General features: G+C 52.0%; 45 protein-coding genes and 1 tRNA gene (2 of these 46 cut by a window edge). 22 read left to right on the top strand and 24 right to left on the bottom strand.

The features are described from left to right. The 7 genes from trpD to ACYVC2_RS03170 form a co-directional block, all read right to left on the bottom strand. Positions 1-67 carry the start of an anthranilate phosphoribosyltransferase gene (trpD, locus tag ACYVC2_RS03200; protein ID WP_461100832.1) on the bottom strand. The gene continues 920 nt to the left of window position 1, outside the view, so the window shows 67 of its 987 coding nt (coding positions 1-67); it begins with the start codon at positions 65-67; the stop codon falls past the left edge of the window. A gap of 28 nt (positions 68-95) precedes the next feature. Next, positions 96-776 (bottom strand): SAM-dependent methyltransferase, encoded by a 681-nt coding sequence (locus ACYVC2_RS03195; RefSeq protein WP_461100831.1) that lies wholly within the window; start codon positions 774-776, stop codon positions 96-98. Then, positions 773-1,339, bottom strand: coding sequence for an anthranilate synthase component II (locus ACYVC2_RS03190; protein ID WP_461100830.1), 567 nt, complete (start codon positions 1,337-1,339; stop codon positions 773-775). The genes ACYVC2_RS03195 and ACYVC2_RS03190 overlap by 4 nt, the downstream gene beginning before the upstream one ends. A gap of 60 nt (positions 1,340-1,399) precedes the next feature. Beyond that, positions 1,400-2,833: an anthranilate synthase component I family protein gene (locus ACYVC2_RS03185; protein WP_461100829.1), complete on the bottom strand. Its 1,434-nt coding sequence runs from the start codon at positions 2,831-2,833 to the stop codon at positions 1,400-1,402. Positions 2,834-3,028: 195 nt separating this feature from the next. Next, a tRNA-Pro gene (locus tag ACYVC2_RS03180) sits at positions 3,029-3,105 on the bottom strand. A gap of 111 nt (positions 3,106-3,216) precedes the next feature. Beyond that, complete coding sequence (locus ACYVC2_RS03175; RefSeq protein ID WP_461100828.1) at positions 3,217-3,678, bottom strand: DUF2141 domain-containing protein; 462 nt, start codon at positions 3,676-3,678, stop codon at positions 3,217-3,219. 222 nt (positions 3,679-3,900) lie between these two features. Then, on the bottom strand, positions 3,901-5,814 hold the full coding sequence (locus tag ACYVC2_RS03170; RefSeq protein ID WP_461100827.1) for a RecQ family ATP-dependent DNA helicase: 1,914 nt from the start codon (positions 5,812-5,814) through the stop codon (positions 3,901-3,903). Positions 5,815-5,967: 153 nt separating this feature from the next. Between ACYVC2_RS03170 and msrB the strand changes: the two genes are divergently transcribed. Further along, positions 5,968-6,366, top strand: coding sequence for a peptide-methionine (R)-S-oxide reductase MsrB (gene msrB, locus ACYVC2_RS03165; protein WP_461100826.1), 399 nt, complete (start codon positions 5,968-5,970; stop codon positions 6,364-6,366). A 188-nt stretch (positions 6,367-6,554) separates the two neighbouring features. Beyond that, positions 6,555-7,766 (top strand): D-alanyl-D-alanine carboxypeptidase/D-alanyl-D-alanine-endopeptidase, encoded by a 1,212-nt coding sequence (locus ACYVC2_RS03160; RefSeq protein WP_461100825.1) that lies wholly within the window; start codon positions 6,555-6,557, stop codon positions 7,764-7,766. Between the two features lie 55 nt (positions 7,767-7,821). Here ACYVC2_RS03160 and ACYVC2_RS03155 read toward each other — a convergent pair whose 3' ends face one another. Further along, on the bottom strand, positions 7,822-8,889 hold the full coding sequence (locus tag ACYVC2_RS03155; protein ID WP_461100824.1) for a hypothetical protein: 1,068 nt from the start codon (positions 8,887-8,889) through the stop codon (positions 7,822-7,824). 13 nt (positions 8,890-8,902) lie between these two features. Beyond that, on the bottom strand, positions 8,903-10,204 hold the full coding sequence (locus tag ACYVC2_RS03150) for an APC family permease (RefSeq protein WP_461100823.1): 1,302 nt from the start codon (positions 10,202-10,204) through the stop codon (positions 8,903-8,905). 131 nt (positions 10,205-10,335) lie between these two features. Between ACYVC2_RS03150 and crcB the strand changes: the two genes are divergently transcribed. Then, positions 10,336-10,725 carry a fluoride efflux transporter CrcB gene (gene crcB, locus ACYVC2_RS03145; protein ID WP_461100822.1) on the top strand — a complete coding sequence of 130 codons (390 nt, stop codon included), beginning with the start codon at positions 10,336-10,338 and terminating at the stop codon, positions 10,723-10,725. Between the two features lie 52 nt (positions 10,726-10,777). Next, entirely contained in the window at positions 10,778-12,184 is a 1,407-nt protein-coding gene (locus tag ACYVC2_RS03140; protein WP_461100821.1) for a M14 family zinc carboxypeptidase, read from the top strand. Between the two features lie 274 nt (positions 12,185-12,458). Here ACYVC2_RS03140 and ACYVC2_RS03135 read toward each other — a convergent pair whose 3' ends face one another. Further along, on the bottom strand, positions 12,459-15,683 hold the full coding sequence (locus tag ACYVC2_RS03135) for a TonB-dependent receptor (protein WP_461100820.1): 3,225 nt from the start codon (positions 15,681-15,683) through the stop codon (positions 12,459-12,461). 451 nt (positions 15,684-16,134) lie between these two features. Here ACYVC2_RS03135 and ACYVC2_RS03130 point away from each other — a divergent pair, with 451 nt between their 5' ends. After that, positions 16,135-16,611, top strand: coding sequence for an RrF2 family transcriptional regulator (locus ACYVC2_RS03130; RefSeq protein ID WP_461100819.1), 477 nt, complete (start codon positions 16,135-16,137; stop codon positions 16,609-16,611). Between the two features lie 92 nt (positions 16,612-16,703). Here ACYVC2_RS03130 and ACYVC2_RS03125 read toward each other — a convergent pair whose 3' ends face one another. Beyond that, positions 16,704-18,221, bottom strand: coding sequence for a DUF4301 family protein (locus ACYVC2_RS03125; protein WP_461100818.1), 1,518 nt, complete (start codon positions 18,219-18,221; stop codon positions 16,704-16,706). Positions 18,222-18,386: 165 nt separating this feature from the next. On the opposite strand from ACYVC2_RS03125, the gene ACYVC2_RS03120 reads away from it, so the two are divergent. Beyond that, positions 18,387-19,067 carry an HAD family hydrolase gene (locus ACYVC2_RS03120; RefSeq protein WP_461100817.1) on the top strand — a complete coding sequence of 227 codons (681 nt, stop codon included), beginning with the start codon at positions 18,387-18,389 and terminating at the stop codon, positions 19,065-19,067. A gap of 46 nt (positions 19,068-19,113) precedes the next feature. Here the strand turns inward: ACYVC2_RS03120 and ACYVC2_RS03115 are convergent, their stop codons facing one another. The 7 genes from ACYVC2_RS03115 to ACYVC2_RS03085 form a co-directional block, all read right to left on the bottom strand. Next, positions 19,114-19,896: an amidohydrolase gene (locus ACYVC2_RS03115; protein ID WP_461100889.1), complete on the bottom strand. Its 783-nt coding sequence runs from the start codon at positions 19,894-19,896 to the stop codon at positions 19,114-19,116. 114 nt (positions 19,897-20,010) lie between these two features. After that, positions 20,011-20,583 carry a peptide deformylase gene (def, locus tag ACYVC2_RS03110; RefSeq protein ID WP_461100816.1) on the bottom strand — a complete coding sequence of 191 codons (573 nt, stop codon included), beginning with the start codon at positions 20,581-20,583 and terminating at the stop codon, positions 20,011-20,013. 72 nt (positions 20,584-20,655) lie between these two features. Then, a complete protein-coding gene (gene ruvX / locus ACYVC2_RS03105; RefSeq protein WP_461100815.1) occupies positions 20,656-21,069 on the bottom strand; it encodes a Holliday junction resolvase RuvX in 414 nt (137 codons plus the stop codon). An 87-nt stretch (positions 21,070-21,156) separates the two neighbouring features. Beyond that, positions 21,157-21,759, bottom strand: coding sequence for a nucleotidyltransferase family protein (locus tag ACYVC2_RS03100; RefSeq protein ID WP_461100814.1), 603 nt, complete (start codon positions 21,757-21,759; stop codon positions 21,157-21,159). 4 nt (positions 21,760-21,763) lie between these two features. Then, entirely contained in the window at positions 21,764-22,930 is a 1,167-nt protein-coding gene (locus ACYVC2_RS03095) for an XdhC family protein (protein ID WP_461100813.1), read from the bottom strand. A 54-nt stretch (positions 22,931-22,984) separates the two neighbouring features. Next, entirely contained in the window at positions 22,985-25,189 is a 2,205-nt protein-coding gene (locus ACYVC2_RS03090) for a molybdopterin cofactor-binding domain-containing protein (RefSeq protein ID WP_461100812.1), read from the bottom strand. Continuing rightward, on the bottom strand, positions 25,186-25,692 hold the full coding sequence (locus tag ACYVC2_RS03085) for a (2Fe-2S)-binding protein (RefSeq protein ID WP_461100811.1): 507 nt from the start codon (positions 25,690-25,692) through the stop codon (positions 25,186-25,188). The genes ACYVC2_RS03090 and ACYVC2_RS03085 overlap by 4 nt, the downstream gene beginning before the upstream one ends. Before the next feature lie 510 nt (positions 25,693-26,202). Here ACYVC2_RS03085 and ACYVC2_RS03080 point away from each other — a divergent pair. The 5 genes from ACYVC2_RS03080 (at position 26,203) to ACYVC2_RS03060 (ending at position 32,792) form a co-directional block, all read left to right on the top strand. Next, positions 26,203-26,973: an NUDIX hydrolase gene (locus ACYVC2_RS03080; protein WP_461100810.1), complete on the top strand. Its 771-nt coding sequence runs from the start codon at positions 26,203-26,205 to the stop codon at positions 26,971-26,973. A 111-nt stretch (positions 26,974-27,084) separates the two neighbouring features. Next, positions 27,085-28,227 (top strand): Gfo/Idh/MocA family protein, encoded by a 1,143-nt coding sequence (locus ACYVC2_RS03075; protein WP_461100809.1) that lies wholly within the window; start codon positions 27,085-27,087, stop codon positions 28,225-28,227. 135 nt (positions 28,228-28,362) lie between these two features. Beyond that, positions 28,363-30,348: a glucosamine-6-phosphate deaminase gene (gene nagB / locus ACYVC2_RS03070; RefSeq protein ID WP_461100808.1), complete on the top strand. Its 1,986-nt coding sequence runs from the start codon at positions 28,363-28,365 to the stop codon at positions 30,346-30,348. Between the two features lie 492 nt (positions 30,349-30,840). Beyond that, positions 30,841-31,590, top strand: a complete 750-nt coding sequence (locus ACYVC2_RS03065; protein ID WP_461100807.1) for a hypothetical protein — start codon at positions 30,841-30,843, stop codon at positions 31,588-31,590. A 47-nt stretch (positions 31,591-31,637) separates the two neighbouring features. After that, positions 31,638-32,792: an acyltransferase family protein gene (locus ACYVC2_RS03060; RefSeq protein ID WP_461100806.1), complete on the top strand. Its 1,155-nt coding sequence runs from the start codon at positions 31,638-31,640 to the stop codon at positions 32,790-32,792. On the opposite strand, the gene ACYVC2_RS03055 is transcribed toward ACYVC2_RS03060, so the two are convergent. The 4 genes from ACYVC2_RS03055 to nirB form a co-directional block, all read right to left on the bottom strand. After that, a complete protein-coding gene (locus ACYVC2_RS03055; RefSeq protein ID WP_461100805.1) occupies positions 32,789-33,475 on the bottom strand; it encodes a response regulator in 687 nt (228 codons plus the stop codon). The two genes, ACYVC2_RS03060 and ACYVC2_RS03055, sit on opposite strands and share 4 nt — an antisense overlap. 2 nt (positions 33,476-33,477) lie before the next feature. Next, positions 33,478-34,956 (bottom strand): ATP-binding protein, encoded by a 1,479-nt coding sequence (locus ACYVC2_RS03050; protein WP_461100804.1) that lies wholly within the window; start codon positions 34,954-34,956, stop codon positions 33,478-33,480. 110 nt (positions 34,957-35,066) lie between these two features. After that, a complete protein-coding gene (nirD, locus tag ACYVC2_RS03045) occupies positions 35,067-35,420 on the bottom strand; it encodes a nitrite reductase small subunit NirD (protein ID WP_461100803.1) in 354 nt (117 codons plus the stop codon). Between the two features lie 116 nt (positions 35,421-35,536). Continuing rightward, positions 35,537-38,056, bottom strand: coding sequence for a nitrite reductase large subunit NirB (gene nirB, locus ACYVC2_RS03040; RefSeq protein WP_461100802.1), 2,520 nt, complete (start codon positions 38,054-38,056; stop codon positions 35,537-35,539). Between the two features lie 279 nt (positions 38,057-38,335). On the opposite strand from nirB, the gene cobA reads away from it, so the two are divergent. The 5 genes from cobA to ACYVC2_RS03015 all read left to right on the top strand — a co-directional run bounded on the left by cobA (position 38,336) and on the right by ACYVC2_RS03015 (position 47,494). Beyond that, positions 38,336-39,094, top strand: coding sequence for a uroporphyrinogen-III C-methyltransferase (gene cobA / locus ACYVC2_RS03035; protein WP_461100801.1), 759 nt, complete (start codon positions 38,336-38,338; stop codon positions 39,092-39,094). 344 nt (positions 39,095-39,438) lie between these two features. Beyond that, positions 39,439-40,980 (top strand): alginate export family protein, encoded by a 1,542-nt coding sequence (locus tag ACYVC2_RS03030; RefSeq protein ID WP_461100888.1) that lies wholly within the window; start codon positions 39,439-39,441, stop codon positions 40,978-40,980. 47 nt (positions 40,981-41,027) lie between these two features. Then, a complete protein-coding gene (locus tag ACYVC2_RS03025; RefSeq protein WP_461100800.1) occupies positions 41,028-42,329 on the top strand; it encodes a NarK family nitrate/nitrite MFS transporter in 1,302 nt (433 codons plus the stop codon). A gap of 112 nt (positions 42,330-42,441) precedes the next feature. After that, entirely contained in the window at positions 42,442-45,966 is a 3,525-nt protein-coding gene (locus tag ACYVC2_RS03020) for a molybdopterin-dependent oxidoreductase (RefSeq protein WP_461100799.1), read from the top strand. A gap of 67 nt (positions 45,967-46,033) precedes the next feature. Continuing rightward, positions 46,034-47,494: a rubredoxin gene (locus ACYVC2_RS03015; protein ID WP_461100798.1), complete on the top strand. Its 1,461-nt coding sequence runs from the start codon at positions 46,034-46,036 to the stop codon at positions 47,492-47,494. Between the two features lie 9 nt (positions 47,495-47,503). Here the strand turns inward: ACYVC2_RS03015 and ACYVC2_RS03010 are convergent, their stop codons facing one another. Further along, positions 47,504-49,048 (bottom strand): TolB family protein, encoded by a 1,545-nt coding sequence (locus ACYVC2_RS03010; protein WP_461100797.1) that lies wholly within the window; start codon positions 49,046-49,048, stop codon positions 47,504-47,506. 222 nt (positions 49,049-49,270) lie between these two features. Between ACYVC2_RS03010 and ACYVC2_RS03005 the strand changes: the two genes are divergently transcribed. Both ACYVC2_RS03005 and ACYVC2_RS03000 read left to right on the top strand, forming a co-directional pair. Further along, positions 49,271-50,092 (top strand): SDR family NAD(P)-dependent oxidoreductase, encoded by an 822-nt coding sequence (locus ACYVC2_RS03005; RefSeq protein ID WP_461100796.1) that lies wholly within the window; start codon positions 49,271-49,273, stop codon positions 50,090-50,092. A gap of 96 nt (positions 50,093-50,188) precedes the next feature. Next, positions 50,189-50,890, top strand: a complete 702-nt coding sequence (locus tag ACYVC2_RS03000; RefSeq protein ID WP_461100795.1) for an NUDIX hydrolase — start codon at positions 50,189-50,191, stop codon at positions 50,888-50,890. Positions 50,891-50,910: 20 nt separating this feature from the next. On the opposite strand, the gene ACYVC2_RS02995 is transcribed toward ACYVC2_RS03000, so the two are convergent. Beyond that, positions 50,911-51,774, bottom strand: a complete 864-nt coding sequence (locus ACYVC2_RS02995) for a helix-turn-helix domain-containing protein (RefSeq protein ID WP_461100794.1) — start codon at positions 51,772-51,774, stop codon at positions 50,911-50,913. A gap of 153 nt (positions 51,775-51,927) precedes the next feature. Here ACYVC2_RS02995 and ACYVC2_RS02990 point away from each other — a divergent pair, with 153 nt between their 5' ends. From ACYVC2_RS02990 to ACYVC2_RS02975, 4 genes are all read left to right on the top strand, one after another. Continuing rightward, on the top strand, positions 51,928-52,902 hold the full coding sequence (locus tag ACYVC2_RS02990) for a phytanoyl-CoA dioxygenase family protein (protein WP_461100793.1): 975 nt from the start codon (positions 51,928-51,930) through the stop codon (positions 52,900-52,902). Positions 52,903-53,029: 127 nt separating this feature from the next. Further along, complete coding sequence (gene xylA, locus ACYVC2_RS02985) at positions 53,030-54,361, top strand: xylose isomerase (RefSeq protein ID WP_461100792.1); 1,332 nt, start codon at positions 53,030-53,032, stop codon at positions 54,359-54,361. A gap of 136 nt (positions 54,362-54,497) precedes the next feature. Next, positions 54,498-54,893 carry a hypothetical protein gene (locus tag ACYVC2_RS02980; protein ID WP_461100791.1) on the top strand — a complete coding sequence of 132 codons (396 nt, stop codon included), beginning with the start codon at positions 54,498-54,500 and terminating at the stop codon, positions 54,891-54,893. Positions 54,894-54,951: 58 nt separating this feature from the next. Beyond that, positions 54,952-57,671, top strand: partial view of a M16 family metallopeptidase gene (locus ACYVC2_RS02975; RefSeq protein WP_461100790.1) — the 5' portion only. 121 nt of this gene lie beyond the right edge of the window; only the first 2,720 of its 2,841 coding nucleotides appear in the window; the start codon lies at positions 54,952-54,954; its stop codon lies beyond the right edge, outside the window.

Below are 57,671 nucleotides of genomic sequence, written 5' to 3'. Positions count from 1 at the left end.
ACACCTGTCGGGCCTGGTCTTTGGTCAGCGATTTGTACTCAAAAAGGTGATTTAGAATGGCTTTCATACCAACGTAATGCGTGAACGATTAAATGTTAAGCGATTCGGGTTAATTGAAGCATTTGATAGGCTCCTTTTTGAAAATGATACGGAACATCTACAATTTCTGCCTGAATACGGGTGGCTTGACAGTCAGCCAGTACAGGTTTCAGGTAAGGGGAAGGCTTTCCAGCTAGCGAAATCAATGGAAAAATGCGGACCTTATTAGCGACTCGAATTAACTCCTGGACTGACGCCAGATGAAATGCTTCCGATAATTGGTCGGAGTACAGAAAAAGCAGATGTGAACATACCGCTAAATCAAACGACTGATCGGAGAAGGGCAGGGCAGGTAACCCATGGGTTTGGTAGCGCCCCTGTTGCCGCCCGTTTTCATAATCAGTCAGAAACTGCTTCATGGCCTTCATTCGCTCATCGCCTAGTTCGTCAGCATTCTGATATAAAGTCCAGTTGTACTGCTCCTTATGGTTTCGTAATTGCTCAATAATTTCCTGATAAGTGACCCCAATGCGTTTTTCAATCTCCTCTGCCGAAAAAGCATAGATTGGATCAATTGAAACGACCGGGTGACCAACAGCTGTTTGCTCTGCGTTGAAACTGGCTGGTCCATCACCTACCCCCAAAATTCGACTACGTAGATCAGCCTCGGTCAGGTTGAACATACGTCGATACTCCTCTCGTGTTCGACCCCAGGGTACAATTTCGGCCAGCTTCATATCGCCAACCAGTTTTCAATCATTTTTACTCCGTTCTCCGTCAGTACGGATTCGGGGTGGAATTGCAGTCCTTTAACGTCGAAGCGAACGTGGGATAAACCCATGACGCGCCCCTGTTCGTCGACGGCCGTGGTGCGCAGGTCGGCGGGCATCGATTCGGGAACGACCGTCCAGGAGTGATAACGGCCAACGGTCAACTGCTCGGGGATGTCGGCGAATAGCCGTTCCGATCGATCGGTTATGCTCGTTCGGTGCGCTACCCCGTGCAGAACATCGCCAAGATTTTCCAGCTGCGCTCCATATACTTCACCGATGCCCTGGTGGCCCAGACAAATGCCCAGAATGCTTTTGGTCGGGCCATACTCTCGTACCAGTTCCTGCATGATACCCGCTTCGGAGGGAATGCCCGGTCCCGGCGAAAGCATGATCTTGTCGTACTGGTCGACGTCTTCGAGTGCAATTTTGTTGTTCCGAATGATGTCGGGCTGTACACCTAACTCCCGCAGAATGTACACGAGATTATAGGTAAACGAATCGTAATTGTCTAGGACCAGAAGTTTCATACGTAACGCGGGTAGAAACCCGCAGTTTATTTTTGAAGCGGGTTTCTACCCGCGTTACCGTTACAATTGTTTTGCCTGTTCGATAGCCGTTCGCAGAGCGGCCAGTTTGTTATGTACTTCCTGTAATTCGCTTTCTACGACTGATTTGGCCACGATGCCGGCACCGGCCTGATAATAAAGGGTATTGTCTTTACTCATGAACGTCCGGATCATGATCGCGTGGTTGAACTCGCCATCGAAACCCATGTAGCCAATGCTACCGGAATAAAAACTGCGGCTCAGGCTCTCGTATCGGTCGATGAGCTGCATGGCGTTGTGTTTGGGAGCACCGGAGAGCGTACCGGCGGGAAACGTTTCGGCTACGATCTGCAGCGGGTCCGCCGATTCGGTCAGGTCACCCACAACTTTCGATACCAGGTGAATGACGTGCGAATAGTACTGAACCTCTTTAAACGTCTCTACTTTCACGACGTTACAGTTGCGGCTCAGGTCGTTCCGGGCCAGGTCGACCAACATCACGTGTTCGGCCGATTCTTTAGGATCGTCGTAGAGTTTCTGAGCGAGTTCGGCGTCGTGAACATCATCGCCCGTGCGTCGGAAGGTGCCGGCAATCGGGTAAATGGTGGCCTGGCGATTTTTGACGACAATCTGCGATTCGGGCGAAGAACCAAAGAGTTTGTAGTTGCCATAATCGAAGTAAAACAGATAGGGGGAAGGGTTCAGCGATCGAAGCGCGCGGTAGACATTGAATTCATCACCTGTGAACGGCGTTGAAAACCGGCGCGACAGCACGATCTGAAACACGTCGCCCCGCTGGCAGTGGTCTTTTCCTTTCTGAATGACTTCCCGAAACCCGTCGTCCGTAAAGTTGGATTGCTCGGGCCCGGCTGTGTTGAACGAGTAGGTTGGGTAATTACGACCCGTTATCAGGTCGCTGATGTAGTCGAGTGTACTCTCGGGCTCGCTTTCACCATCCCGGAGGTAGCTGTGTTCGAACAGATACAGCTCATCTTTGAAGTGATTGATCGCCAGTACATACCGGTAAACCATAAAAACGGCCGCCGGAATCTGATTTTCAGCAGGAATGGGTGCGTGTAAGGTTATATCTTCGAAACCCTGCACAGCCGGATAGCCAAAGTAGCCGAACAGACCGTTTGTGATAAACGAAAACGGTGCTTTCTCGTGCCGGAAACTATCTTTAAACTGTTGCAGTGCTTCCCGCATGTGCTGAATCGGCAACGCACTCGTCTGCTCGGGTTCGCCGGGTAGTTGCAGGGTAAGCTGGCCAGAATCGTAGGCAAATCGCGCAACGGGGTCGAAAGCGATGTAGGAGAAACTGTTCTCATTGCCGTGATAATCGGAGCTTTCGAGCAAAATGCTGTTGAGGAAACGATCGCGGATGCGCAGATAAATACTGACGGGGGTAATGATGTCGGCCAGCATACGCTTGTGGCGACTGACAACGCGATAGGCAGGTTTCAGGTCGGTGATCATAATTGTTCGTCTTTAGTCGATCGTAAATGGAATAGTACGGCGGAAAAAAAATAAGGCTCACCGGGATGACGGTGAGCCTGTAGGAAATCTGTTGGTAAACAACAAAACGGCAACCCTCATCCCAACGTAGGAGAGTGCCACCACCAAATCATGTTGTTAACCGTATTAATCATGTGTTTCTATCTCAAAAGTTGTTGGTCGGGGTGGCGGGATTCGAACCCACGACCTCTACGTCCCGAACGTAGCACGCTACCAGGCTGCGCTACACCCCGCATTGAGGCCACAAAGATAATGTCTTTGTTTTATTCCGGACAATGCCCAACTAGTTTTTTCTGGAAAAAATCCACAAATTCTTTTGCAATGGACTACCGAAGGCGTCGACGTTACATTTCAATCATTCGGATGCTGATGCTTTTGTCTGCGTTTACTTCAAAAGAAGATTCGTCGAAATCGGGTGGTCCCATCAGCATCGTCACGTTGGAAAAACCGAACGGCTCCGAGGGCATCTGACCGGCAAAGTCCATCTTCTGGTTGTCATTCAGGTCCTGATAAACCCGGACAGCATAACGCCCTGGAGCCAGCGCTTCAAACGTTGTGGTAATCTCACCCGATGGGGTTACATCAACAGCTTTTCGCTGGATGGATTCACCCGTAAAGCTGGCCTTATCTTTAGCCAGACCCACATAAAGCTTCCCGCTGCGGTTATTGACATTCGAAACCACTACCGTCAGTTTATGGGTGGTTCCGGCGGGAGTCGGCGAGGTTGACTGCTGGGCCAGGCTGGATTGATCAACCGTGCAGCTAATAATAAGGGCGATAAAGGCGGAAGCGATTGTTGTTCTCATCGGGTGTTATGGATTGCGTTTGTTTTTGTTCGATGCAAACATACTGGACGATTACCTTCCAGGTCAAAACGAAGGGATAAACCGCACGCTTTGGGATGAATAGCATGAGCAGGGATATTTACCCGCGCGGTGGGAGGTTCGGAAAGGGCTTTACCGACAGGATTGACAGGATGAACAAGATTTTGTGAAGACAAACAATGCTGTCAATACTGTCGAAAAAAATTACGTAGCGTTCAGGGTCAGGTTGCCGCTTTTGGTGTAGCGAATTTCTTCTTCGGCCAGCATTTGCTTCACGGTCTGCGCAAGTGCATCGGCATCGGTCTGCGCAAAATAATGCGCAAGTTGTTTGGGAGAGATTCCCGGACCATTCGCCAAGGCAACATATTCGCGTACCTGCTCCCGTACCACAGTTGACGCATTGTCCGCTTTCTTTTTTTTCTTAAGGCAGTTATCGCAAATACCACAGGCTTCGCCCGGTTTCTCGCCAAAATAAGCCTGAAGCAGCCGGGTACGGCATTGGGTGGTGTGTTCGGTATACACTATGGCGGCCTGCACTTTTCGCATCGCCAGCTCCTTCCGTCGGTTCAGCTCGGCTACGTTGATGGGTAAGGTAGGAGCGTCGTAACGCGGAGTCAGAAACGTTAGCTGCGGTTTGTCTTTCTGCTTCTCGTAGATAACTACGTTGCGCTGATGCAACTGCTGGAGTAAACCTTCGATCTCGCTCTGGTTGATCAGGAACGTCCGCGCCAGTGTCGATTCAGAGATCGTGATGAAATCGGTGAACAACTCGCCCCCGTACATGCGCAGCAACAATTTCAGAAACGAATCGAAACGCGGATTCATCACCTGAAATTCATACAACTGCCGATTGTCCAGCACTATGGTCAGCCGGGACGGGTGGAAGTAGTTTTCGTTCAGTTGAATAAACCCTTCCAGTTGCAGCTGTTTCAGCGCATAGTGCGTTTCCTGGGGCGGGAGCCTGAAAGTATCGGTAAACGCCACTAAATCGAAATCGTAACTGCTGAACTCGCCCCCACCCACCGGCACCGCAGTATAATTGGCAACCGCCTGATAAACCCGGCGGAGCATGTCGACAGGCTGATACAACTGCTCGGTACGGTGGCGCAGGTTTTCCAGGTCGCTGTTCGTATACAGCATGACGGCATACGCTTTCTGTCCGTCGCGGCCGGCCCGGCCTGCTTCCTGGTAATACGCTTCCAGCGAATCAGGTACGTCCAAATGTATCACTGTCCGCACATCTGGTTTATCGATACCCATGCCAAAGGCATTGGTGGCCACCATGATCCGCGTTCGGTCCTGAATCCAGGCATCCTGCTTCTCGGTGCGCTGTTGGGTGGTCAGACCGGCGTGGTAAAAATCGGCGGAGATACCCTGCCGGACGAGCCATTGAGCTACCTGCTGCGTTTGCCGACGGCTCCGTACGTAAATGATGGCGCCACCTGGCACGTTCTGCAGAATGCGCAGCAGCCGTGCTTCTTTACCTTCCTCCAGGACCGCCGAGTACGATAGATTAGGCCGGGCGAATGTCTGCCGAAAAATCTGGGGTTCATACAGCACCAGTTTATCGACAATATCCTTCTGAACATCGGGGGTGGCCGATGCTGTCAGCGCGATGACCGGCGTACCGGGGATATACTGACGGAATTCAGCGATTTGGAGATAAGGTGGCCGGAAATCATACCCCCAGGCCGAAATACAGTGCGCTTCGTCGACGGCCAGCAGACAAACCGTCATCTGCTTGACGCGCTCGATAACGATCTCCGTGCGAAGCCGTTCGGGCGAAACATACAGAAATTTTGTGTTGCCGTAAATGCAGTTGTCGAGGGTAGTATCAATCTCCCGGTAGTGCATGCCAGAGTAAATAGCCGCGGCCGGAATGCCTCGCTTGCGGAGTTGTTCGACCTGATCTTTCATCAGAGCAATCAGGGGCGTTACCACGATGCATACCCCTTTCATCGCCAGTGTGGGTACCTGAAAGCAAATGGATTTGCCGCCCCCCGTCGGCATCAGCACAAGCGTATCCTGCCGGGCCAGCACGGCCTTCACCACATCTTCCTGCATTGGCCGGAAGCTGGGATATCCCCAGAACTGCTGTAAAATCTGCCGGATAGTCAAGCCAGTAATCGTTAGTCGTCAATAGATAGGAACCAGCAACTGTTTACTAACGACTATCTACGACTATTACGCAAATTTACGATGCAGAAAAGACAAATCGGAGTGGTGACGGTTTTGCGTTTATAGGCATGCTCAACCATTAATTAACCTACAATGATCCAAAAAGTAATTAAGTCCGACGAGGAGTGGAAAAAGATTCTGACCCCGGAGCAATACCAGGTGGCCAGGGGAAAAGGCACCGAGCGCGCCTTTACGGGCGAATATTGCGAAACCCACGACCCCGGTGTTTATGCCTGCGTCTGCTGTGGTACCGAACTCTTCGAGTCGAAAAACAAGTTTGAGTCGGGAACCGGCTGGCCAAGCTTTACCGAACCGATCGAAGAAGAGCGCATCCGGCTGGAAAAAGACTACAGTTATGGCATGTTCCGGATCGAAGTACTCTGCAATGTCTGCGACGCCCACCTTGGCCATGTTTTCAACGACGGTCCGCCCCCCAACGGCTTGCGATACTGCCTGAACTCAGTTTCGCTGGTGCTGAAGCGAACCAGCTAAGAATCGCGGACTTCCGTCTGCTCTGAAACCATTTAATAAGCGGGCAGAAGTCTGTGAACCCATATGCAAAAGCGGCTGGTTGTCTGTAGGTTTGTAGCCAGCTTGGCCAACCTGCCGCTTTCGCTATGAGGATATTTATACTTTGTGGGTGTCTGGGATTACTTGTTGGCTGTTCGCCAGCCCGACGGATGAGCCGCGAGCTTCGGACTAGTCCAATCTATACCGATCATTTTACAGGGGTAGCGCTTTACGATCCAGTCCGTAAGCGATCGCTGATTCAGCATAACGCCGACAAACCGTTTACGCCAGCCTCGAACACCAAGCTGTTCAGTTTCTACACGGGTCTGCTGAATTTATCCGACTCATTACCCACGCTGCGTTACGTAGTCCGTAACGATTCACTGATTTTCTGGGGAACCGGAAACCCGCTTCTGCTTCATCCTGATTTGCCCGATACCACCGTCCTGTCGTTTTTGCGAAATCGAGCGGAGAAATTATTTTTCTCCGGTGCTAACTATACCGGCCCACGCTTCGGAGCAGGCTGGGCCTGGGATGATTACAACGACGATTATTCGCCCGAACTGGCCCCCTTGCCAATCTACGGGAATGTTGTCCGCTTTCGCAACGGGTCCGGTAGTCCGCGTCGGTTTATGGACAGCCTCAAGGTTCTTTCGAATCAGCCAGTACGGTCCGGAATTCATCGGTCTGAGTTTAGCAACCAGTTTATCCGGGGTGGTGAAACAAAACCAGCCCGTCAGGATGTTCCATTCCGCTGGTCGGCTGAGTTGGCCGCTCAATTGCTGACTGACACGCTCCACCGGCCAGTTGGCGTGCTGCCAATGCCTATTCCTGCCAATACCCGACTGGTTCGCAGCTCACCGACGGATTCGCTCTACAAGCGCATGCTCTACGTCAGCGACAATCAGTTTGCCGAACAGATTCTACTCATGATCTCGGCCGAGCGAAACAGATCTCAACTTGACCCCGATGCTGAACGAAGTATATTGATCGACAGTGTTTTGCATTATGCATCAGCGAAACCTTCGCCTGCTAAATGGAGCGATGGGTCAGGCTTGTCACGTTATAACTTGTTTACACCCAATGTCTTTATCGATCTGTTGGGTCGACTGTACGCAAAAGTGCCTCAGGCGCGGCTATTTGCCCTGCTACCCGCGGCCGGTCAGTCGGGTACGTTACGAAGTCTGGTTACGAAGGGCCAGCCTTACGTGTTTGCCAAATCCGGCTCAATGACGGGCGTGTATAACTTAAGTGGTTACCTCCTGACAAGGCGTGGCAAAGTGCTGTATTTCAGTATTATGCACAATAATTTTACGCAATCGGTCAGCGAAATGCGCCAGCGCACAGCCGAAATGCTCGGGAAAATCCGGGACAGGTTTTAGATAGCGCGGGTGTTAATCCGCAACGCTTAAAAAAGCGGGTTCGAACCCGCGTTACCTAGGTGAAATCGAACGAAGAAACGTAAACGGGCTGGTCACGTTTGAATAGCCTCTGCGCTTCGGGTACTTCCAGTACCATAACGTGGGTAAGAATGTTTTTCTGAAATCCGCTCAGTAATCCCATTTGCGTTGAGTTGGCGAGCAACGTGTTGATTGGATCTTTCGTATCGATTTGCAAAAGGGCTGAATGATAACCGAAATGGGCCAGCGTGCTTTCCAGTAGAATGGGCAAGAGCTCTTCCTGGCCTTTCGACAAATAAATACCTTCCAGCGCGAGAAAGGCGTATTGATGCGGATTGAAAAAACGCCTTGTCGCCGAAAAGATCGGCAGAACATGCATCATCATCCAGCCACTGGCGCCGGGCATACTCGAAAAATTCCAGCAAACCGGAATGGCCTGAACGCCCGCCAGAATTTCGTTGCCTTCCTTTAAAACAAAATAGTTGTTCTGATACCCGATTTTAGCGAAAGTTGTCAGCTGGTGAGTTGCATAGAATGACCTCAGCTCAGCTAGCAAAATCGGTTTGTCAGCCGCTAATAAGCGCGCGAATCGGGAGTCGATTTTCGGTGAATAGCGTCTGAAAACGAAGGTTTTAAGTATAGCCGCAGCCGTAAATCCTTCGCGGTTGGAGATACGGAGCGATCGGGTATTTTGTTCTTCGATGTAGGAGTAGAAGACAAGTGGTTTTTTGGCCTTACTTTTTATGTAGTTGACCGCCTGTAGTTTTAGTAAGCGCCCGTAGCCTTTGCCCTGTTGTGGCGCATCGATGGACAGATAACGTCCGTAAAAACCAGCTACGGGTTGTCCGTCGAATCCGGCGATGGGGCGCTCATCAAGGCAATAAACGCCGACAAGGTCCTCATTCTTAAATAAATGGAAGAAGAAAGGGTTATTGAGCTGGTTGATTTTGTTGCTATGTCCCGTATGCTGGTATCGAATTCCGTTAGACCCATACACGGTACGTTTCAGTAGAGTTACGGCTGCGGAGTTTGCTGTTTTTTTTACCACAATACGAAGCGCTTCATGCTGGTAAACGACGGCTTCCGTTAACGAAAATTCATTCATGGCGCTTAAAGATTTACTGTCTTACCAGCAAATAGATCGGATAGCTCACCACAATAAAGCCAACCGCGTATAAACTGCTCGAAAAATCGCCGATGACCACACCCGCCAGAAAAGCCAGCGACGCAATCAGTAGTGTCCAGGTAGAAACGGGATATCCCCAGGCACGCACGGGCCGGGGCAGTTCCGGTTCGGTGTGTCGAAGGCGGATCAGGGCTGCAAAACACGATGCATAACAAAGTACGAAAAAGAAGGTAGCAATGTCGGAAAGCTTGCTGTAGGTATTGGTCAGAATCATCAGGATAGAGGCCAGCGCCGTCAGGGCCGTAGCGTAGGTGGGTGTTCCACCTTCATTGACGTAGGTAACGAACCGGAAAAAGAGTCCGTCCCGCCCCATGGCGAAAATAACTCGTGGGTTGAACATGATCTGCGCATTGATGATCCCCATGATCGAGATCATGAGCAGAAACGTCACTACCTGTGCACTGCCCGGTCCGAACAACAATTGTATGGCATCGGCAGCGGGGAGTTTCGAACCGGCCAATGCCGATAGCGGAAGAACGTACAGCAGCGCCAGATTGACCAGAATGTATATGCCGATAATCAGCAGTACCCCGCTGATCATGGAGCGAGGCAGGTTTCGGCTGGGATCGACGTCTTCTTCCGTAAAGTAAGCCGCTGTGTGCCAACCGTCGTAGGTGTAAAAAATGGACTGGAGTGCTGCCAGAATACCTACCCAGAGCCCTCCTTCGGCCAGCGGCCGAAGGGTTTCTGCCGAAACTGCTGGCTGATCTGGCTTCACGGTAAAGCAGACAATGACGAACACCAGCAGACCAACCGCTTTCAGAAAGCTCATCACTTCCTGCGCCCGGCTGGCTAGCCGTACACCAATAGAATGAAACGCCACGAACAATGCCAGAATGCCGACAGCTACAACCTTCTGATAATCAGTAATGGATGGAAAGAGCAAAGCCGTATATTCACTCATAACGGCGGCTCCGAACGCCATTGCCGATACGCTCCCCAACCAGCTGCTGATGCCGATGACGAACCCGACGTAATTGCCAAATGCCCGCCGGGCGTAGACGTACCAGCCCCCTGCTTTCGGCAGCATCGTGCCGAGTTCCATGACCGACAGTGACCCGGCCAGTGCATAAACGCCGACGGCCAGCCAGACCGCAATGATGAGCGTCGGGTTGCCGATGTCCTGCGCAATGGGTCCTGGTTTACGTAAAATGCCCGTACCGACCGTACCGCCAATGGTTACGGCCACGCCGAAACCGACGCCTAATAATTTTTTGAGCTGGTTCTGGGCCATAGTACGGCAGATGAGCAGGTTGTTGAATCCGTGGAATGGTAAGCTACAATGATAGACAAAAAAGGGGCTTGTTCGGTCGCACTAAAGACCGTTACCCCGTCTCGTCCGCGTTTTTTCGTAAGTTTGTTCGTATGAGAGGCTTGTTGATGCACCCGTCGGTACTGGTGTTTGTGGGCGGTGGAGCAGGGAGTTTACTGCGCTACCTGGCCGGCCGGTGGATACCGACTACCTTGCTGGGACCCCCGTTTCCCAATGCTATTCTGCTTGTCAATGTTGTGGCTAGTTTCACACTAGGCGCGGTTGTTGGGTGGACCATAAGCCGGACGGCGGGCGACGAAGCGCGTTTGCTGATCGGAGTTGGTTTTTGCGGAGGACTCAGTACCTTTTCGAGTTTTAGCTACGATACGGTTTTATTGCTACAAAACGGTCGTCCAACCACAGCCCTGCTGAACATCTTCCTCAACATCATGCTATGTTTGCTGGCTTCGTCCGGAGGGCTGTGGCTGGGCCAAAAACTCTGAAACCATGAAACGCCATGCCCAATTTGTCATATTTTTAGCGTTCCTGTTCATAATGTCAACGAATTCACTTGCCCAGGACATAGCCCACCGGCTATACGATGCTCACGAGACCTACAAAGAGAAAACGTTAACCCACAGGCGGTTCAAGCATGCAGCTATTCTTCCTTTACTAAATAACCTGGGTAGCCCCCTGGTGGTCAGTCAGGCCGGCGAATCGCTGGAAAAACGGGCCATCTATCAGGTAAAAGCCGGAACAGGGTCGACGAACGTCTTGCTCTGGAGTCAGATGCATGGCGACGAAGCGACCGCCACCATGGCCCTGTTCGACATCTTCAACTTTCTACAAGCGAAAAATGATGGGTTCGATGACTTCCGCCGGGTGATCCTGACCAAGGCGACGCTTTACTTCGTGCCCATGCTCAATCCTGATGGTGCCGAGCGGTTTCAGCGCCGGACGGCCGCGGATATCGACATGAACCGTGATGCGTTACGACTGCAAACGCCGGAAGGCATGCTGCTCAAAAACCTTCAGCAGACCCTCAAACCCCTGGTCGGCTTTAACCTGCATGACCAGAATCCGCGCTATGGAGTCGGAAAAACGGGCAAGCAGGCTGTCGTTTCATTTCTGGCTACCGCCTACGACGAGGAGCGTAACGTCAATGATATTCGGCAGCGGTCGATGCAGTTGATTGTGGGCATGAACCGGGTATTGCAACAATTCGTGCCGGGCCAGATTGCCCGCTACGATGACGAATTCGAACCGCGCGCATTCGGCGATAACATTCAGAAGTGGGGTACGACTCTCGTGTTGATCGAATCGGGTGGCTACAAAGGGGACTCGGAAAAAATGGCGATCCGGCAACTGAACTTTGTTGCGATACTATCGGCGCTGAAAGCCATTGCCGATGGTTCGTACAAACAGGAAAATCCGGCAGACTATACTGACATTCCGGAGAATGGTCGTCCGCTGTTCGACGTGCTGATCCGGAACGTTACGGTTAAGCGCGAAGGGCGGCCCGTTCTGGTCGATGTGGGGATCAACCATCAGGAAGTGAACGACCCGGCCGCTCATACGTTCTCTTACAAAAGTACGGTCGAAGACATCGGCGATCTGTCGACGTTCCATGGGCTCGAAGAAATCGACGCGACCGGGCTGACGCTGGTACCGGCGAAGATCTATACAGACACCCTTGACTCCGTTACCGATCTGGATAAACTGGAGTTGACGGCGCTCCGACGCGATGGTATTCTGGCCTTTCCAGTGCGAAAAGTGCCTAAGGATACGTTTCCGCTTCAGCCCGTTCATGTGTTGCATGAAGGTGAACTACCAGCACAGCCGCTTCAACTGGAGCAGATTCCAACTTTTCTGTTGATGGACGGCAACCGAATTCAATATCGCTTCGTAAATGGCTTCTGGAAAGATGCACCTACTGGCCTGCAAAATGGCGTAATTGACTGACGGCGGGACGTTACCAGAAATAATGCTACCATAACATTGGCATAACGCCTGCATAATAGCTGATGCGTAGCTTTGTCCTGTCATTCATCCCATATAGTACTATTAAATTTCATATTGGTGTCGCATAGAAAGGCCAGGGCTGTGCTCTGGCTTTTTTCTTTGTCAGTAAGTCTGAGTAATCCTCAACGAACTAGTCATCAATAACTGACTAACCCGGATAAACGAAAATCGCCCGACTATGCAGTCGGGCGATTTTCTGATTAGGTGAGAAACGTTAGAACGAGTACCGTGCTCCCAACTGCATCTGCCAGCGTGATCCCAGCGGATCGATCGAGTAAGGCGCTGACGGACGCGACCAGGTAAAGGTCGGATCACCCGTGGCTGGGTTGGTAGCCCGCGACAGACCCACCGATGCGGTGGAGTTGAACGTGTTGGGCGAGAAGTAGTAGTAGCCTAGTTTCTTGTCCAGCAGGTTCAGGAAGTTGATGATGTCGTAGCTGATCTGAATCGACTGACGGCCTTTCAGCTTGATCTCGTGCAGGAAGCGCAGATCCATCGTGTTGTTCCAGGGCGTCCGTCCGGCGTTCCGCTCAGTGAAGTCACCCTTCCGGGTTTTCAGGTAGGGGTCCGATTCGACGAAGGCCATGAAGTCCGCGGCCTGTGTGCCGGTCGGCAACAGCTTCTGTGCTTCGGTCAGGTCACGCGGGATATAAGCCAGACTGTTTGCCTGCGCCGATCCGTCGACCGTTGTGTTGACGTACCCCCACGAGAAAGGTGTGCCCGACTGTAGCGAGTAGAATAAGGTTACGGTGGTAGCGTTGGCCGGGTTCCAGGTCTTCCGGTAATTGATCGTACCTACGATGCGGTTACGAATGTCGAAGTTAGAGTAGGCCAGTTGCGGATCGTTGGGGTTCAGCGCCTGGTTCAGCTGCCAGTTCGACTCCATCGAATTCCGGATACCGTTGGTGATGTCGTACGATCTGCCATACGTATACGCGGCTGAGAAACCGAAACCTGCCGAATAATTTTTCTGCACCTGTGCCGTCAGGCTGTAGCGGTATCCTTTGTTGGTATTCGACAGTAGGTAGGCGTTTGCAAAGTTGTTGTCGATGCGTTGGGCACCGGCGGTTCCATTGGCGGCTACGTAAATCGGCTGCTGGTGCTGCGTGTCGTAGCTGTAGTACCGAACCACGTCTTTGGTGTTCACCTGCTGAAATTTCAGGTCGTTGATCACCTTCGTATACAAGCCTTCGAGGGTAAGCTTATATCCAGCGATGGTGTAGTCGACGGCTACGTTGCTGCGGAACATCTGCGGCATCTTGAAATTATTGTCGATCAGGTCGACCTGGGTTCGGGCTACCCCGCCGTTTGCCGGGTTGTTGTTGATCAGCAGACCTCCGTTGGGCACCAGCGGATCGCCAACCAGTTTCGTCGTGGCTGTAGCATTGTTGTTGAAGTCATACGCACCATACCCTACCCCGTTGTTGTAGAAGGCATACCCTAACCAGGCAAACGGAATCCGGCCCGTAAACAGCCCCGTTCCACCGCGGATCACTATGCTCTTATCGCCCAGTACGTCGAAATTAAAGCCTAAGCGGGGCGAAATCTGGACGTTGTTCAGGTAATTGTTCCGAATCTGGTTCAGTGGGGTGAAGCTGTAGGTCTTGCCCATATTCGTCGGATCGCCCGCCGAGCTGGTTACCTGTTGACTCAGAATGGGTTTGTTGGGCAGACCGGCGTAATCCAGACGAATACCGGGAGATAGTTTCAGGCGATCCGTCAACTGAATGTCATCCTGTACGTAGAAGCTCAACAGATTGACGTTGAAGTGCGCATACGGATTGTTGAACTGGTTGTCCAGGTTGTTCGTCGGATCGGCAAACGGATAAGAGCCCCGAACCCGGTTGGGTAATTTAGCCAGAAACTCGTCGACCGAGCGGTACGAAATCCGTCCGTTGGGCGAGTTGACGAATCCATAATCGATGGTATAAAATTCGTTGTGCGTACCGACCGTGAACGTGTTCTTGCCCAGATAGAAAGTAAAGTTGTCGGTCAGCTCGAAGGTTTTCTGACGCATGTTAAATACCGAAGCTTCGCGGTCATTACCCAGGAAGATCGTACCGCCGTTGTAGGCGATTTCGACCTGCGGGAAAGTTCTGACATTGGCCAGTGTATTCCGGAAATCATGCACGCTCGAATAACCCAGGATCAGGCTGTTGGAAGCCCGTCCGCTGAACTGACTTTTCAGCTCGGCTACCGTACTGCTCTGGTTGTTGCTCTGCTTGAAGTCGATGCTCCCGAAGCGAAAGTTCTGCGCGTCGCGCTCAAGGTTGGTAGCTTCCGAAAACACCGTATTGTTCCGGATACTGAGTTGATTTTTATCGTTGATGTTCCAGTCCAGACGGTTGAAGAACTTCGTGCTGTTCGAATAGATGGCGTAGTCTCCGTATGCGCCAGCGTCGAGACCGTAGTTTTCTTTCACGAAGGTGCTGAGCTGCTGGGCAACCGCAACGTCCTTGATGAGTGAACTGGGCGAACCAGCCTGAAACTGAACGGGGTCCTGCCGACGGGTGATTTCTTCGTTGGTGAAGAAAAACAATTTGTTTTTAATGAGCGGAAAACCAACCCGAACCCCTGTCTGGTATTCATGAAAAGTGCTGGGCAGTTTCTCTTTGGCATTCGATGCACCGTTCCAGCCGCCCGTCAGAGCCGCGTTCCGGCCGAAGGCGTATACAGACCCCGTTACTTCGTTGGTACCACTGCGCGTTACGGCATTGACCGAGCCCCCCAGGAAGTTCCCCAGCCGGACATCGAACGGTGCTACGGCCACCTGAATATCCTGAATAGCGTCGAGACTGATTGGGTTGGTGCGCGTGCTCGATCCGGGCTGCCCCGACGTACCCGTCGAACCACCCAGCGAGGGGCTGAAGCCGATAGCGTCGTTGTTGATAGCGCCGTCGACCGTTACATTGTTATAGCGGAAATTTGTACCGGCAAACGAGTTATTGTTGTTCACCTGGGGCGACAACCGGGTCATATCGGTCAGACTACGCGAAATGGTGGGTAATCGGCGGATGGTTTCGTTGTTGACACTAAGGCCCGCGCCCTGACGTTCGCCCTCGCGATTGCCTTTTACGACAACCTCCGTGAGCTGCGCGCTGGCATCCTTCAGGGTTACGTTTAGGTTGGATGTTTCGCCCAGTTGCAGGGTTACATCCGAGAGCGTTTCCGTATTGTAGCCAACATAGGTAACGACTACCTGGTAAGGCCCACCCGCGTTCATGTTATTAATACGGAAACGACCGTCGGTATCCGTGACGGTCGCATATTTCGTGCCGGTGGGCGTATACACTGCCTGAACGGTGGCGCCGGGCAGCCCTTCTTTTTTGGCGTCGGTTATGTGGCCACTCAAACCACTGGTTGTTACCTGTGCCCAGGCGGCTGAGCCGATAACAATAAATAGGACTGTGAGTAAAAATGTGGGGAAAGAAAACTTCATCTGCTGATAACGAGGTGATTTCGCTGCAAAATTCAGGGAAAACCACACGTAGCGTGTTAGGCAAATGTTATCAAATGATAAGGCAACGTTAAGGTTTTGTTAAGGAGTTTTACGGATAAATTTCGCCGGCCTAAGCAGGTTTATCTAGCGATTTTGTCTACCATTGTAAAACCAGCCGTAAAACGGAAATACACCTGATATTACAGAGTATGCGTTACTTCGGCTTTGATTAAACGTCTATTACTCGACTAAATCCATGAACTTTTAGGCAGTTCATCAATGTTCAAAAATAAATCTAGTAAATTAGTAGGTAAAAAATCAGTACACACTTTTTGGGGAAAGCCCGTAAAGCTTTTGGCTGATTGTTAAGTACTTGTTAATTTGGCTGCTCCTAAGGGCCTGCTATCAACATCAACCCATCTGCTCGTAATAACTGTAACCCACCGCAATAATGATTTCCAAAAAAGCCAAATACGCCATTAAGGCCCTTAAAGTCTTAACCGAAGAATACGGAAAAGGCCCTGTTCTGATTTCTTACATTTCAGCAAAAGAAAATATTCCGAAAAAATTTCTGGAGGCCATCCTGCTGGAATTACGCAATCACGGTATTCTGCAAAGCCAGAAAGGAAAGGGCGGAGGCTACCTGTTACGTGTCGATCCGGGGCGGGTAAATCTGGCACAAGTCTTGCGCGTGATCGACGGGCCGATAGCCCCGACTCCCTGTGTATCGTTCAATTTTTACGTTAAATGCGACGACTGCGACGATGAGGTCACTTGCGCTTTGCGGCCGATTATGGAGCAGGTCCGGGATGCTAACCTCGGCGTTTATGAAAATACTACCCTGGTGACATTCCAGAAATCGATCGCATCGACGGTTAAAGAAATGGCTATTGGTACTTCTGAATTAACCGATGTTCCCTCAAGTTAAGACTAGATAATTCGGCGTACGCTGAAAAGCCGTTGGCCGTTAAGAAGTTAACTTCTTAACGGCCAACGGCTTTTCAGCTTGTAAAAAGTGGTTTATTCCCCGGCGGGCTGGTGTTCTTTTCGCAACAGATCGTTTATGGTCTTGACGGGGTTGAACGTAATGAGAGGCACCTCAACGAAAATAGTGTTCCAGTCGGCCATAGCCCCGTTCCACAAGCCGGGTAACTCCTGAGCTTTCAGGTCTTTCCCGTCCTTCGATTTGGCGGTGATAAAACCCGTTTGCGGATCACGATAAGCAGGTAGTTCGTATTTGCGGCCGCGATGGTCTTTCAGCCCGCAGATCAGATCGACGGGGTTGAAGTGGGTCGCTTCGTCGAAAATAGCCTTCTGAGCCGGGTTGCCTAAATCGATTTGAGCCGACTCAACAACCTGTAGAGACACGGAGCCATCCTGGTTTCTGGCCCAGAATGGGCCCCCTCCCGGTTCGCCCACGTTTTTCACCATCCCACACACCCGTACTGGACGATCCAGTTTGCGACGGTAATAAGCCAGCTTCTCTCGTTTCGACAGGTTTTCAAAGCCTTCGGGCGGTAACGTATAAAGGGTCCGGCGGAAAAGCTCGTCGGCTTCAGCCAGGTATCCGTCGCTTACGTCTTCGCCTTCCAGTAGACCCTGTAACCGGGCAATCTGTTGTTGGGCATCCAGCAAAACGGCCGCTAAGACCTTTTTGTAGGTAATTGTAGGCTCTTTAATTTCATCGGGAACGACATTGTCGATGTTTTTGATGAACACAATATCGGCATCGATATCGTTCAGGTTTTCGATCAGCGCCCCGTGGCCCGCCGGTCGGAACAGCAATGTGTTGTCCGGATTGCGAAACGGTGAATTGTCCAGATTGACCGAGATGGTATCCGTCGATTTTTTCTGTTCCGAGAAACTAATCTCGAACGTAACCCCGAGCCAGGCTTCGTAGTCGGCCAGTTGCTCGTTGATCAGGGTTTCGAAGCGGCTGCGGTGTTCGGGCGAAACTGTAAAATGGATTTTCACCAGACCATCGGAGTTGGCGTAGGCCGCGCCTTCTACCAGATGCTCTTCTACCGGCGTGCGGGGGCCATCGGCATACCGGTGAAATTTAAGCAGGCCCTTGGGCAGACTACCGTATTCCAGCCCCTCGTCGGTCAATAGAAATTCCAGAACGGTTTTTCGGTCGGCTTCTGCAACGGCCTTGTCTAAATTCTGGCCTTTGGCGGCCATAGCCGCTTTTAGATCCTCGTAAAAGGCAAAATCGGTCAGGCGGGCAAATACTTCATCGACCGATTTGTCGAACTTTCCGTCCAGAGCCGCAAAAAGAGATTTAAACATACGGGTTGCTGCGCCCGAAGCCGGTACAAACTTCACCAGATCGCGTTCGTGGGCGGCCTGGTCAAAACGATGGATATAAGCAGGTAGCTGGTTTTCATCGACGCGGATAATACCGTCGCCAATGGTAGCAGCCTTGATAACATTTAGGTACGGAAACCCCTGAACGAAATGGTTGATCTGCCGATCGATCTGATCGAGCGATATGCCCTGTGCCAGAATCTGATCCTGATCGTGCTGTGTAAAAGTCATATTGCTAAAAGGAAAATAGCGTTAGGAATGGGTGGCAAATTGGGTATTTCAGCAATAGTACGCAAATCAAATTAGGGTTAATCCAGCGGAATATTCAGTCTATAATGACCTGATTATCGGTTCGGCAATTACTTTTGTTTGTTTTCTGAATACACCCGTTACTCTATGAAACTGATTGCATTTGATGCTGACGATACGCTCTGGGTTAATGAACCCAATTACGTAGACGTAAAGCAGAAACTGTCTGAAATGTTATCAAAGTATGTCGATGAAGAAACGCTTTCGCTGCGGTTCTACGACGCACAGATTCGGAATCTTCGGCTGTTTGGCTACGGCGCCAAGAGTTTTATACTGTCGATGATCGAGACGGCTATCGAGCTAACAGACGGTGCCATAACCGCTTCTGAAATTCAGCAGATCATCGATGTCGGCCGAAAATTGATTGATTTCCCTATCGAAGTACTGGAGGGCGTGCGGGATACGCTGGAAGCACTCTCGAAGGATTTCGATCTAATGGTCCTGACGAAAGGTGATCTGTTTGATCAGGAAAGTAAAATTGCCCGCTCGGGGTTAGGCCATTTTTTCAAGCATATTGAAATTGTCAGCGAAAAAAACGAGCAGGCTTACCAACGGATTATCGAAAAATATAATGTCGCCCCGGTCGATTTCACCATGATCGGTAATTCCCTGAAATCCGACATTCTGCCCGTAGTGCACATCGGTGCACGGGCCATATACATACCTTACTCGGTAACGTGGGCGCACGAACAAGTCGCGGATGAGCAACTCGTGGGGAAGTCGTTTACTACGCTGGCAAACGCCCGCGAATTACTGGCTTTGTTTTAAGAGCGTGGGTCAGCCTTGAGTAAAGCCAGGGAAGCTCATCGGCCTACTAGTGGATTGTAAACCGGTCGGCGTCCAGGTTAGCCGGAAATTTCTCCCGAAACGCCCTTAACTCCTCTAAAGAGAGCGACTGCTGATGAATCGTTTCGGCGTCGGTTTGACGAAACAAAACCTCGCCCTTGAAGTCGATGACCGCCGAATCGCCGGAGTAAGCGTGACCGTTGCCATCCTTGCCAACGCGATTCACGCCAATTACGTAGCTTAAGTTTTCGACCGCCCGTGCCTGTAATAACACGTTCCAGGCGTTTCGGCGGGCCGCCGGCCAATTGGCCACGTACAGCAGCAGGTCATAATCGAAAGCCTGTGATTCTGTTTCATGATTGCGGCTCCATACCGGAAACCGCAGATCATAGCAGACAAGCGGACAAATTCGCCAGCCTTTCCATTCTTTTACGATCCGGCGGGGACCAGGTGTGTACACCGCATCTTCGCCAGCCATCCGAAACAGATGGCGTTTGTCGTACGTGTCGAACTGTCCGTCGGGCTGCATCCAGACGAGTCGGTTGAAGAATCGACCACCTTCCTGCACGACATAGCTTCCCGTGACGACGGCTCCGGTTTGGGCTGCCATTTGTTTCATCCACCGGAAGGTTGTCAGGTTCATCGGCTCCGCCACCGCGCGAGCATCCATGGTAAAGCCGGTCGTGAACATTTCCGGCAAAACGATCAGATCGGTTGGTTCGGGCAGGGTGAAGATATGCTCCTCCAGCATCGCTCGGTTGGCGACGGGATTATGCCAATAGAGGTTAGTTTGCAGGAGGGTGATGTGCATGGGGGAGAGGGTATAGGGGTAAGGGCGAAGGGGAGAGGGCATAGGGCATAAGGGTGACTACATGCTTACCATTTGCTCTTACCCCTTTGCCCTATGCCCTCTCCCCTTCGCCATTCACTTCGAAAACTTCATTTTATACTCGGCGTCGGTCTTGCCTTTGGAGATATCGGTCAGCTTTTTCTTGATCAGCGTCCGGCGGAGAGGGGGCAGGTAATCAGTAAAGAGTTTGCCGTCGAGGTGGTCGTATTCATGTTGAATGATACGGGCAGCCATGCCTTCGTATTCTTCTTCGTGTTGGTTCCAGTCTGTATCGAAATAGCGGATGACAACGATTTCCGGCCGGAAAACCTCTCCCCGAATACCGGGAATACTCAAACAGCCTTCTTCGAACCCCCAATCGTCGCCGGCTTCTTCAATGATTTCGGGATTAATAAAAACTTTTTTGAAACCGATCAGGCTCTTATCGACCTCTTCTTCAGGCTCGTCTTCATTCAGCGGTTCACCGTCGACCACAAACATGCGAATGCTCTGACCGATCTGGGGAGCTGCCAGCCCAACGCCGGAAGCCCCATACATCGTTTCGAACATATTGTCGCTCAGCGTTTTTACATCGACGCTGCCGGGTTCGATGGCTTTGGCGCGCTTGCGCAAGACCGGGTCACCGTAAGCAATAATTGGGAGAATCATAAGTTTAATGAAGAATGAATAATGGATAATGAATAATGCCTGTCAGAGAAATTATTCATTATCCATTATTCATTATCGTTTGCTTTCCATATACGATTGGAGGATAATAGCGGCACTTACTTTGTCGATATTACCCTTTTCACGTCGATCTTTTTTGGTGCTGCCGCTGGCAATCATGGACTTCAGCGCCATCACCGACGTAAAACGCTCGTCATGCCAATAAACCGGAATAGCTGGCAAAGCGTTCTGCAAATGGCCGACGAACTTCCGCACCCGGGCCGTATTATCCGTATCTCCACCGTCCAGTCCTTTCGGAAGCCCCACAATAAAAGCTTCAACAGGCTCCCGATCGACGTAGGCTTTCAGAAATTTCAGCACTTCGTGCGAGGGCACCATTTCGAGCGCCGTGGCAATCAGCTGCAGCGGGTCCGTAACGGCAATGCCGGTCCGTTTCATTCCATAGTCGATCGCTAAAAGTCGGGCCATTTCGGTAACAAAGGTAAGCAGGGCAGCGGGTTCGGGGCATAAAGGCTGACGAAAACCGCGAAAAATAGTTTGGAAACCGGTCCCCTATCACCTGTTGGGGCTGGCTACACGCCAACGCTCAACGTCCTGCCAGGTGTCCAGATCGATAGCGGCCAGTGGAAAAGGAACGTCTGCACAGTCGCTTAAGTGGCGCTGAATAAGCTTACGGGCTCCCATATCGCCCGATAATGCCTGAAATTCGGTCTGGTAGTGGATGTCGAACAGGGCCGGTACGCCGAGATGAGCCGCTTCGCCGTACCGACAGGCGACGATTCCTTTACCTGTCTGCTGACGTTTGTTGAGTAATTGTCTGAGCAGATCGGTCGTAACGTAGGGCTGATCGGTTAACACGACCAGAAAAGCATCGATAGCAGTAGGCATCAAACCGTTCAAGCCTGCTTTCAGCGAAGAAGCGATGCCTTCCTGCCAGGCCGCATTGACAACGATCTGAACCGGCAAGTCGGCCAACCCACCGCGAATAGCCTCTTCGTTGGCCCCCAATACAACCAGTACAGGTCCTGTTTCCAGGTTCAAAGCCGCCTGAGCGATTTGGCAGATCAGGGTTTTGCCGTTGCTGACCAGTAATTGCTTGGGCGTGCCGTCCAGACGACTTGAGCTTCCGGCGGCTAAAATGATGGTGGCAATCCGCATCGCCTTAACCGACCGTATCCAGGTCGAGGGTATCGGGCTGCCGGCTAGTTACCGGCGCATTTCCCGACAGTCGTTCGTGAATCGGGCCGGGTTTATTCTTTAAAAAGCTGCCCGATCCTTTCGTGAAAAAGGCTTTTACTTCCGCAATGATCGACAAGGCAATTTCGTCGGGGGTTTCTGCGCCCAAATCAAGACCGATGGGAGCATGCACCCGGTTCAGGTCAGCTTCGGTAACAGACTGGCCGTCTTTCTCGAACTCAGCCTGCATTTTATCGAACCGTTTGCGCGGACCCAGCATGCCGATATATGGCACATCAGTCGTGAGTAGAGCCTGCAAGACCGCCTTGTCATAATTGAAATTGTGCGACATTAGCACCGCTGCGGTCCGGTCCGTAATGGTCAACTGATCCAGTACTGCCTGCCGATCGGCATACAATACGCAGGTTGCTATCGGAAACCTCTTGGGAGCCAAATGGGCCACACAGTCGTCGGTGACGGTTACCTGCCAGCCGAGTTCACGGGCGAGTTTGGCCACCGGAACGACATCATACCCTGCGCCGAAAATGACTAACTCGATGCCCGGATCGATGCGCTCGATAAACACTTCGGCGTTGCCGAGTTGAACGCCATAGGCCTTGGTAAGCGGTTTTCCGGTATTGAACACCGTCTGGATGTCGGCCTTCAGCCAGCTGGGAACGGCGTCTCCGGACGTATCGGTCATGACAAACCGGTCGCCCGGGGTAAGTCCGGTCAAACTGTCACTTTTCAGAACCGTCGCCAGCGCCCGCACATCACGCTTCTGCATAAACTCTTTCAGCACAGCGACCGGGTTTTCTGCATTCGTCGGATCGATGGGTTCGATCAGCACGTCGATGATGCCGTTACAGCCTAAGCCAACCCCAAAGCTATTGGCCCCATCATCCATCGTGTCGTATGTAACGACGATCGGCTCGCCGTCGCGCATCACCTGACGAGCTTTGCGCAGTGCATCGCCCTCCAGACAACCCCCGCTGATAGCGCCTTCCCACCGGCCGTCGTCGGTAATGAGCATGCGCGCGCCCGGACGCCGGTACGATGAGCCCTCCACCCAGACAACGGTTGCCAAAGCCGCTTTACGCTGGGTAAAGTCAACCTGCTCAAAAACTTCGACAATGCGTGTAATTTCTTTCATGGACTAATGCGACCTATTCCTTTTGAATTTACAACAGTAGAGACATGAATCTGTTTATACTTTCTCCAGCCCGAACGGTAGCCGACGGATGCGTTTCCCGGTTGCGGCAAATACGGCATTGGCTAAAGCGGGTGCCAGTGGAGGAAGACCAGGCTCGCCAACCCCTTTGATCGTTGACCCTCCCTCGGCTAAAATGTGTACTTCGACCGGTGGCATCTCGTTGATCCGCAGCATACGGTTAGTATCGAAATTAGCCTGTTTTGCGCGACCGCTCTCAAACGTAATGCCGTCTTTCGTCGCTGCCGTGAGCGCCATGGCAACGGCTCCTTCCACCTGGGCTTTTACCGTATCAGGATTGACAACCGTACCCAAATCGATGACGCAGTAAACTTTGTCGACGGTTACACCTCCGCTCTGGGTTTTGGAAACTTCGACCACCTGCGCGGCCAGACCCGCAAAAAACTCCCACTGCGCTACACCCCGGCCTTTGCCGGCAGGCAGCGGTTTATCCCAGCCCGAAACCTCTTTCAGCTTCAGAAGCATCCGTTTGGCATCGCTCTCTTTTGTGAGTAAGTCTAATCGGAAAGCCAGCGGGTCCTGACCGGCTTTGTGTGCCATTTCGTCCAGAAAGCACTCGTGCGCAAAAGCAACGGTCGAGCTGGTCACCGATCGCCAGTAGGTAAGCGGGATGTGTGTTTCGGCGTGAACGTAGCGCGTACTCAAATTTGGGATCTCGTATTTCTGATCACCCGTGCCTTCCAGCATAGTACTGTCGGGCTTGGTCTTGTCGTAGGTTTCATTCATCGTCGCATCGATCGACGGCGAGATGACCTTGTGCTGGAAAGCAACGGCTTTCCCATCGGCAGCCAGCGCCCCCCGCATCGCCGAAAACGTCATGGGCCGGAAAGGACCCAGGCTGGTATCGTCTTCCCGCGTCCAGATCACTTTGACGGGTTTGCCAATCGTTTTCGATAACAAAGCCGCTTCGGTCGCAAAGTCTTGTGTGAGCCGACGGCCAAAACCGCCCCCATTGAACAGAATATGCACGTTGACATTGTCGGTCGGCACGTTGAGTACTTTGGCAACTTCCGCCCGCACCAGGTCTCCCCCTTGCGAAGAAACCCAAAGTTCGACTTTATCACCGGGCTTGACATGAGCCAGTGCATTCATCGGCTCCATCGTCGAATGACTCACCATGGGCGTTTCATACAGCGCTTCGAGTTTGGTGCCAGCATCGGCGTAGGTTTTATCGAAATCGCCCGCGTTATGGCCAGTCACCCCGTCGGTTTGGGCTAAGTCACGAAGGTGTTTCTCGAAAGCTGTCGAATCGAAAGTTTCGTGGCCCTGATGATCCCAGTTGATGATGAGCGCTTTTCGTCCCTGCAGGGCGGCCCAGTAAGAATCTGCAATTACCGCAACGCCTTCGTACCGATTTTTGCCGACCACCCGCTCTAGTTTCACGGCCTGTTTCACGCCCTTTATTTTCAGAGATTTCGTGGCGTCGAAGCTGATCAGCTTACTGCCCAGCACCGGGCAACGTTCGACCGAAGCGTAGACCATGCCCGGAACTTTCGCGTCGATACCGAATGTGGCCTGGCCGCTTACCTTCAGCGGCACATCGGGTCGGGGCATCGATTTGCCAAGCATCGTAAACTGCTTTGGATCTTTCAGTTTGGGCTCTTTCGGAACCGGTAGCTTAGCGGCCGGTTCGGCCAATTGACCGTAAGTCAGTTTTCTGCCCGTGGGTTTATGGACAACGGTTGCGTTTTCGGCAACGCATTCGTCCACCGGAACCTTCCACTGATCGCTGGCGGCTTGGATGAGCATTTCGCGGGCCGAAGCGCCTACTTTGCGCATCTGCGTGTATCCGCCACGGATCGAACCACTACCGCCGACCGCCTGCGACCACATACCACCAAATTTGGTTTCGCCCCCGGTCTGCTGAATCGTGACATGATCCAGTGACACTTCGAGTTCTTCGGCAATCATCGCCGGCACGGACTGGTACGTTCCCTGACCAATTTCAGGGCGCGGGTTCATCAGGGTAATCCGTCCCGATTTCTCGATCAGAATATACGGACTCAGCTCAATCGTTTCGGCAAGGGCCAAGCCTGGCTGAGCGCTCAGGTTCAGAACCGGGCTGGAGAGAACCTCGGCTGTTGGAAAACCCAGTGCAAAAGCAGCGCTGGTCAGGCCGGCCGCTTTCAAAAAATCCCGGCGGGACGTACGCAATTCCTGTTGTGTTGGTTTCTGGCTCATCGTTTGCCGATTTTAGGCGTGGTTTTCGGCATTTTCGGCGCAGCCGCCATCTCGGTGGAAGCGGTATGAATCGCCTGGCGAATTCGGTTATACGTACCACATCGGCAGATGTTACCCTGCATGGCGGCATCGATCTCCGCATCCGATGGCTTCGGGGTCTGCTTCAGCAAGGCAACCGCCGACATGATTTGTCCCGACTGGCAGTAACCACATTGGGGTACCTGATGCTCAATCCAGGCTTTCTGTACCGGATGATCGGCGGTTTTCGAAATTCCTTCGATGGTCGTGATCTTATGACCCGCAGCGGCCGAAACCGGAAAGCTACAGGACCGGATTGCACTACCATCCAGATGCACAGTGCAGGCACCACACTGCGCAATACCGCAGCCAAATTTTGTACCCGTCAGTCCTACCACATCGCGAATGGCCCACAGTAAGGGCATTTCCGGATCGACGTCCAGCGTATGGGGTTGGTTATTAATCGTCAGCTTTATCGCAGCCATGTACGAACAGATTGGATAATGATAAGCGTTTATACCAGGAAAGTTACGATTTTACTACGTAAAACGGGCATTATGATATGTTTTAATAGGAGGCCCAAAAATTCGGTTAGCTGTCCTGTATTCGCGAGATAAAGCAACTTCAGAAAGCCTATCCGTGGGGTATCTGTCAGACTGTATAGTTGCATTTAGTTGATGACAGGTATGACGAAGGGTACACAGTCGATCAAAATAAAAAATCAGATTGACATTTAGAAATAACTTTCAGGGAAAAGGGTTATCCGCTTTTATTCGTTGGCAACATCATAAATCGATTTGATGGCTGCCTGAGCGTGGCGGCTTTTGTAGGTACCCAACAACATAAACTCCCACGTGGGAAGCATGAGTTGGAGGCCTGTATTGCCAGAGACAGTATAAGCGCTGTTTTTAGGAATTATGCACAAAGGCTTTTTCCGGCTTCTTCATAGGTTAGCCAAACTCGATGTATTTATATCAGAATGACTAACTTTCCCCATGACTTTTGCCGATCAGCTAATTGCGTATTACCAGACCGTAGCCGACGAATGTGTGCTGGGTGTATCACTCGACTGTGTTATCTTTGGTTTTCATGATACCCGCCTGAAAGTGCTCCTGCTACGGTGGAAAACCACCAGCGAGTGGTGTCTACCCGGTGGATTCATTTACAAAAACGAATCCGTTGACGATGCGGCTGGGCGGGTTCTTCGCGAACGTACCGGCTTGGATCAGTTGTTTCTGCAACAGTTTCATCTATTTGGCGAAGCGGTTCGGTACGACCGGCAGGATACCTGGCAGCGCCAGAAAATGCCGATAGCGTATGACAACAACAGCAAGTGGCCTGAACGAACCTTATCGGTAGGCTATTATGCGCTGGTCGATTACACCCGAGTGACCCCCTCCGCCGATTTTATGTCGGATGAATGCTGCTGGTGGGATGTAAGCCACCTGCCCTCGCTGCTCTTCGATCATCAGCAAATTATCGACGTAGCCCTCAAAACCCTTCGGCTGCAACTCAACTGGCAACCCATTGGGCTTAATCTGTTGCCCGAAAAGTTTACTATCCCGGAGCTACAGCGGTTGTACGAAGCGGTGCTGGACCGACCGCTGGATTCCCGTAATTTTCATAAGAAAATAACCGGCCTGAATATTCTGACACGGCTGGACGAACGGCGGACTGGTGTTGCCCATAAATCGCCGTACCTGTATCAGTTTGACGAACAGAATTACACCAAAGCTCTGGTAAATGGTAGTCTGGTTTTTATTTAAAATGCATGCGTTGGCAACTGAAGTTCAGCTGACTGGCTACACTTGTTGAACGAATTGAGTAACATTAATGTGTCGCAGGCAGTTGTTTTTCAGGACTATGGACTACAACTTATGGAAACAAATACATCGGAAAATCACAAAATTGGCCTTGGGGTAATCGGAATGGGTGGGTTCGGTCTCTTCGCCGTTCAGCAGTTTCTGCAGATCCCGAATACAAAACTGGTTGCCATTGCGGGGTCAAAGCGAGAGGAAGCGCTTACGACCGCCCGGCGCTTCGGAGCCGATCAGTTAGACAGCATCGAAGCGCTGGTCAACCACCCCGATGTAGATGTCATTTACATTGCTACCCCACCCTTTATGCATTATGAGCAGGCTATGCTGGCTCTGAATGCCGGCAAGCACGTAATCTGCGAAAAACCACTGGCCATGAATCTGGAGCAGGGTCAGGAAATGATCGAAACCGCCCGTCGGAAAGGCTTGCTTATGGTAACGAACCTGATGCAGCGTTACAATCCGATGTTTGCCCGTATCAAGCACCTGATCGACAAAAAGCTGCTCGGCGAGTTCCTGCACGGTTATTTCGAGAATTACGCGGGCGATGAAGGGCTGTTGCCCCAGCACTGGTTCTGGGATCGCAGCAAAAGTGGCGGCATCTTCATCGAACACGGAGTGCACTTCTTCGACATGTTTGAGGGATGGCTGGGCAACGGAACCGTGAAGGCCGCTCAGGTCATCAAGCGCCCGAACAGTGCCGACATTGAAGATCAGGTACAGGCTGTCGTCGAATACGGCGACGACGAATCGGGCCGTAAGCTGGTCAATTTCTACCATGGCTTCACACAAACCGGCCGAATGGATCGGCAGGAGATGCGGTTATTGTTCGAGCGGGGCGATATCACTTTGTTCGAGTGGGTACCCACTCGGATGATCATGCGGGCTGCCGTCGATGAAGAAACCACCCGGGCGCTACTAGATTTGTTTCCAGCGGCTCAGCTGAACGTAACGGCAAACATCGGGGGCAAAGACCGGCCTCTACGTGGCCGACACAAAGAGTTTGATGCCTACCAGCAAATTGAATTACGGTTTGGCTTCGGCGATGAAAAGCAGCATGTCTATAGCGAGTTGCTCCGCCTGATGTTCCGCGATCAGACAACCGCTATCCATTATCCGGGAACGCATCGGATCATCCGGGAGGAAAACGGACTCGAATCGCTTCGAACGGCTGTCATTGCCGACAAGATGGCTCGTGAATAAGCCCGACAGGAGAGCGGTTAATAAAAAAATTTAAAAATATTGCTCTTTCCCCAGAAAGGGCAACCTAAATGCGTGCGAACTCCTTGATTTTTTGCGACATTTGCAACTGCTGAACCATCTATATTCTGCATACGCATGATCACGGAGTCCTCTTTACTCGACAATTCTGACACACAGTTGCCGGGCGAATCTACGCCGGCCTCAACGGTGGGTGGTCCTATTCAGTCGGCCATTACGTACGAAAAAATTCCGACCCATATTTATGCTGACGCTAAAGCTGCGTCACGAGCGGTAGCACGGGAAATCGCCGACCTGATTCGCCAGAAACAAAGCGAGGGCAAGCCCTGCATACTGGGTCTGGCCACGGGCTCTTCGCCCAAAACGGTTTATGCTGAGCTGATTCGGATGCACCGCGAAGAAGGGCTGAGTTTTCAGAATGTAGTCAGTTTTAATCTGGACGAGTATTACCCCATGGAACCGGATTCGCTTCAGAGTTACTGGCGGTTCATGCGGGAACAACTGTTTGACCATGTCGATATTCTGCCCAACAACTACCATATCCCCGACGGTACGATCCGGACGGATAAGGTCGCTGAATTTGCTAAACAATATGAAGCGGATATCGAAGCGGCTGGCGGTCTCGACTTTCAGCTACTGGGAATCGGAGGTAACGGCCACATCGGTTTTAATGAACCAGGTTCGCTGATCAACTCGCATACCCGCCTGATGATGCTCGATAACTCGACGCGGGCGGCTGCTTCGGTCGATTTCGGCGGGTTGCCCAAAACTCCGCGCAAAGCCATCACGATGGGGGTGTCGAGTATTCTGAGCGCTCGTCGCGTGGTGCTGCTGGCCTGGGGGGAGCGCAAAGCACCGGTGATTCGCGGAGCCGTCGAAGGATTGGTGACCGAACTGAACCCGGCTTCGTATCTGCAGACGCACCCGAATGCGCTGTTTGTTATCGATGAAGCGGCCGCTTCTGAACTCACCCGTATGAAAACACCCTGGCTGGTGGATTCGGTGGTCTGGGACAACAAGATGAAGAAAAAGGCTGTCACTTATCTGTCGATGGCGTTGGGGAAACCCGTTCTGAAACTGACCGACCGCGATTACAATGACAACGGGATGAGCGATCTGCTGGCACAATACGGTCAGGCGTATGATATCAACATCGATGTCTTCAATCAGCTTCAGTACACCATTACCGGCTGGCCGGGCGGCAAACCCAATGCCGATGATACCAACCGGCCCGAACGGGCATTGCCGGCGCATAAACGTTGCCTGATTTTCAGCCCGCACCCCGACGACGACATCATTTCGATGGGGGGTACCTTCCAGCGCCTGCGCGACCAGGGGCACGAGGTGCACATAGGCTACCAGACCTCCGGAAACATTGCCGTCGCCGATGACGAAGCGTTGCGATTCGCGGACTATGTCGTGGATTTCAATACCAAATTCGGTATCGAAAGCCCCGAAGCAACCCGAATTTTCCAGGACGCTGCCGTATCGCTACGGGAGAAAAAAGACAGCGAAATGGATACGCCGGAAGTTCGCTACGTGAAAGGCCTGATCCGGATGGGCGAAGCCAAAGCGACTTGTCGGTTTGTGGGTATTCCGGTCGAAAACGCGCATTTCCTGAACATGCCGTTTTATGAAACGGGTACGGTTGCCAAAAAGCCCCTGAGCGAAGAAGATATCCAGATCACGATGGCGCTGATCGAAGAGATTAAGCCGCATCAGATTTATGCTGCCGGCGACCTGGCTGATCCACACGGTACGCACAAAGTGTGTCTGGATGCGGTTCTGGAAGCGGTCCGTCGGTTGAAGAACAAGGATTTTATGAAAGACTGCTGGGTGTGGCTTTACCGGGGCGCCTGGGCCGAATGGGATGTCAGTGAGATTGAAATGGCCGTTCCAATGTCGCCCGACCAGGTTATGAAAAAGCGCCTGGGTATTTTCAAACACCAGTCGCAAAAAGACGGGGTTGTCTATCAGGGAACTGACTCACGTGAATTCTGGCAGCGTGCCGAAGAACGCAACCGTGGTACCGCCGATATCTACAATCGGCTTGGTCTGGCGGAATACGAAGCCATGGAAGCCTTCGTCCGCTGGCACTTTTAAGTATCGTGGACTTTAGTCCGTTCTCTCCGTCTCGATAGGAAAGAACGGACTAAAATCCACGATGATTATAACAGAGTACTACCGTAATTCATCATACTGGCACCAATTGGTGCCATTTTTTTTGTAACGTTCAACCTAAAGGGAGCTATTTCTAAAAAGGTTTATGAACGCTTACAGGAAGAGAAAGCATTGGCGCTTTCCCGAGTTGATAAGGCAAATAACAACGCTAAGCTGCTTTACGACGAACACAAACGTCCCTTCGCACGTGTCGATCATATTCTGGACACCTGCCAGCGCGGGCAACCTGACTAGCTCAGCCGCTTTAGCCCGCTTTTTATCTACCACAAAGCGGACTAAAGTCCGCGATACGGAACAAATTCTTCACACTTTATTTATTATAATACAAAAATTGAATACTATTGTAGTTGTATTATAAAATAGACGTTATTACGCTTCCAACGCCTTTCGATGATCAGCCCTAACAGACAAAAAATGCTTCGGTTATTTGCCCTGCACGAATTTATCCGGGACTACTTTACGAAGTCGGACTGGATCAAGCTGGCTTACCTGACGGATAACCTCGAATTGATCGAAGACCACCCCCGGCTTCTGCGAAGTCTGGATTTTAAAGACGATGATTATGAGGGCAATAGCTTACAGGTGCTGTCGAAGCTCATCAATGAAAGTAATAGCAATCTGTACGAAATAGAACGGTTTGTCGAAGCGAAGAAAGCGGCTCTGGAACAGGGTGTTCAGGAAGCGCCGGAATTTGTTTCGACGGTTCAGGCCGTTGCACCGGAGCGGGTCATCACGTTTGCGCCCGATGTATTCCGGATTCCGAATAAGCCTGTCGAAACAAATGTGCTGTCGGTGATGATGCCGTTCGAGAGTAAATTTTCAGGAACCTATAACGCTATTCGCAACGTGTGCGCCAAACTGGGCATCGATTGCAAGCGGGCCGACGATATCTGGGACAACAGCATCCTGATTCAGGACGTGTTCGATCTGATCTTTACCTCCAAAGCGGTCTTAACCGATTTCACCGACCGAAACCCCAACGTGTTTTACGAAACGGGTGTAGCGCACACACTAGGCAAACTGGTGATCCCGATCACACAGTCTGTAAGCGACATTCCGTTCGATCTGCGGCATCACCGGGCGTTGACCTATTTGCCTAATGCCGAAGGCTTGCTGAAACTGGAAAAAGACCTGGAGCGGAAGCTGGCGCAGGTGTTTAGTTGATTGCTTGTCTGCTCCGTTGTATCTTCGGGAAAACCTTCCTGAAGCTCATGCAACCCGCTGCTTTATCGCGCTCTGTCAGCAAAAAAGACTCCAACATCACGTCGGGTCGACTGCTTTCACTTGATTTTTTCCGTGGGCTGACTGTAGCCGCTATGGTGCTGGTGAATAACCCCGGCGATTGGGGCCATATCTATGCCCCGCTTGAACACGCTGCCTGGAATGGCTGGACGCCCACGGACCTAATTTTCCCGTTCTTCCTCTTCATCGTGGGCGTGTCGATTACGTTTGCACTGGGGGCGAAGCGTGGTGCGTCAGGGATTGTTGGGAAAATTGTGAAGCGAAGTGCTACGCTGTTTCTGCTGGGGTTCTTTCTGAATTTCTTCCCAAAGTTCGACATCTCGACCGTTCGGATTCCGGGGGTGCTGCAACGAATCGCGGTTATTTATCTGATCTGTTCACTTATTTTTCTGAAAACCAGTCCACGGCAGCAGCTGTATATCCTCTGTGGCTTGCTCGTTGGCTATTGGCTGCTAATGACGACAGTTCCGGTGCCGGGTGTGGGATTCGCTAACCTCGAACCGACAACCAATCTGGCGGCCTGGCTCGACCGGACGATCATCACACCGGCGCACGTCTACAAAGTTGCTAAAGTTTGGGACCCCGAAGGCTTATTGAGTACGCTCCCGGCTATCGGTACAGGCCTGCTTGGGATGCTAACCGGCACCTGGTTACGAACTGATCGCGGAGTTGCTGAAAAAATTGCCTGGCTTTTTGCGGTCGGCTGTCTGACAACGCTGGCGGGCCTGATCTGGGACAGCTTCTTTCCGATCAATAAAGCCCTCTGGACCAGTTCTTACGTTTTACTGGCGGGTGGACTGGCGATGCTAGGGCTCGCGCTGTGCTATTGGCTGATCGACGTAAATCAATATCGGCGGGCGGTGTTGCCCATTGTAGCCTTCGGTGTCAATGCCATCACCGTTTTCTTTCTGTCGGGACTGATTCCCCGCATCATGAACCTGATTCACGTGACCCAGCCGGATGGAACTGAAGTGGGCTCGAAAGAATATCTGTATCGAACGTTTATTGCCCCGCCGTTCGCCGATCCCCGAAATGCATCGCTGGCCGGAGCCCTGACGTTTGTATTGATCTGGGCGGTAATCCTGTGGTGGATGTATCGAAAAAATGTGATTATCAAAGTTTAGCCGATGCCGCTTTGGCGGTTTTTCTCTTCCAGCGCAATGCGAATCAGGTCTACGGTATTCTTGACGCCTGCTTTCCGGATGATGCTTGCCCGCTGATTCGCGACGGTATTCGGACTAATGCCGAAGCGCTCGGCAATTTCGGGGCTACTCATGCCATTGATCAGGCAGGTCAGGATCTGAGCTTCCCGGGAGGTAATTTTATGCCAGACCGAAGTGGGTCTGGGGCCTGGCAACGTCACTGGTTTTTGGGTCGTCTGGTTCGGTAAAATCATATGCTGAATAATGACCGAAGACGCGTTGGGTGGATAATACAGATCGCCTTTGACGACACTACGAACGGCCTTCAGAATTTCCTCCTGACCCGTATCCTTCAGCAAATAACCCGCTGCACCGTGCTGCACGGCTTTCAGAATATACTCGGGGTTGTTATGCATGCTGAACATCAGTGTCCGGATTTTTGGATAGCGCTGCGAAACGACTTTGAGCGCATCGATGCCCGACATACGGGGCATGGTAATGTCTAACAACAGCACATCGGGCTCGATACTGGCCAGCATATCGATGGCCTCGTCGCCATCAGCGGCTTCTCCCACGATCTGAATATCGGCTTCGTCTTCCAGCAGCATCCGAATTCCTTTCCGGACAACCGAGTGATCATCGGCCACAAGAATGCGTATCGACATAGCTAATCATCTGATAGATTGATGGTTACCTTAACCATTGTTCCTTTTTTAAGCTTCGACCGAATCGTCAGCTCCCCGTCGAGTAAGCGTGCGCGGGTGCGCATGTTTTCAAGACCGTTGGTGGCCGGCAGAGGCTCTCCACTTTTGGCACCTGTCTTTAACGTAAATCCTTTTCCATCGTCTTCGATGACCAGCGCCAGCTTTCGGTCGTCCTGTTGCAGAGCGATGCGGATGGTCTGGGCTCCAGCGTATTTGACGGCATTATGCAGCGCTTCCTGAGCAATTCGGTACAGGCCGATTTCTACCGCCGGACTTAAGCGTTTTGCATCGCGATTCCCATCGAAAATGATGGTTAGTCCCGACGAACGGCCCGTTTGTTCAGCCAGTAAGTGCAAGGTAGCGCCTAAACCAAAATCACTCAAAGTTGATGGCATTAAATTATAGGATATCTGCCTGGTTGTCTGAATAGTGTCGTAGATAAGATCGCATAATTCGCCGAATCGCACGCGTTGTTTTTCATCCAGCACCGCGGTCGACTTCAGCTTTTCTGCGTGCAGTTTCAGACCCGTCAGCATCTGGCCGATGCCGTCGTGCAGCTCGCGCGCAAACCGGCGCCGTTCTTCTTCCTGGCCTTCGAGCAAACCCGCCGACCGAATCCGGTCTTCGGCTCGTTGCAGCTCATACTTCTCCTCCGTCGTTTTCAACAGCTCGGCCTGAGTTTCTACCAGCTTGCGGTTCGAGGCCGCCAGATTCTGGTTCGTTGCTCCGAGTTCATGATTGGTAATGGCCAACCGATTGTTGGCCGTTTGTAAATCGTTTTCCGACCTGGCCAGTCGGCGCACCACATTCTGGGTATAACCAACTACAGGTCTGAAAACAAACAATCCTTCGATCAGCAGCGTCAGTAACGTGGCGGCCGCCAAAATCCATTCGATTCGTTCGAGGGCTTCGACGCGCTCAAAACTTTCGGTATCGAACTGAAATACGATGTCGTTCATCTGCTGAACAAACGGCAGCTCATCCCGCAGAATAACTCGCAACGCATTTTGGCGGTCGGCGTCCGTTGCGCCCGAACTATTTACCGCTCTAAAGCTTAGAAAAATAGACTGAAAAAACGGCTCGATTCGGGTAAACATGCTGTCCAGCGTATGACTCTTCCGGACTGTATAGTCTTTCTCCATCCGCAGGGTCCCGTTGCGCAACTGAATGTGCGTCTGGCTCCAGGTCTGCAGTAACGAATCGAACGAAACGGTATCGGCGGCCGAAAGCCCCGTAGCTCGCAGTAGCGCCAGCTTTGTCAGGCGCTGGCTGAGCATCCGCTGCCGACCCGCCACGTTCACCACGCGGCTGTCGTCGTAATGGTTTCGGATCGTTTGCCGGATAAACAAAAGCCCGCTCAGCGACAATACGGCGATGACCGTAAGCGCCAGGATATAAAATCGGGTTAACCGACGGGCTACCTGCTGATCGAGCTGATGCACACGCTGAGCCTTGATTAGGCGGTTGGTTACGGCTTAAATTAATACTATTTAGAATACTCCGGCCGCTGTATCAGAGTAAAGCGGTTTCCAGCGACCGGAATAAGAGCGGATCAAACGCCAATGTATACAATTCCTTGCTCGACTTTAATCGGGAAGGTCTTGATCTGATACCCCTCATCGTTCAGACACTGCCCCGTTTTCATCGAGAACGTCCGTTTATGGAACGGGCAGGCCACTTTAGGTTCTTCGCCCTGGCTACCGATCATGCCCCGGCCGAGTGCCATCTGCTGCCGGTGTGGGCATTCGTTATCGGTGGCGTACCACTCGCCCCGACGGGTAAAGTTGAAAATAGCGATCTGCCGCCCTTCGATCAGGGCGCAGGCTCCTCCGTCTTCCGGAACATCATCGACCCGGCAGGCTGCGTGCCAGGTCCGTTTTTCTGTATCGATAGCAAGAAATTCCATGGATTGAACTGTTTTTGGATGGTGACATTTTCTGTCATGCATGGTCTTTATTGTCATTGGATACTACCACAATAAATGCCTGTGCATGACAGAAAATGACGATAAACAACACGCGCTTAAGCCCACTCTTTCGCCCGGATCTGGTCGCGCAGGGGCTCGAACTGAACCGTCGGGTCTTTCACTTCCGGTGCGTTGACGAAGTGCGTAAACCGTTTCCGCAACTCCGGATTCTCGACTACTTCCTTCCATTCACAAGCGTAGGTATCGACAATCAACTGCATTTCGCGTTCCAGATCGGCACCGATACCCAGCACATCGTCGAGAATGACTGCTTTGAGATAGGTCATGCCACCGTCCATTTTATTTAGCCAGGTGGCTGTGCGGGTGAGTGGATCAGCGGTTTTTACGTAAAACATCAGGAAGCGATCGAGCAACTTGATACAGGTTTCTTTATCGACATCGGAAGCCAGAAGCTGAGCATGCTGTGGTTTGGTACCACCGTTACCGCAGACATACACGTTCCAGCCTTTTTCCGTAGCGATGATTCCGAAATCTTTGCTTTGTGCTTCGGCACACTCGCGCGTACAGCCCGATACACCCGACTTGAGCTTGTGGGGCGACCGCAGGCCCTTGTACCGGTTCTCCAGCTCGATTGCAAACGTGACCGAGTCCTGTACTCCATACCGGCACCAGGTCGTACCGACGCAGCTTTTCACCGTCCGCAACGATTTTCCGTAGGCGTGGCCACTTTCGAAACCGGCTTCGATCAGCTCCTCCCAGATTTTTGGCAAATCGCCGACGTGCGCACCAAAGAGATCGATTCGCTGACCGCCCGTAATTTTGGTGTAAAGCCCGTATTTCTGAGCGACCTGACCCAGAACAATCAGTTTCTCAGGAGAGATTTCGCCCCCTGCCACGCGGGGCACGACCGAATACGTACCCCCACGTTGAATATTTGCCAGAAAGCGATCGTTCGAGTCCTGAATGGGCGCGCGGTCCTGCTTTAGAATGTTCTCGTTCCAGAGACCCGCCAGAATATTAGCAACCGCCGGTTTACAAACTTCGCAGCCATCGCCTTGGCCGAGCTGATTCAAAACGTCGGTGTATGTTTTCAGGCTGTTCATCTTCACCAGATCGAGCAGTTCCTGACGCGTATAATCGAAATGTTCGCAGATGATGTTGCGCACGTAGACGCCTTTGGCCTTCATTACGCCCTGGATCAGGTCTTTTACCATTGGCGTACAACCGCCACAGCCGGTACAGGCTTTCGTCGCTTTTTTAATCGCATCGACGGTATTATGCCCTTTTTCGCCAATTTCATGGCAGAGTGCCGCTTTAGTGATGGCTTCGCAGGAGCAGATCAGCGCATCGTCGGGCAGACTCATGACCCCGGCTCCCGCTTCGTCGCCCCCCCGCGACCCTAGAATAATGTCTTCCGGGTCGGGTGGGAGAATGGTTTTATTCTTGCATGTCTGCAGCAGCATATTATACTGCTCGGCGTCGCCTACCAAAATACCGCCCAGCAAGTGTTTGCCATCGGCCGATACGTTGATTCGCTTATAAACTCCTTTCGCCTTATTTTCATAGACGATGGTCCGGCAGACCGGCTCGGCGGCAAACGGATCGCCGAAACTACCGACATCCGTGCCGATCAGCTTCAGCTTGGTCGACATGTCGAACGGCTTGAACTCTTTCGGCTCGCCCACCAGCCTCGATGCGACGGCGTCGGCCATTTCGTAGCCCGGTGCCACCAGCCCGTAGATCATGTGGTGCGCTACGGCGCATTCGCCAATGGCGAAAATCGATGGGTCGGAGGTTTGCAGGTAGTTATCGACGAGAATACCTCCACGCGGATGCGTATCGAGCCCAGCCGCTTTCGCCAGTTCATCGCGCGGACGGATACCCGCCGAAATCACCAGCATGTCGACGGCCAAATGAGAACCGTCGGCGAACTGCATACCCGTAATTACGTCCTGACCTGTAATTTCCTGCGTGCTTTTCGACAGGTGAATCTTCAGGCCTAGTGACTCCAGTTGCTGCTGCAGAATTCCCGAACCTGCGTCGTCGATTTGCCGGGGCATCAGCCGGGGAGCAAACTCGACCACATGGGCTTCTTCCAGACCCAGGTCGAGCAAGGCTTTGGCAGCCTCCAGCCCCAGTAGCCCTCCGCCTAACACCGCCCCGTTTCGAGCCTTACGCGCGTACGACTGAATGAGGTCGAGGTCTTCGATGGTGCGGTAGACAAACACGCCGTCTTTCTCTACACCCGCAACCGGTGGTACAAACGCCCCTGACCCGGTTGCCAGTATGAGGTAATCATAAGATACTACGACCCCGTGGTGTGAGCGCACCTGCTTCTGTTCCCGGTCGATGTCGACGACTGGGTCAGTCAGATACAGATTGATCCCGTTGTCGGTATACCAACTGGCGGGCGCGAGAGTCAGATCCTCTGCCGTTTTGCCCGCAAAATAGGCGCTCAAGTGGACGCGGTCGTACGCTACACGCGGTTCTTCCCCAAAAACCGTCAGTGAAAAGCGCCGTCCACTTTTTTCTTTGGCTACTAATTTTTCGCAGAATTTGTAGCCGACCATGCCATTGCCAATAACAACGACACGCGTGTTTGTGTGTGTGTTCATAGTTAATTGTAACTATAACATTGTGAAAACCCCGTTTAAATATTGTATTAATTTAAGAAATACGTCTTATTTCCCCCGAAAAAGACATGTCAAAAGTAAAGGTCGTTTTTCTTATTTCCTAACGTTATATTCGGTTTGAAGTTAATAATGAGATATATTTTTTCGAAAAAGACTTGTTTTTAAGAATATCACCCCTAATTTTGACCTCAGATACCAAATAGTTGTATTTAACTATAAATAGTACATTATCACTATTTATCAATTTTAAGCAGCACCTGTATGAAGCCAAAGCTTACACTCGTGGGGGCGGGTCCCGGCGACGGCGAATTGATCACCTTGAAAGGGATCAGGGCGCTTCGGCAAGCCGATGTCGTATTGTACGACGATCTTGCTAATGACTCTTTGCTGGATTTTGCGCCGGAGTACGCGCTGAAAATCTACGTTGGTAAGCGGGCGGGTAAAACCTCCTTTCCGCAGGAAGAAATCAATACGTTGATCGTGCGGCTGGCGCAGGAACACGGACATGTGGTTCGGCTGAAAGGCGGAGACTCGTACGTGTTCGGGCGGGGCTTCGAAGAAATGGACTACGCTCGTCAGTACGGCATTTCGTGTACGGTGGTACCGGGCGTGTCGAGCAGCATTGCGGTACCGGCTTCACAGGGGATACCGGTGACAAGCCGGGGGGTAAGCGAGAGTTTCTGGGTTATAACCGGCACAACGCGCACCGATGAGCTTTCAGACGATCTGCAGCTAGCGGTTCAGTCGAAAGCTACGGTCGTAGTGCTGATGGGTCTTGGTAAAGTAGCGGAGATTTGCGCGCTCTACTGCCAGGCAGGCCGTGGTCATCTGCCTATGGCCGTCGTACAGAACGGCACGCGGGCCGACGAGCACTGCGTACTGGGCCAGGTCTGGAACATGCCGCAGTTACTGGCCGAGCAGGGCGTGGGGGCGCCGGCGGTGCTGGTCATTGGCGAAGTCGTAGCTTTGCATCCGTCTTATCTGGCCGAATGCCTGCGCAGCGTTTCAATGGCCTGCTAACAAAAAAGCCGATCCGGTGTGGGGGCACCTTTGGACCGGCTAAACAGGGGTTGTCTATGCGAAAAACACAAACACATCAAAGGAAATGAAAAAACACACGTAAAGCAAATCTGCCTTTCGCTCTGGTTGGGCCCGCTTCCATTCAAGCATTCTGCTTCTCATCGCCCAATAGCTGCTTCTTTTCTCGATACCAAACTGAGCTGCACTGATTTGTGTGGTCAGGGAGGTTATTGCCAACACGGTTTAAGCTCTTGTGTAACGCGGGTTTCCACCCGCGGCAATGATACATAAGCACGGGTTTCCACGGCTGCAGCCGACCACCCGCGTGATAATCACCTACCATGATGAAAATTTACCTTACACGTCTCGCGCTGTTGGGAGCGCTCCTGCTGAGTATACAACCGAAGCTGGTGGCGCAAATGTCCCTGGTTGGGCAGCTTCGTACGCGCACCGAATTACGTAACGGACTCGGGAATCTGCCGGTGAAAGGGGCGCCGATGGCAGCGTTTACCTCGCAGCGCGCCCGGCTCACCTTCGGATATAAATGGGACCGAGTCACCTTTGGTCTGGCTATTCAGGATGTGCGCGTCTGGGGGCAGGATGCCTCCACCATTTCCAATGCTGATGGTAACCGGCTGATGGTACATGAAGCCTGGGCCGATCTGGTACTGCTGAACCGCGCCGATTCAACGATTCAATCAAAAGCGATCGACTATTTATCTTTAAAAATTGGCCGTCAGGAGATGATCTATGATGACTCCCGGCTAATCGGTAACCTGGACTGGCTCCAGCAGGCACGTCGGTTCGATGCAGCTCTGCTCAAAGCGCAGCACAAAGGCTGGGCGCTGGATCTGGGGTTTGGATTCAATCAGAATACCGATGCGTTTGGGGTAGCAGGTACGTACTATACGCCCGCCAATGTGCCCACGTCAGCACTCTCGACGCAGAACGTCACCCTAAGTATACCTGCCGGGTTTTTGCCGACGTCGGGTAAAGGTGGTGCGCCCGTGGTGACGAATGCGATCAGCACCAATGGACAGAACCAGCAATTCAAGTCGTTTCAAATGGCGTATCTAACCCGGAAATTCAACCGGACGAAATTTTCGGCGCTGGTTTTCAAAGACGATTTTCAGAAGTACCGGATCGACTCGATTGGCACCGCAACGACCGGTTACGTATATGGGCGCCGTTATGATCAGCTGGGTACTTATTCGCGCGTAACCTACGGAGCCATGCTGACGGGCCAGTTGGGCGCTCCGGCCAAACCAACGCAGCTTCTCTGGCAGGCATTTGGCTACTGGCAAAACGGTAGAGACCGCGATGGCCTTCAGATCAGACAGGCCCATCATTACGGGGCTAACCTGACGATTCAAAAAGGGGCACTGAGTGCGGGTCCAGGCTACGAAGTGTTATCGGGAAACAATGACGCAACCATCAGATCGGGCGAGACCAATCGATTCGACCCATTGTACGGTACACCGCATAAATTCTGGGGGCTGATGGACTACTTCTACGCCGGTACGGGTTCGCCCACGGGCGGTTTGCAGGATGCCTACCTGAAGTTCAAATACACCGGTAAGCGCCTGACCACAACCTTCGACGTGCATTACTTTGCCCTGGCCAGTACGACCTTCAACAAAATGCCCGATGTGCCCGTGTCGACTCCGCTGAGCAGCAAACTAGGTGTGGAATACGACCTGGTGGCGACATACGCGCTCAACAAATTTACAACCGTCGAAGCGGGCTATGCGATCATGAACGGCACCAATACCCTGGAATACACGAAACAGGGAACCATGAACCAGAAAGATAAAATCGGTACCTGGGCTTATCTGATGATCAACATTCGTCCGGATTTTTTCGCGGGCAAAACCACAACGAAGTAAAGCGATTCAATCAACCCGAATTTTTAATCCCTTAAAACGTAGCCAACATGAACCTACCTGTCAATAAGCCACTCGAATCGCTGAACGTCCTCAGCTTCAAGGGTATTCAGATGCGTACCTTCCACATCACGTGGCTTACCTTCTTTGTTTGTTTTTTCGGCTGGTTTGGGCTGGCGCCCCTGATGCCGGCCATCCGGGCCGACCTGGGCCTGACCAAGCCGCAAGTGGGCAATACGATCATTGCTGCCGTATCGGCCACCATTTTTGCGCGGCTGTTAGTGGGTAAACTGTGCGATACCTGGGGGCCACGCAAAACTTATACGGTATTGCTCGTATTGGGTTCGCTGCCGGTTATGCTCGTCGGCTTAGCCCACGATTACACCACGTTTCTGCTGTTCCGGTTGGCGATAGGCACCATCGGCGCATCGTTCGTGATTACACAGTTTCATACGTCCATGATGTTTGCCCCGAAAATCAAAGGAACTGCCAATGCCGTAGCCGGCGGCTGGGGTAACCTGGGCGGAGGTATAACCCAGGTGGTGATGCCGCTGATCATGGCGGCTATCGTCGGGTTCGGTTATACGAAGCCCGAAGCCTGGCGCTTAGCGATGATCGTGCCCGGGTTGTTGATGCTCGTCATGGCGTTTGTGTATTACCGCTATACGAAAGATACGCCAGACGGCAACTTCGATGAGATCGACCGTTCGGAGGCAAAAGGTGAGAAAGTGAGTTTCTGGAAAGCCTGCGCCGATATTCGCGTGTGGGCGCTGGCGCTGGCCTACGGTTGCTGCTTCGGTATGGAAATTACCTTCGATGGCGTAGCCGCGCTGTATTTCTTCGACAATTTCAAGCTGGAAGAAACGCAGGCTGGTTTCTGGGCTATGCTCTTCGGCGGAATGAACATTTTTGCCCGTGCGCTTGGCGGTATCGTGGCCGACCGGGTCGGTAACCGATACGGGATGCGGGGGAAAGGGATTCTGCTGGCGGGAATGTTGTTGCTGGAAGGCCTCGGCATTATGCTGTTTGCGCAGGCAGGTAGCCTGCCCATGGCCATTGTGTCGATGATCACCTTCGCCCTGTTCCTGAAAATGTCGAACGGAGGAACGTACGCGATTGTGCCGTTTGTGAATCCGAAAGCCGTCGGTGCCATTTCCGGTATTGTCGGTGCGGGTGGCAACGTTGGCGGCATGCTGATGGGATTCCTGTTCAAATCGCAGTCAATCTCCTATAGTCAGGCGTTTCTGTACATCGGTTGCCTTGTCGCCGTTGTCGGTCTAACCTTATTCCTGGTCAACTTTGGGAAAGCCGTTGTGGTCGAACCCGCCGAAGCCGAATTGCAAACAGCTTGAATTTAAATGGATAATGTAAAATTAATAATGAGAAATGTGCTGATAGTTAGGATTGTATAGTTGTAGGAGCGTCTTCTTATTCATTTTGCATTATTCATTATCCATTAAATCTATGACTCACCAAACTACCTGTTGTTATTGTGGCGTTGGCTGTGGAATCAGGGTCAAACAGGAACAGAACGGACGATTGAGTCTGGACGGTGATCCGCAGCACCCTTCGAACAAAGGCATGCTTTGTTCGAAGGGAATGAATCTGCATTATACCGTGATGGATCAGTCGGACCGGCTGTTATATCCGCAGATGCGGCACAACCGGTCGATGCCCATGCAGCGGGTGAGTTGGGATGCGGCTCTGGAGCGTACAGCCGCCGTTTTTAGAACATTTATTCAGAAATATGGCCCCGATTCGGTGGCTTTTTACGTGTCGGGCCAATGCCTGACGGAAGAATATTACCTGGTCAATAAGCTGATCAAGGGGTTTATTGGCTCCAACAACATCGATACGAACTCCCGGCTGTGCATGAGTTCGGCGGTGGTGGGTTATAAACTGTCGCTGGGTGAAGATTCGGTGCCGGTTTGTTACGACGATATTGAAGAAGCCGATGTTTTTCTGGTCGAGGGGGCCAATCCGGCCTGGTGCCATCCGATTCTCTGGCGCCGGATCGAAGCCCATAAAGCCGCCAATCCGACCGTAAAGATTATTTGTGTCGATCCGCGCCGGACCGATACGGCCCGTTCGTCGGATCTGCATTTGCCCATTCGGCCTGGTACGGATATCGTGCTGAACAACGCCATTGGTCGCCTGCTGATCGAAAACGACTATATCGATCCCGAGTTCATTGCCGATCATGCCGACGGTTTTTTCACCCACCAGGAGCAGGTCATGAAGCGCTCGGTGGAGGAAGCTGCCGACTTGTGCGGTATCGACGCTGAAGCAATTTACACGGCAGCGAACTGGATTGGCCGGTCGAAAGGATTTTTGTCACTATGGACGATGGGGCTGAATCAGTCGGTGATTGGGGTCAACAAGAACCTATCGCTTATCAATCTACATCTGATAACAGGACGTATCGGCAAACCCGGTAATGGGCCTTTCTCGCTGACAGGACAGCCTAATGCCATGGGAGGCCGCGAAACCGGCGGCCTGGCCAACATCCTGCCCGCCCACCGCGAGGTTACGAATGCGGCTCATCGGGCAGAAGTCGAAGCGTTCTGGAACAGTCCGGTCAGGATTGCGGCCAAACCTGGCCTGACTGCCACCGAAATGTTCGAAGCCCTGGCCGATGACCGCTTAAAAGCCATCTGGATTATCAATACAAATCCATTGGTAAGCATGCCCGACGTCAATGCCGTTGAAAAAGCGCTGAAAAAGGCTCGGTTTGTGGTTGTGCAGGATGTGTCGAATCGAGCGGATACGGTGCGCTTTGCGGATGTCGTGCTGCCCGCTGCGGCCTGGCTCGAAAAAGAAGGCACCATGACCAATGCCGAGCGCCGGATTGCCTACCTGCCGAAAGTTATCGACGCACCCGGCGAAGCGCTGCCCGACGTAGAAATTATCTGGCGATTTGCGCACAAAATGGGATTCGGAGCCGATTTCGACTACAAGGGTGCTTCGGAGGTTTATCAGGAATACACGCGAATTACCGCCGGAACGAACGTCGACGTGACGGGTGTCAGCTACGAGCTGCTGAAGAAAAAACGGACGGTGCAGTGGCCGTTTCCGGCCAAGAGTGCAGGGTCTGGGGCAGAAGAGGACGGTACGAAGCGATTGTTTACCGATGGGCGGTTTTATACGGCCAACCAGCGCGCGCAAATCCATGCGATACCCGACGAGAATACGTCCGAGCCGACAGACGATGATTTTCCGCTGGTACTGACCACCGGCCGTATCCGCGATCAGTGGCACACCATGACCAAAACCGGGCGGGTAGCCAAGCTCAATCAGCATATTCCGCAGCCGTTTCTACAACTGCACCCCGACGACGCCAAAGCGCGTAGGATTCAGGATGGTCAGCTGGTGGAGGTACGGGGTCGGCGGGGTAATGTACGGGTGAAAGCTCAACTGACCGATGATGTACGTCCGGGATTGTGTTTTTTGCCGATGCATTGGGGGAAACTGTTGGACAGCAATCTGAACCGGGCCAACAACCTGACCAATGCGCTGGTCGATCCACGTTCGAAAGAGCCGGATTTCAAATTTTCGGCCGTGGAGGTATTGCCATACAAGAAGCCTGTTGAGAAAATCATTATTATCGGTGCGGGGTCGGCGGGGCTGGGTTTCATCAATGCCTATCGTGCCTTGAACACAGACGATGAAATTCATGTGTTCTCCAAAGAAATTTACCCGTTCTACAACCGGGTTTTGCTGCCCGATTACATCAGCGGTGAGCAGACCTGGGAGCAACTGGTCAAACTTCGGGAAGATCAGTTTGCCGAAGCCAACATCATCGTGCACAAAGGGGTAGGCGTCGAACACATCGACCGGGCTGCCAAGGTTGTTATCGATAGCAACGGCGTCGAACATTCTTATGATAAAATTCTGCTGGGTACGGGAAGCCGGGCGTTTATGCCCAAAAGCGTACCACGCATACCGGGTATTTTTAACCTGCGTTCCCGGCTCGATGCCGACTCGCTCTTACCGTTTCTGGATCGGGAATCACCCCATGCGGTAATCGTCGGTGGCGGTTTGCTGGGGTTGGAGCTGGCGGCTTCGCTCCGGCAGATTGGCGCACGGGTAACGCTGGTACATCGGTCTGGCCGTCTGATGGAACGACAGCTCGACCAACTGGCCAGCGAGCTGCTATACCTGGAGCTGCTGGATCGGGGGATCGAGGTATATTTCAACGAGGAGATTCAGACGTTCGCCGGGCGGGATCGCCTGGAAGGAGTTCAGCTCAAGTCGGGTCGAAAGATTGATTGTCAAGTGGTTGTGATGGCCATCGGAACCGAGCCGAATATTGAGCTGGCCCGCATTTCGGGGCTGACCTGCAACCGGGGCGTTGTGGTGAATGATTACCTGCAAACGTCCGATCCCGATATATTCGCGGCTGGTGAAGTGGCCCAGTGGAATGGCCAGATGTGGGGCGTCACCCTGGCTGCCGAACAGCAGGCCGAAACGGCCGCCCGCTTTATCGCCGGTGATGTCTCTCAGCCTTACCAGGGTAGTTTGTCTATGAACATCCTGAAAATGGAAGGGCTTCATTTATGCAGCATCGGGCTGGCCGAAGTACCGTCAGGTGCAGCCCATCGGGCTGAATACGAAGAGATTATATTCATCGATAAGGCAAAACGGTACTATAAAAAATGCATCGTTCAGGGCGATAAACTGGTGGGGGCCATTCTGGTGGGCGATAAAAACGAGTTTGCCGAATTCCGCGATCTCATCGATAAAGGAATCGAGTTATCCGAAAAGCGATTGCAACTACTACGAGCCAGTAAAAAGGTAGATCCGGTGGAGGGAAAACTGGTTTGTTCCTGTAATACGGTTGGCCGGGGCAATCTGGAACGGGCTATCCAGGCGGGCTGTACCGATTTTCAGCAGCTCTGCCAGAAAACAGGCGCCGGAACCGGCTGTGGTTCCTGCCGACCCGAAGTGCGAAGCATCCTATTGTCAATTATAGAATTAGTGAATGATTGAATGAGGGAATAGACGTTGATTTTCAGCTATTCAATCACTCAATTATTCTATCAGTCAACATTAATCCATGCGCGACTACTACACCCTCAAAATCAATATGCCCGCTGGCATCGTATCGCCGGGGGCGCTGCAGAATGTACTGTCATTGGCTCAGGAGGCCAATGTCCGGACCGTACGGTTTGGCGCACGGCAACAGTTGCTGATGACGGTGCATTACGAGGACATGCGTTTTCTGGAGAAAGACCTGAAGCAGCATCAGGTTTCGTATGAGGTCAATACGGAACAGTACCCCAATATCATCAGCTCATACTGGGGGGAAGACGTGTTCCGGACGGGGGCGTGGCTGCGCGAAAGCGAGTACCATACGGTGCTGGACCAGTTTGATTATCAGCCGCGTCTGAAAATAAACCTTTCGGATGCAAATCAGAGTTTCACCCCTTATTTCACCGGAAACCTGAATTTCGTCGCTTCTTCCGACCCGCATTTCTGGTATTTGTACATTCGCCCGAAACAAAGTAATGCCGTGTTTCAGTGGCCGGATCTGATTTATACAAACGATGTCGGTCGGTTGGCGAAAACCATCGAAGAAACCATGCTGGACCAGGGGCAGCGGGACGGCGAAGCGTTGTACGAAGCGGTTACGGCTGGGCGAACGTTTATTACGCAGCCTGCTCTGCAGGAAATAGAACTACCCGAGTTTTCGCTACCCTATTACGAAGGCTTCAATCGTTACGGCCAACGGTCGTGGCTGGGCTTATACCGTCAGGATGAGCAGTTCTCGATACCGTTTCTACTGGATGTTTGCGCGCTTTGTCTGAACACGCGCATCGGTGAAATCTGCGCGACTCCCTGGAAGTCGCTGATTATTAAAGGCATCGAAGAAAAAGACCGGGTAGCCTGGTCGTATGTTCTAGGCAAGCACAACATCAATGTACGTCACGCTGCCAACGAATTAGCCTGGCAAACGGAAGACCACACGGACGAGGGGACGCAGCTCAAAAACTACGTCATGCGGTATTTGCAGAAAAACGACACCCGCACGTTTGGGCTTTGTTTCGGCGTTCAGACCTTGCCAAAGTCGGAGGTATTCGGTAATGTACTGATTCGTCGACGACCACTACTTCGTATCGGACAGCTCGCGCTGTTCAGCGTTTATGATTTGTATTTCACCGAAAATTTTAACCCCAACAGCCGGACCTATCGCTTATTCGAGAAAGGGTTATTCAGGATTCATGTTCCGAATCAGATCGGTCGCCTTTGCCGTAAGTTCAACGCCCGACGGTTACAACAAACAACGGAAGTTGTCGGCCTGGATGTCTCCCCATCAGAACCTGCTTCGGTAACCCCCAATGCCGTTTATCAGTGTCCACATTGCCTGACGGTGTACGACGAACAGTATGGTGATGAACGACTGGGTATTTCGGCTGGCACTCCTTTCAAAACCTTGCCAGCTGAGTACGTCTGCGCTACTTGTGAAGCCCCTAAAGCGGAGTTTAACGAAATCCTTATCGAGGACATTACCGTATAAAGTGCAGCATTATTTATCTACGGGGCTGATGCTGCCGATCTCCGAGTTGCTGATAAAAGCTACTCGCTTGCTGTCTGGTGACCAGGAAGGCGTATTGATTGTGCCCTGACCACCGTAGATGTACGCAATGACTTTGGGCTGCCCCGTACCCGAAATCGGCAGTAGCCGTAAATAAACATGCTTGTAGAACGGATGGTCATCGGCCTTGACTTCGTCTTTCAGGAATGAGAGAAAAACGATCCACTTGCCGTCGGGTGAGATATGCGGAAACCAGTCGTGAAATTCGCCGTTGGTTATGGCTTCCTGCTGGCTGCCATCGGCTTTCATCCGGTAGATCTGCATGGTGCCGGTCCGGGCAGAGTTGAAATAAATGTACTTTCCATCGGGCGTATATTCTGGACCGTCGTCGAGCCCTTTGGCCTCGGTCAGCCGAACTTCGGGACCACCGCTGGCAGGAACACGGTAAATATCGAACTCGTTATCGCGCTGACCCGTAAATACCAGCTGTTTTTTGTCGGGCGACCAGCCGTGCAGATATGATGGCCCTTTGGGGGTGATCTGCTTCGGGTTGCCGCCCGTGGCCGGAACGGTATAAACGATCGAGCCGCCTAATTCTTTTACCCCACTGCTCAACCCCAGCATCTTTCCGTCGAATGACAGCACGTGGTCGTTGTTGTTGTTCTTTACTTCGCCTGTATTCAATACCGTTGGCTGTCCTTTGGCCAGGTCAAACTTGTACATGAGTCCGTCGCTGTTGTAAATCAGCGATTTGCCATCTGCCGTCCAGTTCGGAGCCTGTAGCGATTTGGGCGAATTATAAATAACCCGGCGGCTGCCTGTGCTTACGTCCAGAATTTCCAGATTGCTGCCCAGATACTGCCGGTAAGGGACCAGGCTTTCGGGAGCCGGGGCGCTGATCCGGACATCCGAGAATACGCCCCGCTCAACGACGTCTTTATTGTGTGAGCCCACGAACAGGCCAACATATACCTCATCGCCCAGATTCAGATCCGCTACCTGTTCGGTCACGAACGGTTCGCCGAATTTGGCTACCCGCATGGTGTAGGTATTACCTTTCCGTTCGAGCTGAATGACATCGGCATGGGTCAACGTCGACTTGATCTCTTCGGTATTGGCACCGGTAGTTCGTCGGAATTGCAGAGACGTTAAGCCATCGCCATGCTCTACGGCATTGATATGAGCCGATTTACCGTCCAGACTGCTGCGAACCATCCAGCCAACCTTGCGGTGTGGATCAACGCCTTTGCCGACCAGCGCAGCCCGCGTGTAGAGGATAAAATCACCTTTCAGACGCTTCCATAGAAAATGAAACTCGTCGTGATCGAACCAGACGTTATAACCAGCGCCCGAAAGTTCGTACTGACGGGTTTTGGGATTGTAGCTGGCGGAGCCCGGTTTTAATACGTCGCCGACATCGCCGTGACCATCGAAGAGGCCAAGCGTCGATTTCTGGGCCAGAACCGACGCTGATGTTCCTACAAGAAGACTACCTGAACAGGCCAGTATGAGTATAGAAAGGAATACGTTTTTCATCGAAAAGGAAGGGTTATCAGAAAGCCAGCCAAGCCAACGCTTTACCAGCTAATTACAGAGGCTAACAGACGCACTTTCTACCGATTAAGTACAGATTAAATCTTACCAGGCCGCGCTACCTACTGGCAGACCAGTAATTATAGTCGACTGCTGTCTTCAATGCATACCGCGTCTAATTTTGTTCCTAATCAGAATCAATCAATGGATCAAGTGCATAAGCAAATGACTGAACTTACACCTCCTACCGGCCAATCGATCTCAGCACCAGCAGATACGCAGGTTTTTGCGCTAACCGGAAAGGTAGCGCTGATCACGGGGGGCGGCAGCGGTATTGGTTTCGATATAGCACGCTGTATGGTTTCAGCCGGTGCTACGGTCGTCATTACCGGTCGGCGCGAGCAGCCTTTGCGCGATGCGATAGGTACGTTGGCCGGCGGAAACGGCGAAAAGTCGGCTCATTATTTTGTCAGTGACGTAACCGAGCGCTCGTCGCTGGAAGGGCTGGTGGCCGAAATCGAGCGAGTGCACGGACCCATCGATATTCTGGTCAACAACGCGGGAATCAATCTCAAAAAACCAGCACTGGAGGTTACCGACGAAGAATTTGACCGAATCGTGCAGACGAATCTGAATTCAGTGTTTACCCTGACGCGCGCCTGTGCCCGTCGGATGCTGGCGCGTGGCCGTGGGTCCATCATCATGATTTCGTCGATGGCGGCTTATTACGGTATCGATCGGGTAGCGGCCTATGCGGCCTCTAAATCAGGGGTCGAAGGAATGGTGCGGGTACTGGCGTCTGAATTTTCCGGAAACGGAGTTCGCGTAAACGCCATTGCGCCGGGTTTTATCGAAACGGCCATGAGCAAAACTGCAATGGGGGGCGATCCCGACCGCTTTGCCCGCGCTATGCGCCGGACGCCCATAGGTGCCTTTGGTAAGCCGGAAGACATCGGCTGGGCGGCTGTTTTTCTGGCGTCGGAAGCTGCCCGCTACATCACAGGGGTATCGCTTCCGGTCGATGGTGGAAATTCAATTGGCTTCTAGCCTGACACTGCGCTATTGAAAGAAAACACGTAGTTTGCAACGGATTATCTTCCTTTCAACAAAAATTACTCGCCTGAAGGCCGCTTTGCCAATCCGATGATCGAGCAGTACAAACAGCAGCATCCTTATTTATTGGCGTTAGATTCTATCATTTTTGGCTTCGATGGTGAAAGCCTGAACGTACTGCTGGTCAAGCGTGGAGTCGAAAACGATACCTGGTCTCTGATGGGCGGCTGGCTACGGCCCGACGAGGGGCTTGAGCAGGCTGCCGACCGTATTTTGCTGGAGCTAACCGGGCTGACTAATGTGTATCTGGAGCAGTTGTACGCGTTCGGTGAACCTCATCGCGACCCCATCGTCCGCACCATTTCGGTGGCGTATTTTGCGCTGGTGAAAGTGGCCGATTATGCGTCGAAAATTTCGGAAAGCTTTCAGGCTCGCTGGTTTTCGCTCTATGATCTGCCGACGCTCCTGTTCGACCACGCCGAGATGGTCGATCTGGCCATCAAGCGTTTGCGCTACAAAGCGGCCCAGCATCCGATCGGTTTTGAACTGCTGCCCGAAAAATTCACCATCCCGCAGTTAAAAAAACTGTACGACGCTATCTACAACACGGAGTTCGATAAGCGCAATTTCAGCCGTAAAATTCTGTCGACCGGTTTGCTAATCAAACTCAATGAGAAGCAGAAAGGCTTTTCAAAGCGCGGAGCTTATTTCTATCAGGTCGATACGGCTAAATATCAGCAGCTCACCAATTCGTTTCTCAACTTTATTCCTACATCGGATACACTGCTTTGAGTTTTGGTATCGCGCAAGTATCACGCCAGCCCGGCCGTGTACCCACTGTGCCGTTTTTTAAACTGAAGCGGGTTTTCGCCTGTAACTCGCCGGAAGATTTTATTGAAGTAGGAGAGGCTTTCAAAACCGGAAGCAAAGCAGGCTTCGGTGACGGTATTGTCCAGCAGCAGTAATTTCTGGGCCTGATTGATGCGGTATTGATTCAAAAACTGCGTAAAGGTCAGCCGGGTCATGCGCTTGAAATAGCGGCAAAAAGCGGCTTCTGTCAGGTTCGCCAGAGCAGCCACCTCCGGAATGTCGATCTTGCGCGAATATTGTTCGGCAATAAACTGGTTCACGCGCTTGAGCCGTTGCTGTTCTTTCAGATTATAAGCGCTGACTACGGCTTCTCCCTGCAGAAGGGTGTATTCGTGGCTGACGGCCAGCTGTTGAAAAATATTCAACAAAGTCATTAAGCGTTCGAAAGGGGGGAGTTGAGCCAACTGGCTCAATTGTTCGCCTACGACCTGTTTGGTCTTTCCATAAAACGAGATGCCGAAACGAGCCCGCTCGAATAACTGCGAGATGGTCATAAACTCCGGTGCCTGCCAGAATACATCCCCCAGAAAATTTTCTTTTAGCTGAACAACCACCTTCCGATGGTTGGTTTTGACGCCGTAGTCGAAGTTGAGGTGTGGAATGTTTGGACCGATGAACACCAGATCGCTGCCTTCGTAGCGGGAAATATGCTCGCCTACATGCCGGGTACCGTTAGCCCCTTCGATATACACGATCTCGTATTCCGGGTGATAATGCCACAGAAAGACGTCGCTGAGGTGGGGCGTCAGCAGCAGATGAAAGGAACTGTTCAGATCGGGGCTAATCTGCTCGAAAGAAAGCTTCATGGCTTCATATATTTTGCCAATACTGCCTAAATAAATAATTTTCAGGCTGACTAAGAGCAATATAGTGCAAAAACTGGCTACTTCCGTTATAACCCCTGCCTGAACAGGATAACTAATTTTGTTCAATAAAATCGCTCCTAAATACTATCAGCAATGGAAACGACACAACCAATGGCTCCTACCATGATCCCGGACAATGCGCATAAAGATATTCCGGGCAACCCATCCACCGCCACCAGTAGCAAGATCGGCCTTAACGACCGCTCGAACGGAAAACCTCTGCGCGTGTTGTCGGAAGAAGACTGGCAGTTCTGGAAAGACAACGGCTATATCGTTATCAGACAGGCTGTACCTAAAGAAAACACGGAACGACTCGCGCAACTATTATGGGAGTTTGAAGAAAAAGATCCAGCCGATCCGTCGACCTGGTATACACCACCCCGCGCTGAAATAAAGATGAAAGAGCTGACCAACAGCGGCATGGTCGAGCTCTACAACCACCAGTATGAATGGGATAACCGGCAGTATCCGCGCGTATACGATGCGTTCGTAGACATCTGGGGAACCGAAAAACTGTGGGTGACCATCGATCGGGCGAATCTGAACCTGCCTGTACAGCCGGGTTTTGAGTTTAAGGGCTTCATTCACTGGGACTACGACCCGGAAACAAAACCCCAGAACGTGCAGGGTGTATTGGCGCTGGCTGATCAGACTGACGAAAATATGGGCGGGTTTCAGTGTATTCCAGAGCTCTACCGCACCTACGACACCTGGAAGTTGACGCAACCCGCCGACCGCGATCATTTTAAACCCGATACAACCGGATTCGAGCTGGTGAAAGTGAAAATGGAAGCGGGTGATCTGTTGATTTTTAACAGCACTCAGCCGCACGGGATCCGCCCCAATCGCTCGAAAGATAAAGTGCGCCTGGCGCAGTACATCTCGATGATGCCCGCCGAAGAAGACAACGAAGCGCTACGGCAATGGCGGATTACTTCCTGGCGCGAGCGGCAGGCCCCCGAAGGATATGCGTTTCCGGGCGATCCGCGCAACTGGGAAAAAACCCGTTATGAGCGGGCCAGTTTGTCGGAACTGGGCGAAAAACTGTTAGGGCTTAAAAAATGGTGACCCATAGTTAGAAAATTTATTAGGTGTCATTTTGACAATTAATGATTAAGTGTCATTTTTACACGAAAATAAAGTATTTTCAGTAGGGCTTTATTTTTGAGTCATCAGGATCAACTAATCAGCTATTATGTCAACGATCACTCTGGGCGATCAGGAATACTTTAAAGGTATCGATGCCATTCCGTATGAAGGTACGGAGTCAAAAAATCCATTGTCGTTTAAATGGTATAACCCGGAGCGCATAGTGGCGGGTAAGCCCCTGCGCGAACACATGCGGTTTGCTATCAGCTACTGGCATACGTTTACCGGCACTGGGGGAGACCCGTTTGGACCGGGAACACGTCAGTTTGCCTGGGATCTAAACGCCGACCCGATCGTGCGGGCGAAGCATAAAATGGATGCTGCCTTTGAGTTTATCACCAAAATTGGCGCTCCTTACTATTGCTTCCACGATATTGATCTGATCGATGAGGGGCCGACGGCCCGCGATTACGAAAACCATTTGCAGGCCATTGTCGAATACGCCAAACAGAAGCAGCAGGCCAGTGGTGTAAAATTACTGTGGGGAACCGCCAACGTGTTTTCCAACCCCCGCTACATGAATGGCGCATCGACAAACCCTGATTTTGCGGTGGTTGCTTATGCCGGTACGCAGGTGAAGAATGCAATCGATGCAACGATTGCACTGGGTGGCGAAAACTACGTTTTCTGGGGTGGCCGCGAAGGATACATGTCGCTGCTGAATACCAACATGAAACGGGAAGTTGAGCATTTGGCCCGCTTTCTGACCATGGCTCGCGACTATGCCCGCAAGCAAGGGTTTACCGGCACGTTTTTCATCGAGCCAAAGCCCATGGAACCTACCAAACATCAGTACGATTACGATGCGGCTACGGTGATCGGATTTCTGCGTCAATACGGTCTGGATCAGGATTTTCAACTGAATATTGAAGTCAACCATGCTACCCTGGCCGGTCATACGTTCGATCATGAGTTGCAGGTGGCGGCCGACGCGGGTATGTTAGGCAGCATCGACGCCAACCGGGGCGATAACCAGAACGGCTGGGATACCGACCAGTTCCCGATCAATCTGTACGAACTGACCGAAGCTATGCTGGTGATTCAACAGGCAGGAGGCATCAAACCGGGTGGAATCAATTTCGACGCTAAAGTTCGCCGGAACTCGACGGACCTGGAGGATATTTTCGTGGCGCACATTAGCGGGATGGACGCTTTTGCCCGCTCGTTTATCGTTGCCGACCGTATCCTGCGCGAATCCGACTACCTGAAATTCCGCGCTGACCGGTATGAATCGTTCAACGCCGGAGCAGGGAAAGATTTCGAAACGGGTAAGCTGTCGCTGGAAGATCTGCGGAGCTACACACTCGAAAACGGTGAACCGCAACTGCGCAGTGGAAAACAGGAATGGCTCGAAAGTATTATCAATCAATATATTTAGCGTTCGATTTCCAGCCTCAGTTCTTGTTCGAAAAACTCCTCAGACGTCAACTCTCTGAGGAGTTTTTCGTTGGTAGCCAACTGAAATTAGCACCATTCAGTTAAGCTGACTGACAAAAAAATGGTATCATTAGGGTATGACTCGCTATACCGACGATCTGAAACAGCAGGTGGAACGGATTCTGCGCTGGGAGCCCTCTTCGCACTGGCGATGGCGCGATTTTGTGCAACTAAGCGAACTGGTGCAACGTCATACCAACCAGCCTGTGGATGCTCACGAACTGCAGGCTTTCTGGAAATCGGTACCAATGCCGTCGCCGGTGTTGCTGGATGCCCTCGCCCGTTTCGCCGATTACAACGGTTGGGATGATTTCTGCACCCGGAATTTTTATGGCGAAATGGAAGCCGACGACGAAACCGCTATGCTGCACGCGCCTATGTGGGAAATTCCGATTCGGTGGGTAATCCGGATTTGCTGGTTTGCCGTCATTTTATCTATTCTAATCGGAATTGTACTCATCTGGAAACACTAAACGATTCCGTAATTTACAGCGTTATTGCTCTGTATATTAACTTAATTTAAGCGACCGAATGGTACGTTTTGCCGTAAGCCTAAGCCTGCTGCTCATTGCAGGCCTGACATGGGCTCAACCCGCTCCTAAAACTAAATCAAACCCTGTTAAACCTGCTTCTGTTAACCTGAATAGCCCAATTCCGCTCGATCCCGATGTTAAGGTGGGGAAGTTGCCCAACGGACTGACCTATTACATCCGCAAGAATACGGAGCCGAAAAACCGGGCCGAACTGCGGCTGGTCATTCGGGCGGGATCGGTGCTGGAAACCGATAACCAGCAAGGCCTGGCTCACTTCATGGAACATATGGAGTTTAATGGAACAAAGAACTTTCCGAAAAACGAACTGGTCAATTTCCTGCAGTCGGCAGGTGTTCGCTTCGGGGCCGATCTGAATGCATACACCGGTTTCGATGAAACGGTTTATCAGCTACCGGTTCCGACCGACTCGGCCAATGTGTTCAACAACGCCTTTCAGATTCTGGAAGACTGGGCGCACAACGCTACCATCGACCCGGTTGAAGTCGATAAAGAGCGCGGGGTCATTCTGGAAGAACGCCGACTGGGCCGCGGGGCCGGTCAGCGAATGCGCGACCAGTATTTTCCGGCCTTACTGAATAACTCGCAGTATTCGAAACGGTTACCGATTGGTACTGAACAGGTGCTGACAACGTTTAAGCCCGAAACCCTGCGCCAGTTTTATAAGGACTGGTATCGCCCTGATCTGATGGCGGTTATCGCCGTCGGCGACTTCGACATGAAGCAGGTGGAGTCGATCATTCGAACCAAATTCGGGCGGATTCCGGCCGTGAAAAGTCCGAAGCCGCGAACCGAGTACGATATTCCCGCTCACAAAGACACGAAAGTGGTGATCGTGACCGACCCCGAACAGCCGAATACGGTGGTGCAGGTCATTTACAAGCGTCCTGAAATCAAGGAAAAAACGCTGAACGATCTGAGAGAGAGCATCAAGCGCGGGCTGTTCAATACCATGCTGGGCAACCGCATTCAGGAACTGACCCAACGTGCTGACCCGCCTTTTCTGGGCGGCTATAGCAATTACAGTGATTTCCTGGGAAATCTGGACGCCTTTACATCGATTGCGATCGCTAAAGAAGGAAATGTGGAGCGGGCCATCCGGGCGGTACTGGATGAGAACGCCCGTGTAAAACAGTTTGGCTTTACACCCACCGAACTAACGCGCGCCAAACAGGAATTTATGACGAACGTAGAGCAGGCATACAGCGAACGGAACAAAACCCGATCCGTCAATTTTGTAAACGAATACGTGCAGAATTTCACGGATAAGGCGCCCTACACGAGCATCGATTTCTACTACGATTTTCTGAAAAAGGAGCAGGATGGAATCAAACTAGCCGAAGTGAACGCGCTGGTCGATCAGTTTATCCACAACGACAACCGGGCCGTTATCGTTATGGCTCCCGAAAAAGATAAAGCCAAGCTGCCGACGGTCGCTCAAATTCTGAGTTACGTCGACGATGCCGGAAAAGGACTGACTGCCTACGAAGACAAAACCCTCGATAGCCCGCTGCTGGCCAAGCAACCCACCGGTTCGCCCGTTGTTGCTGAAAAACAGATCAAGGATATTGGCGTAACCGAGTGGACGCTCAAAAACGGTGTTCGGGTGGTGCTGAAGCCGACCAGTTTCAAAAACGATCAGATTCTGTTTTCGGCCAGCAGCCTGGGCGGAACGTCGCTCTATGACCTGAATGATTTTCAGTCGGCGCGGTTTGCTTCGACCCTGACGGCCATGGGTGGTACCGGTGAATACAACCAGATTCAACTGGGTAAATTCCTGTCGGGCAAGCAAGTAAGCGTGTTTCCCTATATCGGCGAACTAAGCGAGGGCATGAACGGTAGCGCAGCACCGAAAGACCTCGAAACCGCGCTTCAGTTGCTCTACAGCTATTTTACCCAGCCTCGTAAAGATCCCGATGTGGTCAAAGGGTTTTTGTCGAACCAGCGAAGTTCGCTGCAAAACCAGATCAATACGCCGACGCCACAGCGGGTTTTTCAAGATACGGTGACCGTGACCCTGGGGAATAACAATCCGCGTCGGCAACCGCTCAAACCCAACGATCTGGACAAAATCGATCTCGACCGGACGCTGAAGATTTACCAGGAACGCTTTGCCAACGCCGGTGATTTCACGTTTTTCTTTGTCGGAAATTTTAAGGAAGAGCAGATAAAACCGTTGCTGGAAAAGTATCTGGGGGGCTTGCCCGCAGCAGACAAAGCTGAGAAATTCAACGACCTGGGTATCCGGGCGCCAAAAGGGCAGATCAGTAAAACGGTATACCGCGGTCTGGACCCGAAAGCATCGGTACAATTGGTATACAGTGGTGATTTGACCTGGTCGCCCGAAACGACGGTTCAACTGGATGCGCTGGCCGAAGTGCTGGAAATTAAACTGATCGAAAAACTACGGGAAGAAGAAAGCGGTGTTTACGGCGTTAGTGCGAATGCGGCTTACGCAAAATATCCGGTGCCGCGTTATACGTTCCGTATCAGCTTTGGCTGCGCCCCTGAGAATGTCGAAAAGCTCATCGCCAAAACCCAGGAATTGATCAATGATCTGAAACAAAAAGGTGCTGTACCTGCTGATATTACCAAATTCAAAGCCGAAACCCGTCGGGAAACCGAAGTACAGTTGAAAGACAACCAGTTCTGGCTCAGTTACCTTCAAAACCAGTACTATACCGGCGACGCTCCCGACGA

It is taken from the genome of Spirosoma koreense (assembly GCF_054777875.1).
This window is presented reverse-complemented; position numbering and strand designations above follow the sequence as displayed.

Excerpts from the sequence above, each read along its gene's own strand:
- ACYVC2_RS03065 (WP_461100807.1), top strand. The coding sequence starts at position 30,841 with ATGCTTCGGTTATTTGCCCTGCACGAATTTATCCGGGACTACTTTACG.
- ACYVC2_RS03015 (WP_461100798.1), top strand. The coding sequence starts at position 46,034 with ATGCGCGACTACTACACCCTCAAAATCAATATGCCCGCTGGCATCGTA.
- ACYVC2_RS03155 (WP_461100824.1), bottom strand. The coding sequence starts at position 8,889 with ATGAATGAATTTTCGTTAACGGAAGCCGTCGTTTACCAGCATGAAGCG.
- crcB (WP_461100822.1), top strand. The coding sequence starts at position 10,336 with ATGAGAGGCTTGTTGATGCACCCGTCGGTACTGGTGTTTGTGGGCGGT.
- xylA (WP_461100792.1), top strand. The coding sequence starts at position 53,030 with ATGTCAACGATCACTCTGGGCGATCAGGAATACTTTAAAGGTATCGAT.
- ACYVC2_RS03075 (WP_461100809.1), top strand. The coding sequence starts at position 27,085 with ATGGAAACAAATACATCGGAAAATCACAAAATTGGCCTTGGGGTAATC.
- ACYVC2_RS03005 (WP_461100796.1), top strand. The coding sequence starts at position 49,271 with ATGACTGAACTTACACCTCCTACCGGCCAATCGATCTCAGCACCAGCA.
- ACYVC2_RS03095 (WP_461100813.1), bottom strand. The coding sequence starts at position 22,930 with ATGAAAGAAATTACACGCATTGTCGAAGTTTTTGAGCAGGTTGACTTT.
- ACYVC2_RS03175 (WP_461100828.1), bottom strand. The coding sequence starts at position 3,678 with ATGAGAACAACAATCGCTTCCGCCTTTATCGCCCTTATTATTAGCTGC.
- ACYVC2_RS03055 (WP_461100805.1), bottom strand. The coding sequence starts at position 33,475 with ATGTCGATACGCATTCTTGTGGCCGATGATCACTCGGTTGTCCGGAAA.
- ACYVC2_RS03020 (WP_461100799.1), top strand. The coding sequence starts at position 42,442 with ATGACTCACCAAACTACCTGTTGTTATTGTGGCGTTGGCTGTGGAATC.
- ACYVC2_RS03130 (WP_461100819.1), top strand. The coding sequence starts at position 16,135 with ATGATTTCCAAAAAAGCCAAATACGCCATTAAGGCCCTTAAAGTCTTA.
- ACYVC2_RS03115 (WP_461100889.1), bottom strand. The coding sequence starts at position 19,896 with ATGCACATCACCCTCCTGCAAACTAACCTCTATTGGCATAATCCCGTC.
- ACYVC2_RS03195 (WP_461100831.1), bottom strand. The coding sequence starts at position 776 with ATGAAGCTGGCCGAAATTGTACCCTGGGGTCGAACACGAGAGGAGTAT.
- ruvX (WP_461100815.1), bottom strand. The coding sequence starts at position 21,069 with ATGGCCCGACTTTTAGCGATCGACTATGGAATGAAACGGACCGGCATT.
- ACYVC2_RS03090 (WP_461100812.1), bottom strand. The coding sequence starts at position 25,189 with ATGAGCCAGAAACCAACACAACAGGAATTGCGTACGTCCCGCCGGGAT.
- ACYVC2_RS03080 (WP_461100810.1), top strand. The coding sequence starts at position 26,203 with ATGACTTTTGCCGATCAGCTAATTGCGTATTACCAGACCGTAGCCGAC.
- nagB (WP_461100808.1), top strand. The coding sequence starts at position 28,363 with ATGATCACGGAGTCCTCTTTACTCGACAATTCTGACACACAGTTGCCG.
- ACYVC2_RS03010 (WP_461100797.1), bottom strand. The coding sequence starts at position 49,048 with ATGAAAAACGTATTCCTTTCTATACTCATACTGGCCTGTTCAGGTAGT.
- ACYVC2_RS03030 (WP_461100888.1), top strand. The coding sequence starts at position 39,439 with ATGAAAATTTACCTTACACGTCTCGCGCTGTTGGGAGCGCTCCTGCTG.
- msrB (WP_461100826.1), top strand. The coding sequence starts at position 5,968 with ATGATCCAAAAAGTAATTAAGTCCGACGAGGAGTGGAAAAAGATTCTG.
- ACYVC2_RS03160 (WP_461100825.1), top strand. The coding sequence starts at position 6,555 with ATGAGCCGCGAGCTTCGGACTAGTCCAATCTATACCGATCATTTTACA.
- ACYVC2_RS03025 (WP_461100800.1), top strand. The coding sequence starts at position 41,028 with ATGAACCTACCTGTCAATAAGCCACTCGAATCGCTGAACGTCCTCAGC.
- ACYVC2_RS03190 (WP_461100830.1), bottom strand. The coding sequence starts at position 1,339 with ATGAAACTTCTGGTCCTAGACAATTACGATTCGTTTACCTATAATCTC.
- ACYVC2_RS02995 (WP_461100794.1), bottom strand. The coding sequence starts at position 51,774 with ATGAAGCTTTCTTTCGAGCAGATTAGCCCCGATCTGAACAGTTCCTTT.
- ACYVC2_RS03085 (WP_461100811.1), bottom strand. The coding sequence starts at position 25,692 with ATGGCTGCGATAAAGCTGACGATTAATAACCAACCCCATACGCTGGAC.
- ACYVC2_RS02990 (WP_461100793.1), top strand. The coding sequence starts at position 51,928 with ATGGAAACGACACAACCAATGGCTCCTACCATGATCCCGGACAATGCG.
- ACYVC2_RS03185 (WP_461100829.1), bottom strand. The coding sequence starts at position 2,833 with ATGATCACCGACCTGAAACCTGCCTATCGCGTTGTCAGTCGCCACAAG.
- ACYVC2_RS03100 (WP_461100814.1), bottom strand. The coding sequence starts at position 21,759 with ATGCGGATTGCCACCATCATTTTAGCCGCCGGAAGCTCAAGTCGTCTG.
- ACYVC2_RS03150 (WP_461100823.1), bottom strand. The coding sequence starts at position 10,204 with ATGGCCCAGAACCAGCTCAAAAAATTATTAGGCGTCGGTTTCGGCGTG.
- ACYVC2_RS03000 (WP_461100795.1), top strand. The coding sequence starts at position 50,189 with ATGATCGAGCAGTACAAACAGCAGCATCCTTATTTATTGGCGTTAGAT.
- nirB (WP_461100802.1), bottom strand. The coding sequence starts at position 38,056 with ATGAACACACACACAAACACGCGTGTCGTTGTTATTGGCAATGGCATG.
- def (WP_461100816.1), bottom strand. The coding sequence starts at position 20,583 with ATGATTCTCCCAATTATTGCTTACGGTGACCCGGTCTTGCGCAAGCGC.
- ACYVC2_RS03125 (WP_461100818.1), bottom strand. The coding sequence starts at position 18,221 with ATGACTTTTACACAGCACGATCAGGATCAGATTCTGGCACAGGGCATA.
- nirD (WP_461100803.1), bottom strand. The coding sequence starts at position 35,420 with ATGGAATTTCTTGCTATCGATACAGAAAAACGGACCTGGCACGCAGCC.
- ACYVC2_RS03120 (WP_461100817.1), top strand. The coding sequence starts at position 18,387 with ATGAAACTGATTGCATTTGATGCTGACGATACGCTCTGGGTTAATGAA.
- ACYVC2_RS03135 (WP_461100820.1), bottom strand. The coding sequence starts at position 15,683 with ATGAAGTTTTCTTTCCCCACATTTTTACTCACAGTCCTATTTATTGTT.
- cobA (WP_461100801.1), top strand. The coding sequence starts at position 38,336 with ATGAAGCCAAAGCTTACACTCGTGGGGGCGGGTCCCGGCGACGGCGAA.
- ACYVC2_RS03140 (WP_461100821.1), top strand. The coding sequence starts at position 10,778 with ATGTCAACGAATTCACTTGCCCAGGACATAGCCCACCGGCTATACGAT.
- ACYVC2_RS03060 (WP_461100806.1), top strand. The coding sequence starts at position 31,638 with ATGCAACCCGCTGCTTTATCGCGCTCTGTCAGCAAAAAAGACTCCAAC.
- ACYVC2_RS02980 (WP_461100791.1), top strand. The coding sequence starts at position 54,498 with ATGACTCGCTATACCGACGATCTGAAACAGCAGGTGGAACGGATTCTG.